The following is a 57,671-nucleotide window of genomic DNA, read 5'->3' as shown; positions in this document are numbered from 1 at the left end:
AGAATAAACACCAAAATCTGCTTCATGGATTAATCCGTTCGATAGACCCATTAATTCTACCCCCGCTATCGCTAACTTGCCTGCGAGTCCCCGTACTTCCCCCTACAACATCGAAATAAATACCGATAACGACAATCATCAACAGCACCGTTACAAGAATAGACCTCATACATCGCCTGCCATCACTAGGGTTGAAGTGCAGTAATATTCGTATTAGCTGTCGTCCCATGAGTATTTATATTTCGTCTCATTCCCGTGGATCCATCATTTATAATCGAAGTAAATAACAACGCAACCACAATCAGCATCATCACCGTTACCAAAATATTTCTCATTTCATCGCACTCCTATCGCGCATTAATTAATCGCATCAAATAATCGTTGCCCTTCGGCAATCCAAGGGTACATAAACACCCGAAAAGTATTCAAAATCGGCAGTCCCGCAAGTACAAAAAGCACATACGATACCGTTTCCTTCTTACTGTCGCGAATCAATTCCATTTTCTCTTTATAATCCTGAATGCGTTGCTTTAACAGCTCATAATAACCCCCATGTTCATTCAACCTGAGCGCATTCAGCGTCTCTCCAAAGCTATGGGCCTCCTCGGTTCCTAGCCTCTTTTTAAAATGGGAAATCGCCTCTTCAGCCCCTTGATACCATTCATTCAACATTAGCTGAACGTGAGCTCGAATCGACGTCGTCTGACCGACACATAAGGACAATTTGCCATGCAAATTCAATTTCGAATCATTGTAGTACAAGAGCTGGCGACTAATCGCATAAATATCCCGCACGATGCGCTGGGACCGCTTCTCTTTTAGCTGTGCCAGCACCTTTGCATCCCACAAAAGAAAGATCCCCACAACCACAGCACCCACAAGAACATACGCAGGTTGTAAATGTAAAGAGATCCACGGACGCTTGAAAGCCACATATCCCACCCCTCCAATGAAAAGCGCACCACTTAAAAGCAACCTTCTTGCTCCTTCATACAGATTCGCATTCATCCAAATCCCGCACCCCAACAACAATTGGCGCTTTTCCTCCACAGCTTTCGAGCTCATCCCCAGCAATTTATATAACCAAGGAGGTATTTGAACCTCTCTTAGCGCACTTTTCACTTTCAAAGATCGCCATCTCTTCTTACGAAGCGGTATGTACTTAAGGCCGTGATAGATCATCATCATAAAAAGAATAAATAATAGAAATTGCGTAGCATACTGCAGCATAAGCAACTGGGTGTTGACCAAAACCATGAAAGTCACCTCCTCACATTCTTCGCATGGATAAGTAAATACCCATCAAAAACGATACGAATATCAACAAAAATGCATCTAAAATCATATTCCGACCAGCAGGGTCGATCACATAATACAAATACGCGTTATCTGCATTCACTTTGAAATTAATCCACATGAACAAAGCCATGAATCCGATCGGTGTAAAATTGGCAATGCGGATTTCCAAAAGTCGATTTCGTTCCATCTGATCAAATCGCTGTGCTTTGCGCATGTCTGTGATGAGCTCCTTCAAGCTATCTCCGACGAAGCTTCCCTCATTCAATGCCACTCGCATAATCCCCGTAAAATAATCCGCCCAGATATGACCAAGCGTCAGGGAAAAAATTCGCAAACTTTCCTCCGTATCCCTTTGCGTCATCAAATGACGATATAATTGCTCGAAAACGGGTTTAATCGGATACAAAATTCGATTTTCCTCTAGGCAATACTTCAGCGCGATTTTCATATTCTGATTAGGATCCATCATGTAAGACTGATAAAAAACTTCGACAGCAGGAAGAAACTCTAATCTCGTTCGCAATCGGACGCTCACTAGCTTCACGCGAAGCAGTAAATAAGGGAGCGAAGCACCGATCACGGTAATGATAAGGGCTCCTTTTAAAGATTGGAAAAACAAAACCCCTGCTAACAAACCGGTTAACAACCCAATTAGACTTATCGTGAAGATCGCTCGCATGCTTAATTTCGATTCGACGGATTCAAGCAACTCCTTCATATGCTTATATATCCAGCCCCATGTCTCCAAATAAGAACTTAATCTCGCGCTAACTGTCGAGTTTTTTACATAGTGCAACCTGAATCTGGCTTTGCGTTGTCGGATAAGCAGCTCTAACAGCGCTTGAAAAACCACAAATACAAGTACAAATAACAACAGGAGAAAGACATATTTAGCGAAAATCACCCCTCTAAATCGCCTTCTTTCCCATCATTTTCGATAAATCCGTGCTCCATCAGCAGCGAATAGCTCCCCGCATCAGCCTTCTTAATTTTTCGCGAGGCATGAAGCGACAATTTCCCGGGAAATGTCCATTTGTCTGTCGAGTTGTCATAAAGAGCTAGATTCGTGACGAAAACGCATTCATTTTCATAGCGGTATTCGACGACTCGCACGATCTTTCTTTTGCCGTGAACAACCTGCATTTCAATGCCGATATGTGTCACAAACTCAGTAATCCGTTTCGTCAAACGTTTGGAATCCATCCCTCTGCCATCCAGCATACACATGTCGGTAATCGCGTCCGGCACATCCTCCAGTTCACTCACGTGAACCGTCGTCAAACTGCCCTCATGACCACGCGTACAAGCACGAACATACAAATTCGCATCTTCATCTCGTATTTCGGCGTGACATATGCGCTTTGGGGACTGCCTTAACGCCAACTTAAAAGCCTGCAAACCCGAATGTCTCGAATCCTCCTCGTCTATTTCGTATTCGACGATATTTTTCTGTGGGAAATCTCGTTTTAAATTCAACTCAAATCGCGATTCAATCGTAATGATTCGCTCATTATCGTTCATTTCGGCAATGATCGCCTTAAGTAGGTTTGTTTTACCTGAGTTTGTCGGTCCAATGACGACCATATTGAAGTAAGTGTGGATAAAACAACGAAGTAAAAGCTCCATACGAGCATCCATCGTGGCAAGGTTTGGCGAGGCAAGCGAGGCTAAATCGAATCTTTTTACTGTGTAGAATCGAATCGTTAAGGTCGGTTCGGCTGTAAATCCGAAGCCAGTCATCGTCACACGCGAACCATCTTGAAGAACAACCTCTGCCCACCGCTTTCTGGGATTGAGGGTATCGTGGTTGAACAACACCAAATTCTGTTGAATTCGCTCTAATTCACGGATGGATGGCAGCTCGTAAAGAGAGGGTTTGGCGATGCCGCCACGCACCTCAAAAATCTGCTTACCCACAACCTGAATCTCTTCTAATCCTTCCTTCTGTTTGAGGACGAGTTCAAGGACATTTAAGCCAATAATTTCGGCAAAAATCGCTTCTGGCAGCGTCGTATACCCGCTAGTCCGAGGTGGGATGTCCGAAAGTCTCTTTTTCGACACGAGATCATGAATAATCGCCAGCAGCTTGCCACGATCCTCTTCATAGCCCAGAATCGCGCGATTCAGCGTATCATTATACAGTTGTTTTTCAATCTCCGATCTACCCTTCAAGGAAACAAGCTCACTGCGAATCTCATGTACCCAATGCTGGAAAAAAGCTTCCTCACCCGCGCTAGTGTGATCCTGACCGCTACCATTTACGTGCACTTCGTTTGTCCGTTCGCCTACTCCATTAGGTTTGCTAGTTCCTGCAGCCTGTAATTTCGGGTAGTGATTGAACCCAACAACTGCCTCTTCTGTCCTACGTTCATGCATGTAGGTAATCATCGAAAACCTTTTCCCACTCACTCCCTCCACCTCCTGAAATTGATTTAACTGACCGCACGTTTGCCGGTGATAAGCTTTTGAAACCAGGTTTCTTGCCGCACACTCGTCCTCTGAGGCAGCTTGTAGAAATCAGCAAATTTCCGCGCTACAGCTTTCACCTCACGATGCATCGGATGCGATGAATTCAACATCTCCATCAGCTTCCCTTGGTTGCAACGAGCAAGCGCATCCCCGTACCTGCTGACATGTCCAATCAGATGCAGCTGCATTTCTTTGCGAATATCCTTGATCGTGAATTCGCTTTGCTTCGCGTGCCGATCCGTTTGGACGGCCATAAGCTCGAAAGCATCCGGCTGGAGGCCAAATACAGACCCAACCTGCCTGATCCACCTCGAGAAATCCTCCTGAAAATGTGCAATATCCCCCGTCGTGACAACTATTTTGCTATCTGCTTCAAGCAGCCCGCTAACCGTTGCCGCATTATCCCAATACGCACTAACTTCTATGATACAGATGTCAAAAGCGCCACGTGCCACCCGTAACAAATGAATAATTTCCGTTGGCGTGAAAAACTCTGCCTGCTCACGAAGCATATTCCCATATAAGATATGTAGACCATGCGCCTCTTTTGGCTTATCACAAACGTGAAGCAATCTTTCAGGTGTCAGACTTTGCGCCTTTAGCTCCGCTCTCAACCCATCTAACGTAAATAGGTGCTCTTCACGCCCCAGATACCGATGGAGCTTTGAGCTTTTGAGATTCAAACACAGATAACCCACCTTCTTCGAAGTCTCCATCGCTAATATACAGGCCACGCCAAAAGACGCCAGCGTCGTACCAATATTCGGTGTAGAACCCACGAACGTAATTAATTTGCCTGGAAGCGCCTGACTCAATTGACCACCACATCCCCCATCAACCCATGAGCGGATTTCATCCGCAATCACAGCCGTACTGCGTCCCGGGAGGATATAATCCAGCTTCATCAGCTTGCACATTTTCACATACTTCTCATTGATCGAAGCATCATGATAATTCGAAAGTAACACGATGACTTTCATCGCTGGAACTTGCCCCTGCAAGCCTTCCAGAAACTCCTCCAGCTCCCCGTACGACAACTCCCGATCGGAAAGAATAACGTGCGAGTACGATTGCTCCACAGATTTAGGCTGTAAATCATTCACATCCGAAAATATTCGCCACCCGAACGGTTTCGCATACACCACATTCGTAAGCTCATCAATCAAACGCTGATCCTTCGACACTAGACCGATTTGCACACGGATTCACCTCTCTTTCACTTAAATTAGCATCGAACCCTAGTATTCACGCCCCATATCCTCTCTCACACACCCTATTTCCACTTCATCCACTTCCACATGTTATCCTCGGCTCCCAGCAATCAATCAACTACTCCCCTCTCCCCCTACTCCTCTGCAAGAATCGACATAGAGCTAAAGGCTATCACCAGCTTGGCTTTTTTCGAAGAGCACAGTTGATCGATCTGGAGCCATTCCTTCTCCGTCAAATTCAAATTAATCTGATCAATGGCGCCATTGGCTTCCAGTCTTGAGGTATACATCTTTTGCTCATCGCCCTCAACCTTGGATAACAAATTGGAATTCTTCGGATTATCTACCTCGACATTCGCGGAGGACTTAACAGAAGCAACCGTAATTTCCTTCTCTTCAAAAAGCCTGCGAGAGCTGCCATCACTCCCCGACACATACATACGAACTCGATCGCCAGCGCGGATACCATTGGAAACTGTAAGCAGATACTCTTTGGGAATTTGAAAAGTCGCCTGCTGCTCATTGGGCAGGAGATGATACCGATTCACCTTCCACTTTAGAATGGGCTCTTGCGTACCTAACGGAATCATCGATTCCTGACCTACAACATCAGCTAGCTCCGTCATCATACCAGCCGTGTAGCTTCCTTTCTGAATCGCTTTGAACTCGACCATATCGCCACGAATCAACTGACCTGCACGAATAAAATCCTTCGGAACCACAACCTGAATCGTTTGCTGCAGCTCTACCTGATTCACTTGCAGCACATACACGCCGTATACGAGCAACCCAGCCAGCACCGCAGCAACCACACTAATCAGCAGGCTTCTCCTGCGATTCAATCGATCACCTCCTTCATAATGAACACAACAAAAAGAACGCAAACCTCGGAAAATCCATCTCCGAAATTTGCGTTCTTCGCAAATCAAACTGTATTATTATCAATAAGTTCGAAACAATATAATTAAAGTATCACATAAACTTCCATTTTTCAACATCTATTTACAAAATTCTCATTCTAATTATTTCCAACAAGGTGCTGCCCGCTCATTGAACCCACCAATTCAGAGTGACCTATCTATTCGCACTATCCCACCGACTCAGAAAGATCCTAGTCTACAATCTGTACACACTATCCCTTCCACTCAGGATGCGCCTACCATTTACCACCAACAACTCTCACCAACACCAAGCCAACTCGGCCCATACTTGCTAGACTTGTAGATACCTCAGAAATTGACCACAATCGATATCATCACTTCAGCCCCTGCCTGCCAACCTTGTAGATACCTCAGAAATTGACTTTAAACAATATTATCACTTTGCCCATGCTGCCTGCTAGACTTGTAGATACCTCAGAAAGTGTGCAAACGTGTTGCTATGCAAGAAAAAAGGAGACCCAGCTTATAGCTGGATCTCCTCATTAACCTCCGCAAGTGTTGGCAGCGCAGGTATCGCTCCCCTGCGCGTCGTAGTAATAGCGCCGACGCGGTTCGCGAAGCCAAAAACACGCTCAGCCGCACCAACCTCGGCGAGTGCGTCCACGACTGTGTCTGGCGTCACACCCAGCGACGCCAGCTGATACAGCATGCCGCCGACAAAGCTGTCGCCGGCGCCAGTCGTGTCCACGGCTGCCACGGGCACGCCGGGGATCACGACATCCTGCCGCGCGGTGACGACGCGGCAGCCCTGCGCCCCCAAGGTGATAATGATCACCTTGGGCCCGCACTGCAGCAGCTGCTGCGCACCTGTGGTCGCGTCCACGCCGAGGAGGAATTCGATTTCCTCCTCGCTGACTTTGACCACATCCGCAAGCCCTAGCTGCGCAAGGATCTCAGCCCGAGCCTCATCGGCGCTCGGCCATAGGGCTAACCGCACATTGGGGTCGTACGACACCAATGCGCCAAATTCTCTTGCTCGCCGCGCAGCGTCAAGCGTTGCGGTACGGCATGGCTCGGCGATCAGCGATACCGAGCCGAAGTGATAGACCGCGGCGTCTTCCAGCCACTGCGGCTCGACTTCGTCAGCGCGCAGAAGCATGTCCGCCGCCGGGTCGCGGAAAAACAAGAAAACGCGCTCACCGTCCGCGCGCAGCGAAACAAATGCCAGACCTGTCTTCGCCTCGTCGGTCTGAAGCACAGCCGTCTGCACGCCAACGTCCTGCAGCGTGCGAACTAAATAATCGCCGAAGGGGTCATGGCCGATTTTGCCGATAAACCTTGCGTCGCCGCCTAGTTTGGCGACCGCCGCAGCTACATTGGCTGGCGCTCCGCCCGCAGCCCGGCCAAACTTCGTAACGTCGGCTAACGCTTGACCATTCACCTCGGGCACAAAGTCAATCAACAGTTCACCCAAACACACGATAGTAGATTTGGATGCTTTGTTTGATAACGATGTTTTAGATGTTTCGGTTGTTTGCTCCATATCGCCCATTCCCCTCTATTCTTTATATCCGAGCGCGCGCATGACAAATGCCGTGGTTTGCCCAATCAGCGTTTCCATATCCGGCCGATCTTCCGTAAACATCGGTTCGAAAAACTCCCTCTGTTTATAAAAAAACATAGCGCCTAACACAAACATGAGCGTGCTATCCAACGATTCAAACTCGTACAAGCCATCTTGTCTTCCCTTGTCCAAAAGATCCCGAACTTTTTTCCATAGCGGAAAGACAAGCTCTCTCATTTTCTCCACACGCGGGGTAATCGTGATAATCTCCATCTGAATCAGGCTAATCATCTGCGGATCCTCATTTCGAATCTTCACAACTTCCCTAATCACCATTTGGATTCCTGCATATGGATCTTCAACTTTAAAAAATTCCGTTAATTTGTCTGAAGGAAAAAACTGTTTAAATATTTCATGGAAAACGCTCTCTTTTCCACCAAAATAATAGGAAACCAGAGCCACATTGGCCCCGGCCTCCTCACATATTTGACGTACGCTAGTTGCATCGTAACCATGCTTCGCGAAAAGCTTTTTCGCTGCAAGTACAATTTTCATTTTCATATCTGACTCTTGTTGAACCATGTCTAGCGCCCTCCTATTCGATCGTTAAGCGTTTGATGGAACACGAACTGCGGATGGAGCCGTCTTTGCTTTTTTCACAAAAACAACTAGCGTATCAATGACAAGCGCCACTGCAGCAATGACCACTAAAAAACCGACTTCGCTGCCAACACCAGGTCCACCAAATAAAATATTCATCAGCCCGTTCACTGCATAAGTCGCCGGGAAGAAATTACTAATTGAATGATAGAAATCCGACAGTAACTCTCTAGGCACAATCGCACCCGAGGAGACCAATTGCAGGGATAACATAGCAATGTTAAATAGCATACCTGCGTTCCCAAACAATGTCAAAAACATTTGTGCAACCAAAGCAAACGTTAATAAGAACAATGATTCGAAGCCCCAAAGAGCAGCAAAGCCTTTATCTACTTGACCCCCCAATGCAACAACCATAGTGGCACTGATGAGTCCAATAGCAATCGCAGCAATCACAGTTATACTGATACGCGCGGCCATTTTTTGCGTTTTGGACAGTGATGCACCTATTAGATTGTTTGAGACACTGAAGTTCATTCCCATGATCATCGTACCCACAATAGAGGCTAGCACAAGCATCATCGGCAGCATTTGATTCGGCATATCCTTTACTTTATTCGTGCTTTGAATGTCCGAGCTCACCTTACTCGCCAGCCCTTGTGCAATCTGAGTCGCTTGCTCAGCCGGAAGCTGTGGATTCACTTGTGTCAGTACAGCCGATGCCCCTGCCGCCACTGCCTCTTTATTTACTGTTGCCGTAATATTCCCCGCCACAGCCTGCATGATCGACTTCGTCATAGACGGATTCGACTCATTAACTGTATAAGTAATCGGTGCTGTTTGCCCTGGCGTTTGAAGTTTTTTCGAAAAATCCGGCGAAATGTGCATAACCATCTGCACTTCGCGCATATTAAGCTTCCTCTGGGCTTCCTCATCCGAAGCGATAACTTCCGATTTAAAAGGCAGATTACTCTGCAGGCTTTGAACAATTTTGCCTCCCATTACCTGATCTTCATTGACGATCGCAATCTTCAAATTCTTCGTATTATCCGATACCCCCGAATACCCTGTCATCCATATGATACTAAACAACAATTGAAACGTAATCGCTGTAATTATCCCTACCTTAGTTGTCGCTGGCTTTAAAAAAGTTGCTATTGCCTGTCTCATGTGACCACTCCTTCTCATTAAACAATCATTTAAATTAAACGTTTGTTTAAATAATAAGACAGTTAAAACCATTTGTCAATTCAGAAAAAAATCGATCGAGTCGTCTATCTAACTAACGACAAGAAAATACTGTTATGAAGACAGCTTGGTCGGCTGCCTTCTCTATTTGTTGAACTATTGTTCTCCGTTTGTATCGTAAATGGTAGGACGGTTGAAAAGCGCCGGTCATTTCACCCTGAAGGTGCGATGACCGAATCGGCGTACGAGAATAAACGCGGCGGCCAAGTAAAAGAGTGTTACAATCACGACTGTTACAGTGAAAGGGAGCGCCGAGGCTTTCACTACGATACTGATCCCGCATGCCGACGACACCACCATGTTCACGACATAAAAGAAAGGATTTTTCACATTCAGTTCGGTTGAGTATGGCTGAAAGATATAGTACATCAACAGGTGATGGACGGAGAAAAAAACGGACAGCACCAGCAGGCACACCCACAGCAGAAGCAACTCCAGATTTAGCGCTGCGCCGGCTGCCAGGGCAATTAGTGTCAGCGCGGCTCCGAGAGTGGCGGCGATCGCTAGGTTCAGCCCCGTGATTCGGTACAGCCTGATGCGGAAATGCCGTATCGCGGCATTCCGGTAGAAGCTGTAACGCAGCAGGCTGAGATCGCAGTTGTAAAATATAGCGCGGCACACCTTGTCCCCTACAGTCAGGAAGTTCAAAATTAAAGCCAGAAAAGGAAGAATAATCCCCAGGTTTGAACTCAGAAGAGCGGCCCGTTGACTGTCCAGCGCTGCAAAAACAGCGCCTGCAACGCCCATAACGCCAATGATGGCTAGTCTTTTGTAGACCGGTTGTGTGATCAGGCTGCGATGCCGTGCGAAAAAAAGCGCATTCAGATAAGCATAACCTTCCTTGGTTCTGAACTTGTCGGCCTGTATCGTCGTCAAAGCGTAATCGCTGTCTTTAGATCGGACACTCGTTTTCTGTGCATCCGACATCATGCGCCCGATATCCAGCAGCGGATCGTCCCGTTTCGTTGCGACGTCAACCGCGGTTAGGTAATCGGGATACCGGGCCAGCCGCAACGCAGCGAAAGTGCCTAATGCCGCAATGACGAGAACAGCAGGAAAACCAATTAGCAGCGAGCCGCTATTTGGCGTCCAATTGAGGAGTAGCGGTGCATAAGCGGCCGTATAGCCAAGTCCGATCGTCAACCAGACAATCAAGTTGTTTCGGATCAGTACTATGCCGGTTTTCTCAAACAGCTTCAAATGCATATATTCGCAGAATACCCGCCAAAGCGTGACTGCAGCCGTCAACGCCAGCGCTTGCGGGATGGAGGCACCCAGCAAGGAAGTAAAGAGCAGCAGTGCAGGAATATAATAGACAAAATATGTGCAGTAACGATAACTGAGCAAAGTCCGCATATACGTGGCCGGCGAAAGCCTCATCAGCTTCACGGCGATGTATTTCTCCCGTTTCGGCTCCAGCACGGAGGCATTGGTGCCACCGGCCACCACAAAGCTAAGTAGTAAAAAAATGTGCAAAAACAGCTGCAGTTGGTCTTCCTGAGGCAGCGACCGATTCGGTGCAACGGCAGGCAAATAGACGAGCAGACCTGTATATGCCAGCTTGGAAAACAGTCCCCAAAGCACGTTCAGAATGAGTGAGATGACGGTAACGGTTCTTTTGATAGGCAGATTGGCATAGACGGTGTCCGGTATCTGTCTGCCGATCAGCGGAAGCTTCTGCGCATAATAAATAAACCGATTGGCCGCAGAGGATGTCCGGATGGCGAGCAGCGTATTAATCGTTCTCAGCATGGCTTTCATCCTTTAACAAATGAATAATGCGCTGTTCGAATTCCGGACTGTGCAACAGCTCAGCCGGAACGGCGGACAGCTGGCCATTGTTCAGCACAACAAGCTCATCGCATAGATCTGAAGCCAACTGTAAAATGTGGGTGGAGAAAATGAGGATATGATCGCGCTTCATCTCACGCAACATATTTTTCATCTCCAGCGCCACGATGACGTCGAAGGAGGTGAGCGGCTCGTCGAGCAGAATGATCGGCGGTTTCGTAATCAGAAACAGCAGCATTTGAATTTTGTTTTTCATCCCGTGGGAGTAGCTTTTGATCAGCCTGTGCCGGTCTTCTTTCGCCATGCTCATGATGTCGAAATAAGCGTCGATGCTTAGGTCCGGCCGCAGGTTGTCCCGGTTAATATCCATGAAGAACTTAACGAATTCATAGCCGGTCAGAAACTCGGGCAGAATCGGCAGCGAATACACATACCCGACATCCTCTTCACGGAGCTCCCGCACGACGCCATTATCCTCAAGATGAGCTTGTCCCCCGTCCATTTTCGTCTCGCCGCTCAAACAGTTGAACAGCGTCGTCTTCCCGGCTCCGTTGCGGCCAAGCAGTCCATAAATTTTCCCTTTCTGAAATCTGAATCCAACGCCTTGAAGCACCTTTTTGTCGCCGAATTTCTTGACGATATTGTCCAGGGTCAATTGCAAGTATAACGCCTCCGTTCGCTTCGTATGTTGTGCCTTATCTTTTTACGTTCCATTAATTTCCCCCTCCTGTAAGTTTGTTTGGTGAATTTGTTTTTAACTAAGCACAATTAAATTTTACAATATGTGGTAAGTATTTGATATGAAACGTTATACTTATTTTTATTCGCAAAACTGCCAGTTAGCTGAGAAGGCTGCCGATCCATTGCTGTCGGCAGCCTTCTCCTGATGTTTATTGAGCTATAGTTCCCAAGCTTACTTGATAAATCGAAGCCAGCCAATGTCGATGTTGCAGCCGGGAAGAAAAATGAGCGATACGGTGTTTTCGCCTGTGATCGATTCGTCTAGACTGAACACGGCACTGGCGTACTCATCCCCGCTTGCCACTTCTATCATTTTTCTGATTTCACGCTGGCCATCATCAGTAAACACGAGCTGTATCGAGTTTTGTGCGATGTTGGAACGCCAGCAAATTTCAATTTGTCCTGCGCCTAATTCACCGAAGTCCATATTTTCATATACGAGAGATACGTTATTCCCTATATTTTCAATCGTATCCTCACGAATGGTAAAGCAATCACCATAAACCGTTGTGACTTCAGTGGCCTTCAATTTTTGGAACGCCTTTTGATACTGGGAAAAGGTAAAGCCTTGGATGTGTACCTTTTGTCTAAACACAAGGCATAAGGTGGTCACACCGATCAGCCTACGCGGGAGCTTACAGACCACTTCCTGGTAAGTATTCCAAATTGAACCTTTGTCGTAGTGGATTGTGCTAAGATGCTCGCCGCCCTCCAAAGGCATTCCCTCCCAAATTTCAAAAGTAAAAGGGTCTTTACTCAAAGGGAATAGAGGCAAAGTAATCTCATCCGACCCGTAATCTCCAAAGTCCAAGTCTTGAAACCCGACATGACTTTCGCCATCTCTTAACGTAGCTACGCCACGCTCATTGCCATTGGTCAGCTCTACGTTGCTCGCATTGTACAGTCCGCCGGATACGAACTCATAAGGATTAATAAAGGGCTTCCCTAAGCCTTGAATTTGCAGTGTAATCATCGAGATAAAAGCAAAATGATTTCCGCCGTTTTTAGGGGAACAACGGACATAAACTTCGCCGTCTCCTCTAGGCTTGATGGTTGCGCTTTGTCCATCTTCAGATACCACAATCGTGGCCAACTGGCTATCAATACCAGCGGAATCTGTGACCCGCCAATATAAGTCGCTATAAGTTGCATGTTCTGGAAAAGTCTTTGCCATCACATGGTAACCGTCCACTGTCAATTGGATTTTGCGAATAGGCACTTCACTCTGATCTAATTTTGCATGAATGACAGGAACGCTATTACCAACCCGCTTTACAATGGCCAACAGCTTCCCGCTAAAGAGCCGCCTGGAGTCCGTCTGATACTGGTCATAGTCCGTAGCATCGCCGTTATCCAGTGCGAGCAATGTTCCGCTCTCGACGGATACCTGGACACGACAGTTGGCATTTTCAACGGGATTCCCTTGGAAATCCAAGGCTGTAATCGTTGTAAAAAGAAGCTCGCCTATGATTTCGTTCTCTAGCTGCAGCTTTACAGCATCACCAAAGGATGTTCTGCTCTGCTCTGCAATCTGTTTGCCATTTTCATCGTAAGCCACGGCGCGAAGCGTTCCAGTGCGATATTTGATTTGCCAATCCGCAACGATTTTATCGTGACCCAGCGACACAATACCTTGACTCTCCTCATTTACAAACAATTCTACTTGAGCAGCGTTGGAGCAGACTCTTACGTCGATGACCTGACCTTCCGAAAAATCCCAGTACGGATACAGATGGACAAAGGGCTCTTTTCGATAGTCAGTCCATGCAGCTTTAAACAAGTAATACGAATCTTTTGGAAAGCCTGCCGTATCAACATGTCCAAGATAGGTGTTCTTGGTGTGGTAAGGTGTTGGCTCGCCAAGGTAGTCCTGACCTGCCCAAATAAACTGTCCTAGTGAGAAAGGAGTGTCTGCGTCTGCTTTGATACACCATTCCACACTCTTGGCTCCCCAGCTTGTGGCGCTGTTGCCTAGAGCCGAACATTGCAGGTCATCGTCCGCTAGAATTGATTTTGACAGTGGAAAATGGTAAATGCCTCGGCTTTGCACCGTGGAACAAGTCTCGCTGCCATAGATGATCCAATCCGGATGCTCAGAATGATGCTTTACGTATAATGGCTCAGCATAGTTATAGCCGATTAGTTTGATAACGTCGGCGCATTTTTGCGTATTTTCCCAGGGCATGTAGTTGGAGCATAAGGTAACAGGCGCATGAACATTTGGATCATGCTTTTTTACCAATTCCATTAGGTAAGCCATCGTTGCTTTTCCAGACTCTGCATCTGCATGGGTATCATAAACTTCGTTGCCAATGCTCCATATGATAATCGAGGGATGGTTGCGATCCCGGCGAATCCAAGAGGCCACATCCTTTTCCGCCCATTCATCAAAGAAACGCGCATAGTCATGTTTCGTTTTTGGACGCTTCCAAACGTCGAATATTTCGCTCATGACAAGAAAACCCATTTCATCTGCAATATCGTTAAAAATGCTAGCGGGCGGGTTGTGAGCTGTACGGATTGCGTTGACTCCCATTTTACGGAATATCTCAAGCTGCCTGCGAATGGCGTCCGGGTAAACTGCCGCACCCAATCCGCCTAGATCGTGATGGAGGCAGACGCCATTTAACTTTACATGCCTGCCGTTGAGGAAAAATCCCCGATCTGTCGTATACTCGATCGTCCTAAAGCCAAAGCGGGTATCCACTGTATCTATAATCTCACCGTCAACAAAGAGTTCGCTTCGCAAGGTGTAGAGTTTTGGATTCTCAACGTCCCACTCTACGATTTCGTCATTCTTTTCTAAAAGCGTGTGGCGAACCTGATAAGGCATTCCTTCGGTTTCTACTTCCACATCTACTTCGTAACGCCACTGACCGCCAACTTTACGGGTCGTAATATAGATTCCGTCAGATACGAAGTGACAGGCGTTTTTTACAACCAGAAACACATCCCGATATATGCCCGCCCCTGTATACCATCGGGAGTTTGGCGCTTGATGAACTACCTTGAGCATTATGGTGTTTATGCTGTCTTTGCTAATAAAACCTGTAATATCAAATTCAAAAGCGGTGTACCCATACTTCCACTGACCCACCTCTTTGTCGTTTACAAACAAGGTACTGTCCATATACACGCCATCAAAGCGGATCAAAAGACGCTGTCCGTCTTTTACGTTACTTGCGTCTAGATCACGCTTATACCAGCCAATGTCATCTTTGTACAAATTTTTTGTATCTGCAATCAACCAGTCATGAGGAACGCTGACGGGTACAAACTCGTTTGGCTCCCCTTTTGCAAACTGCCAACCATCATTTAAGAGCTTCATACGAATCCCATGCCTCCATAAAAGCCTAGAGGCTTGCATGCGCAAGCCTCTAGGCATTATCAATCTTTTGCTCGTAGCATGCTCATGCTATTTTAGCTTTGTTTCTTTTCCGAAAGCTTTCTCCCATGCCGCTGTTCGCTCGTCGATAATCGCTTGACCGCCTGAACCGAGGTAATCCTTCATTCCTGCGTCAAATACAGCGTCAAATTTGTCAACAGGTGCCACAACAGCCTTGTTCAAGAGCGTATCACGTTTCTCTTTAAGTGCTTGACCTTGCCCGTCTTCTGCCTTGATAGCACCCACATTGGCATTTTTGCCTACACGTCCGTCATGCGTTGTAATTTGATTCGCTGTCTCAATATATTTGGCATCAACTCCAGCATAACCGTTGGCAATTGACTTGACTGTCTTAGCAGGATCCCCAAGGTCAAGACCATTGCTTGTGATCGTGTAGTCGATGTTTGCTGGAGAGTTCATAATTTTTTCGCCTGTTGCTGCAATTGTCTTCACGGAACCGTCTGGCAACGTTTGACGAGTAACGCCTTCTTCTCCAAATTGCAGGAATACGCGATTGTCAAGCTTGGAAATCCAATCTAAATAGAGCAGAGAAGCAATTGGTTCTTTGTTTGTAGCTGGGAAAAATATTTTACGGTCAACAGGACCTGATAAAAATTTCTTATAAACACCAGCATCGTTGGCAAATGGTTCAACAGCAATATAAGCTGCATCTGGGCCAACAAGCTTCTGAAGGCCTGCCTGAATGCTGTCGGCGCCGTTACGATACGGGTAATCCCAGTTGTGCATAAATGCGCCCACATAGCCCGCTTTCATGAGATTATCCTCCGTTTTATCTCCGGCAGGATAAAGTGCGAAATCCTTCCAAACCAGACCTTGGTTATACCACTTGTTCAACGTTTTTATGCCCTCTTTGTAATTCGGATAGAGGAAACGTCGATCGTCAAAGTCGTGAGTGTAGACATCCTTGTCTGTAATATTATTGGGTACGTAGGCCGCAGTCAAATGATCTGTACGCCAGCCGACGTCAAAGCTCGTTGAAAAAGGAATCATCTTGGCGGCATCTTTTCCTAAAAGTGTGGAAGCGTTGTCTTTAAATGCTTTTAGCATGTTTTCAAATTCTGGTAACGTTTTTGGCGCTTGAAGATTGAGCTTCTTTAACCAATCCTCGCGCACAAAGGTATTCGTGCGGTTAAGGGTGTTCAAACGAGATTCTATTGCCCACAAGGTTCCTTTGCTAGGATCTTTGTCCCAATAGATGTTTGCTTCGGTTAAATACTTCCACATGTCTGGCAGAAGGTCTTTATTATCTTTGAGAAGGGGGCCTAGGTCAAGGACACCGCCCATATTGGCGTACGTTTGGATTGTTGGATAAGAGTAGGTGAGACTGATATCCGGCGCTTGATTCCCTGCCAAAAGATTGTTAATCGCCTCGCCCTCTGTCCAACGTGGAACAGGAACAAAAGTAACGTCTACATTGTGGTCACGAAGCATTCCGTCTTTGATATATTTGGTATAGAAGTTGTTCTCTGGTTTGGTTCCTCCGGGATTACCACGGTCATAAATCTCTACTTTGATTTTACGAGTCTCCTTGAATTTGAGATTGGCATCGAGACCTAGCTTTTCTAGTGCAGCGTTGTTGCTAGGAGCATTAGAGGCAGGCGCTGAAGCTGATGGAGTTGATGACTCTGATGAAGCTGGTTTGTCGCTGGTGGTACATCCTGAAAGTGCTCCAGCAAGAATGGTACTAGTCGCTAGAACGGACAATGCTTTGCGAAATTTCATGTTTATTCCTCCCTATTTTTGTTTTCTATTTCTCATTGATTTATAAAAATTGACGTAGCCAATTCCTATCATGCGTTAAAATTAACCTTTTACCGCTCCGATTGTAACGCCGGAGATAAAGTATCTCTGCAGCCACGGATAAATGAGCAAAATCGGTACGGTTGCAAACATAACTGTTGCTGATTTAATCGTTTCAGACAGGCCTGGACTTGAAAAGCCCTCCTGCGTAGCCACCTCAATACTGCTGACACTATTAAGTATGTTATAAAGCAGCAATTGTATGGGGAAGTAGGTTCTATCGGACATAAACATCAAGGCATCAGAGAACCCGTTCCAGCGGCCCACTGCATAGAAAAGAGCCAGCGTTGCAAGCACAGGAGTGGAAAGCGGTAGATAGATGTTGATGAGTACCCTAAGAGGTCCTGCTCCATCGATTTCAGCGGATTCCCTAAGACTCTCCGGAATACCGAAGAAGAAGCTGCGCATGATGATTACATTAAATACACTAATGCAGTTTGGCAGAATCAGCACCAACGGATTATTGAGCAGGTGCAGCTCTTTCAACAGCAAATAGGTTGGGATTGTGCCTGCACTAAAGTACATCGTAAAGATAATGAGTGCTGTGATGATCCTTTTCCCTTTCAGGTTGTCATAGGTAAGCGGGTATGCACACATAATTGTCATTAACATCGACCAAAGCGTGGTAATCACGGTTAGTATGGCTGTCCATAACAGCGCCCATGTATATTTGGAATCTCCAAGTACCGTTGAGTAAGCATCGAAATTCAGTCCTACAGGCAGAAGTAAAACTTCATTTTTCACCAAGGAATTCGCAGAACTTAAAGATCGTGCCAATATATTCAACAACGGCAGGAGACAGACTAAAATACACAAGAAACACATGAAAGCGATAATCCAGTCTCCGATTCTAGTACCTTTTGATTTAATCATGTTATAGCCTCCTACCAGATGCCACGTTCGCCAAATTTTTTGGCCAGAGCGTTTGCTGCAAACAAAAAGATGACGCACACAACGGATTGAAATAGACCGACGGCAGTGGTAAGAGAGAATTGCAATCCACGGATACCGTTGTTATAGACGAAGATGGAAATAACGTTAGAAACTTCTGTGACAAGCTTATTGCTGAGTGCGTAAGGTCTATCAAAGTCACTGCCCAAAATACGCCCAAGGCTTAGAATCAGCATAACAATGATCGTAGGACGAAGTCCTGGCAGCGTAATGTGCCAAATATTGCGTATACGACTTGCTCCATCCACCGATGCGGCCTCGTACAGTTCTGGGTTGATCCCTGTAATGGCTGCCAGATAGATGATGGTATTCCAACCGCAGCTTTGCCATATGCCCAGTAAAATGTAGGTGACCACCCAATGCCCAGGTTCATTCAGAAACGGAATTGATGCAAAACCCATCTTGTTTAGCATGATGTTGACAAGCCCTGTAGTCGGCGCAAAAAGCTGGAGTGCCATACCTGAAATGATAATCCATGATAAAAAGTGCGGCATATAGACAATCGTTTGGGTGAATCGCTTAAAACGCTTGAACGCGAGTTCATTTAAGAGAACGGCCAGAATAATAGGTGCAGGGAAGCCAAACAGTAAGTCAAGAAAGTTAAGACCGATGGTGTTTCTAAGTGAATAAAGAAAGTCACGATTAGAAAAGGCCTTAATAAAATATTCGAACCCATTATTTCCTGCCCAATCCATCTCCGATGGGCTTTTTACAATGCTGTAGTTTTTGAATGCAATTTGAATGTAGCCCATAGGTATGTAACGGAAAATGATAAAGAAGGCCATCGGGAGAGCCAACATCACATAGAGAATCCAGTAACGTTTCATATACCTGATCGATTGACTTTTATTTGTAATTACCATATCTGCACCGCCTTACATATAAATTTTTCTTCCCTTTTCATCGTCAATTCCTGTTTTGCGATAGAAATACGTATTCACTTGATCTCGCCACTCACAAGCATTGAGAAGTTGAAGTTGAAGTCGCTCTTTCACCGAGTTAAAGGCTTCCTGTGGAACTCGGTTCTCCAGAGTCTCCCAGGATTGTAACAATGCTTCCGTTTGCTGAGCACCCTCAAAGTGACTGTCATATATGTACTGAAGCAATGTGCGTCCGTCTTTCATTTTGTAGTCGTACCGAACTCGATGGAAAAACAGCAATAGTTCCTCCGGACAACTTTCTATATGGTCATACATCCTTTGTAGTGACTCTGGATACTGAAGTGTAAATCCCGTTCCTTTGGAAGTTCGATTGACACCAATCGCATCAAAGCTTGCTCTGTGATAAGTCCCCCATTTTGAAAACTCATAGCCGTCAACATTAGGCCCGTAGTGAGAATTCGGATTTACCATAAAGCCAATACCAAGAGGCGCTGTATAGCTCTCGTAAATCCCTCTTGATTTAAGCAGCATCTCCTCCATAGTTTGGCGTCCATGCTCATCTGTTTCAAACGTGATCTGAATCCACTCACGGATCAACTCTTTAGCAGTAAGCTCCGGATTCCACGCCATTCTCCCAAAGGCGTACAGATTGGACTGTGCAAGGGTGTTACCTGTCCAGTTCATGTTATTGCCTGTGTTTGTAACCGCTGTCACAGCAACGATTTCTTGACCAAACAAACTTTTCAACTGCTTCCTTTTATCAACTTCTGTTGTCAAAATTTCTTCCCACTGAACAGCTAGGCCGAACAGGTCGACTTGCTGGCCTGTGTACTCCTGAGCAATTTGAAACTCAATGGCCTCACGGGTGTTTTTAAGGCTTGAAAAAAGAGGCGATACTGGCTCTCTCGTCTGAAAATCTACAGGGCCATTTTTGATTTGAAGAATGACGTTCTGATCAAATGTACCATCCAGTGGCTGAAAGTGCTTATAAGCCGCCATTGGACGGTCGGTTTGCGCATCTCTCCAGTCCTGCTGGCAGTTATACACGAAGCAGCGCCAAAAGACCAACCCTCCAAATGGAGCGACCGCTGCGGCAATCGTATTGGCACCGTCTGCCTGAGTTCGTCCAAAGGCCTCCGGTCCGCCTCTAAACTCTGAGTCCGCTTTCACCAAATAACCTAAAAAATCCGGGATTTTATCGTATACAACCGCGGATTGAGCTTTCCAAAATTCCTTAACTCCCTCATCCAGTGGATCAGAGGTTGTAAGCCCGCCGACGATCATCGGTGCATCAAAATGGACGGATACCAATAATCGGATGCCAAAAGGTCTAAACAGCGCAGATAGTTCTGCCATGTCAGAAAGCAGCGGTTCAGCAATCAGACCCGCACTTACTTTGTTCACGTTCACATTGTTAATGCAAATTCCATTAATTCCGATGGAAGCCATCAGTCGGGCATAATTTTTAATTCTTTCTTCATCGTAATCAAATTTATTATTAAGGAAGAAGAAAGAATTACCGGCATATCCGCGTTCAATGTGCCCATCCATGTTGTCCCAATGATTAATAATGCGATAGTCCACTTTGGGTGCGGATCGTTCATGAATCTTTTCCATGCTCTCTCCAGTGGCAAGACGGTTTAGGAAGCGATAAACACCATATAAGAGAGCATTCTTACTGCCGCCTGCGATCTCGAATCCATTGTCCAGTGGGGTAAGTGAAAACTCCTCATGCTCCAAGTCATCTACTTTTAATTGCAGCGTGTACTCAGCGCATTCTTGAATTTCTCCCCATAGGCGAATTAGACCTAGATGACATTCTTGATGGATAAAATCTAAATCGAAGCCTGCACTGATTCGCAAAGCTTTAGGCTCTAGACTGGATTTTGGCTGCAGCCAAGCATTGTATTCGGAATATATACGTCCCGCGTGATCCATGAAGCACCTCTATCAAATAAATTAAAGCGTTTTCATCAACTACAAAATATAGGGTGTGAATTTAATATTTTATTCATAATATGTTCATCGTGCAGCACCTATAAAGATAGCCAAAACACTTTTGTTCCTTCATATAGAACTTAGCATTCAAGATACCTTTCAACAATAGTCTGAATATAGTTAACAATGCCTAATTAAAGATATTATTTGTAAAAAAAAAAGACTAGCGTACGCTAGTCTGGTTGATTTCTGAGACATTGTGATGGCGAATAGCCTTTGATCAATTTAAATTGCTTTCGAAAGTGCGACAGATCGCTATACCCGCAACGCTCTGCGGCTTCGGTTACGTTGCATTCGCCATTTTGCAGCATGTCCTCTGCATGATTAATTCTCGTTTGCGTCAAGTATTGATTGACCAGTATTCCCGTTTCATTTTTAAATAGTGCACCAAAGTATACCGTATTGAGCCCAACGAGATTTGCAATCTCTTTTACAGTAACATTGCTCGCGTAGTTTTCAGATATATAGTTGATCGCCTTTTTCACCCGATAGTCTGATCTTGCGGGGTCTTTTTTTAAGAGAATCAGCTCAAACAATCTGTGCATGATAACAAGCAGCAGACCTCTGGTTTTTGTTCGATACCCTGTTTCTTTACGAACCCAGGCATTGGATAGCTCACGAAAGAGCCCGATGAGATCGCTTTTAATCCCAATGTGCGTCAGCAAAGGAAGAGGCAGGTCGGCTTGTTGTCCGTTCATGTCATAGAGTTTAAAGTTAGCGGAGTACACGTTCATAAGGTCATCGACGACGCAGTGGGCCATACGAATACTTCCGCGTGGAATGCAAAGAAGATCACCGCGTTTCACCTCGTATTGTACGCCATTAATTGTATAAATTCCTCTCCCTTCTATGACATAGGTGATGTCACAAAATGAGATTTCATTTTTTGCAATTTCCCATGTGGGTGTGCACTTTCTATATATTAAGTAACCGATATCAGGTACTAAGAAGTCGTTAATTTCTACTGACAAATTGATCTCCCTCCCAAATAATATCTTTAATTTATACCCTATTACTATAGTTCAACCATTGTCAATAAAAAATGTCGACGTTATGCGTAAAGAAACGAAACAATATTACATCTAATATAAGTTTAAGTCCAATACCCGTTATCAAGCCAACTATTAACCGTCAAATTCTCTTCCTTTCAACCAAAACCGTTTAATGAATAAAAAGATCGTCTCTCTTATAGGAGAACGATCTTTTTTATTAATTAACCCCATTAATTAATTCTGATAATTAGCTTACTTTAACAGCGATGCACATGTGTATGTGTCATGTCCTCATGGTCCAAGTTGAGAAAAGGCAACCGATAATTGGACCGGCTGCCATCATGCTTACTTTTTGAACTATCGTTCTGCGTTAGCTTAACAAGCCCTTCACTAAATTTCTAAACGGATTAGTTCTATCTCCTTGCTAGTGCTACAGATAAGTAGGCAAGGAAATACATACGGAACGTAAGAACCCGTGCCTCCAAGGACTATCTTATAGTATTGTTCCTCTCCATTCTGGACTATATTACTACCCGATATTTTTATTTCTAGGACCTCAATTGCTGTTTTGGGTAATAATAATGCCTTAACTCTTTTACCTTCTTTCTCAATAAAACAGCCTTCTTCTATATGGGCAACAAACTTGGTTTCATCTTCACGAAAGTCTTCTGGGTCTAGAAGATAAATTTCCGCGATTCTACCATCCCTCTTATAAAAATAATCACCATGTCTTTTCATGAAGATTTTCCCTATTATCTTAAAAAATCTAAACGTTTTACCATGAAAGGTACCATAAGCGAAAAGCAATATAGCAATTCCAATCACCATCAGATTCTTTAACGGTTCGTCCTTAATATACATAATGTAGTCTAATGAAATATCATTAAGATTACTTAAGTTAAATGGGATTTTAGCCGTTAAAAAAATACTTGTAATCATAGCAATAAATATTTGCGACGCACACAATAGCCCAACCATATACCTTATCGGCCATACATTGATTTCCTCGTGAGAATTCTTGTTGTAGATATAAATAATTCCCATTTGTCCGAAAATCGGAATCAATAAGAAGTTGATTTTTAACAAGTAAATCGAAATTCCATAAACAATTCCAAAAACTAGAACTAGAAGAGATATTTTAAGTAGCACTATTAGCCAGTTTGTTTTTCTCTGTTCCTCTATTCCTTGACTATCCTTATTGATAAATTCAAGGTCACAAGGCTGCATGTTCATTTGTGACCTAATCGTTGAATACAACGTTTCAATATCGATGCTCGCAAATAAAGAAATAGGAATTCTGATTGAGAACATCCCTCCGTACATATTGTTTAATTCAGTCCAAAAGGATTGCTTACTTTTCCTTATCTTGTCTTTAAGAATTAGTCCAATAAAAGTATTATGACTTTGGGTAAACACCTGGACGTCATAGATTTCATTCCAATGAGCCTTCTTAGTCCCAAATGCAGCTGTAAACTCGATAAAATCCTGGGTTATCTTTAGGGATTGTCGCCGAAGGATACCTGCAAACACCCATGCGTATAGGAAAATAGATACTAATATAGTACAGAGCAACTTGAAGGCTATTTCTATATAACCTCCATTAGTTGGGAGAAATAGGAATGCTCCGAATATCCCAATTAAGAAGATGAAGAGTAGATGCATAGACCACTTCATTTTTGACCGTTGCTCAAACGGTAAGGCATAATTTCCATTCACCGGTTGTAATCTCAATTGTTTCCCTCTAATCTTTCTAATTATTCTTAAATTGATTTGAATTCGCTGTAAACAAAATATTATCAACAAGTTCTAACGTACCATAAAACCAATATCTTAAATACAAACAAATTGTTCCTCTAATCTGCCCGTTACTTCAACGAACGACGGCAACCGATCACGCGACCGGTTTGCCGTCATGTCGTGATGCTATCGTCTACCGATAGAGCACAATAACAACAATGGATAGGGAACAGAACAAACGAAGATCGATTGCTCTTTCATCCAAGGCAAAACGCGCTCTGCCGTCCTTTGGAGGCAGAGCGCGTTTCGTTATTCTTATGATGCTTCCGTATATCGTTTGAAACTATCCAGAATCGCTTGCCAACCCGCCTGTTGGAATTCAACGGGGTTAGTGCTCTCTGCGTCGAAGATTTCAACGACCTTCGTGGCCTCGCCTTAATCGACGAACGCAATATCCACTTTCCGTCCGTCTCCCAATGTGTAGGCAATCGTCTCATGCAGCTTCACTTCGTCGTAAACTCCGCTAAAATCAAAACCCATGCTGCCATCTTTCGCTTCCATCCTTGTCAGGAATTCGCCGCCGACTCTCAAATCGTTCTCCGCTCTTGGCGCATGCCATTCCTCGGAAGGTTGATACCACTTCGTAATGTGGTCCGGCTCGGTCCAATAGCTCCATACTTTTGCTACAGGGGCTTGAACGACGGTCTCTACGGATACTTTCGTTGGATTGCTTGTTTCCATTATGAAGGACACCTCTTTACGGGAATTTTGTTTCTCACTAACATAGACAAATGCCATTGGTCGATCTAATTTGAAACGTCCTCCTTCCATCATATTCGAATCATCCGACAGCCACAAGGCGAAACGGCTACGTCGTCCTTTGGTGGCGGGGCGCATTTCGTACCAAGAAATATAGAGGATTGTCCTCATGTTCATGTCTGGTTAAGCTATTATTTCCCGTTAGCTCAATCGATTTTTGCAATTCATCTCACGTCATAGATTAAATCCATTGCACCTTCTGACACATCACCCACCCTTTCTTTGTTGCCTATCGTCCAAAAAATTAAGCCTTAAAGGTTACGCCTAATTTAATGCTTTTTTCTGGTGAGCGATCTACATATTCCTCGTATCCGTCTGCAACTTCTGAAAAAGGAATGACAGGATCAACTATTTCTTCACAATTCACCTGATTCGATTCCAACAAACTCCAACACACCTCTTGAATTCGTTTCCAGCTCCAACGCGGATAATCCGGGTTGGGCTCACTGCAAGCTCGGGAAAAAACAATTTTCGCATTATTAAAATGTGCTTCCATACCAAAGTTTAACCCGCCTTTGAATGGTCTCGCCCAGCCAACAAACGCTATCGTTCCCCCATAGGCTAATCCTCGTAAGCAAGCTTGTAGAGCATGTTCATTTGCACTTGTTTCGATGATAACATCGACACCTAGCTTGTCGGTCGATTTTTTCAGTTCCAACCCAACATCTTGAGACAAAGGATCAAATGCTTCATCTGCTCCTGCACGGATCGCAGCTTCTCTTCTTTTCTGGATGGGGTCGATAACGGCAACGTAGCTGGCACCAGCCAACTTAGCCATTTGAGCCGCAATGGCGCCTATGGCACCAAGTCCAGAAATAGCCACTCGATCTCCCAGCTTCACTTGTCCATCTCGAATGCCGCCTAAAGCAAATTGGGCGGGGTCGAAGCATACTGCATTTTTCCACAACATTTCTTCGGGCATTTTCATTAACCGCTTAGGGTTGATTGTGTTTACCACATGCGATTCTCGAATGCCGCCATAACCACACAATCGTTCTCCAACTTTATACCCTTGGACTTCAGGTCCGATTTCCGTAATTCGGCCTACCCATTGATTTCCAATATTCCAATTACCAAATCGAGTTCCTACAACCTCAGCTTGGTTGGGCATAAATGCATGCCATTCATGATCATAAACGGTTTCCATCTGGTTACGTTCTCCGCGAAAATCAGCCAATTCAGATCCGTGCTTTGGAGACGCATATTCAACTTGAACTCTAACTTGACCTGAACCGAGTGGAGCTTCCTCATAGTTTAATAATTCTGCTTTACGTGGGGCTGTTGCGACTAGCTGCTTTGGCATTTGGTGCCTCCTAATCATTTTATATAGATATTTATCACTGATACAGGTTAATTAATTTTCACCCATTGCTGCTTTCGATGACTCTCTAGAATAGCATCCAAGACATTCATTATCTGATTTCCTTCTTCAAAGTTGGCAAATGACCGGATGGGTAATGATTCATTCGCCATTTTACTTCGAATTACAGCATAAAAATCAATCAACATATTTTTTAAAGCATCCGGCCAGCCTTCTTGATGCCCGCCAGGATAATGTAAAAGCTTGGAAGCCGATTCAGAAAGTATTCGCGGGTCAGAGATCAGTTCTTGACTCGCTTGATCTCGTTGACCAATCCATAGTGAATGGGGTTGTTCTTGATTCCAAGCTAATGACCCTTTATCCGCGGCAATTTCAAAGAACAGCTTGTTTTTTCGACCGGCACTCACTTGTGAGATTGTAAATACTCCTTGAATACCATCTTCAAAATGAACGAGTACGCTTCCATAGTCTTCCGTTTCCATAGAAATTTCCTCATACTCCATCTCCGAATGCACCTCGAAGGTATTCGCTTTTTTATTCGGCTTTAACCGAACAGGATGAACGACCTTCAAATCAGCAAATACTTTTACAATTTTTTTACCTAATACGTATTGGACCGTATCACACCAATGGGAGCCTATGTCTGCTAAAGCGCGTGAAGCACCATTATATTTCGGCTCTAGTCGCCAATTGTAATCCGTATTGTTTAACAACCAATCCTGTAAAAAGCAGCCATAGACCAGGTTTACTTTGCCATATTTCTGCGTACTGAGCTTATGTTTGATTTCTGCAATCAGTGGATAATGACGATAATTGAATGCTACACCGCTAATTCCCATACTACTTTGAGCCAATAAGGCGAGCTCTTTTGTCTGGACACTGTCCATCCCTAAAGGTTTTTCAGATAATATATGCTTTCCCGCTAATAGAACCTCGCGATTAATGTCATAATGCACATAGTTTGGCGTGCAGTTGTGAACGGCCATAACGTCGTTGTCTTGAATGAGTTCACTCGCATTCCCATATGCCTTTGGAATTCCATATTCTTCAGCTACTTGCTGCGCTTTCTCCAAACTGCTAGCCGCAATAGCTTTTACTTGTAAATAAGGAATACGCCGAATCGCTTCAATATGAGCTTGTGCTGAAAAACCTGTTCCGATAATCCCGATATTAATGACCTTCATTACAGCTTCTCCAAGGGTACCGTTTTGCCAAATTGAATGGAAGGTCCATCTGTTGGAGCAACCCACTGAGCGGCATTTGCGATTACTTTCATGATTTGTGAGTTATGATAGGTTGGATACGTTTCGTGCCCAGGTCGAAAATAAAAAATCTTCCCTTTGCCGCGTGTATACGTACATCCGCTCCTAAAAACTTCCCCACCTGCAAACCAGCTAAGAAAAATTGTGCTTTCCGGCTCTGGAATGTCAAAAAACTCCCCATACATTTCCTCTTTCTCTAGCTCAATATATTCACCTATTCCTTCAACGATCGGATGGCTAGGATTAATGACCCATAATCGCTCTTTTTCACCAACTTGCCGCCATTTCAAATCACAGGAGGTACCCATTAATTTTTTGAAAATTTTCGAAAAATGACCGGAATGAAGAACAATCATTCCCATGCCTTCGAGAACCCGTTTATATATTTTTTGCACAATCGTATCTTGTACCTCTTCATGTGCTTTATGTCCCCACCAAATCAAAACATCCGTTTCACTAAGAACCTTATCCGTAAGACCATGCTCATCCTCATCCAAAGTGGCCGTCTTGACATTTACACCTTCTTGTCGCAAAGCTTGTGCAATCACCGTATGGATGCCATCCGGATAAATTGCAGCTACAGCCCCGTTCGATTTTTCATGTCGATATTCATTCCAAACGACAATATTCAATGATTTTTCCTCCTTTTGATTATTAGCTGCAGCCCCTGGGACATTTAATATATTCCATGTTTCTAAACTTTTAAACTGCATCAACATTTACTCTTCGCGAGGAGCCGAGAAGTATTGTCCTAATAATGGAAGTAGTGGCATGACGAATTAATTCAGGGGCTCTGCTTATAGCCTCATCAAGTGTCATAGGAGATTGGGCTGCGCCGATAATCACGTCCAATCCTAGATCGTACAACGAATCCACATCGCACGTGATCCCTCCGGAAATGCAAATGACAGGTTTATTCCATTTTTTTGCCACCCTTGCTACACCAATAGGACTCTTGCCATAACTGCTCTGTAAGTCGGTGCGTCCTTCGCCCGTAATGACAAGATCAGCTTGCTCCACCCATTTTTCGAATTTGACGGCTTCCAATACGATATCAATTCCACTAGCCATGGTCGCGGAAAGAAAGGCCATCAAACCTCCGCCTAATCCTCCAGCAGCTCCCGCTCCCTTGACATTCGTTATGTCTAAACCCAATTGTTCCTGGATTAATGCACTCAGATGCAGTAAGCCCCGGTTAAGGATCTCCACCATTTCTTTGGTAGCGCCTTTCTGCGGACCAAATACAGCTGAAGCGCCCTCCGGGCCACACAGCGGATTGGTCACGTCGCTGGCAATAATAATCTCGCAACCGGCGATACGCGGGTCGATGCCCGACATGTCAATGCGGTTGATATGTCCCAGTTGACCGCCGCCAAACGAAATTTCTTGATCAAATGCATCGTAAAAGTGAACGCCTAAGGCTTGAGCCATTCCCACTCCACCGTCGTTTGTTGCACTGCCACCAATGCCGATAATGATTTTGCAGCATCCCTTATCAAGGGCCGCTTTAATTAATTGACCAGTACCATACGTCGTCGTCATTAATGGATTTAATCGCTGTTTCGGAACAAGCATCAACCCAGACGCCTCCGCCATTTCAACAACGGCTGTTCTCTCGTCCCCGAGTATTCCGATAACTGCCGTCACGGGTTCACCCAAAGGTCCGATTACATCAACCCGATGAAGTTGTCCTTCTGTTGCGCTTACAATTGCATCCGTCGTTCCTTCTCCCCCATCGGCAAGCGGGATTCGGATCACCTCTGCTTCGGGCATCACATCTCTTATTCCTTGTTCAATCCAGAACGCGACGTCCTTGGCACTTAGACTCCCTTTATAGGAATCAGGTGCAACTATAATTTTCATTCCATCCGCACGATTCAAATTAATCCACCGTCCTTATAAATTCGGGCAGGGAATTAGGATTGTACAAGAAATCCATACAATCCCATTCAGAAAACCATAAATGTATTTAATTATGTCTGCTTGTCGCCTCTAGGCAAGATTTAATATATTGGACCGACTGCCGGTAAAGAGTATCCTCTGGCTGTCCCAAAACACGGCATTCAAATGTCAAGAATCCGTTATATCCGATTTCCCTCAAAGCGTTGAATCCCGAAATGAAATCCATATGTCCATCCCCTGGCTGGAAACGGTGGCTGTCGGCGAGATGCACATGACCGAGATGTTCCTTTACAGTCCGGATGCTTTCCGCAATGTCACGTTCTTCAATATTCATATGAAAAAAATCCGCAATCACCTTCACTCGTGAGAATCCCCCCGCCTCAATAAGCTTGACGGCATCGGACAAGGTATTAATCATATAATCCTCGTAACGATTTAGCGGTTCCAAGTAAAGATTTGTACCCGTTTGTTCGGCTATTCTGTTGATTTTGTCCAGAGAATCCAATAGGACTTTCCGGTCTTCCTCTTCAGAGCGTGGAGAAATTAGCGGCGGTAATCGCTTGGAGAACATCCCCCATGCGGCAGGGACGACAATCCCTTTCCCTGAGATATCGGATAAGCGCCGTAAGATTTCACCGATATCGGTAATTGCTTGTTGACGCTTCTCCTCATTGAAATCACCGATCCAGCCGCGATATCCCCCGCAAGCTGTAACTACGGGAAGACCTGTTGCGGCTACGGCTCTTTTCACTTCATCGAATCGTTCCGTCAAAAGCTTACCGTCAATTTCGAAAGCCTCGAAGCCCATAGATTGTACAGTCTCGAATTTTTCTTCCAGAGAATAAGGAAAGAAGGGTTTATCCTGCGTTGACAATTTCATCGTGTAACACCCTCCCATTTTGCAAATCTTAATGCTTACGATTCGATCCTATTTTAGAACGCTGGATTTTTGCAAATCTTTCATCATGTAATCTCTGAGCTGATTGCCCTTATATTTCTCGTTGTAGTTACTAATAAATTCATTCCATCCAGCGTCATCAAGCGATGCATTCGAGTACATAAATTTAAAGACCATTTCCTCGACATATTTGTCTAATCCCGCTGAAATTTCGGAATGATCCTTCGCGTATCCCATTTTGTAAACATTACCGTTTCGTTGAACCTCGCTTAATAGCTGCTTTTGCTGGTCATAGATGACAGGATCAGGGAAGTAAGCTTTTAATACGTCAGGATCTCTCATTTTGATAGGTGCTTCACCGGTTAAAGAATAAGCGCCTAAATAGTCATTTTGTTTCCCAGATATGATCTCGGTCTTTCCATCGACTTTTTTATGGTTGACCCCATCGACGCCGTATAGCAGCAACTGTTCTCCAGCTCCCCCGTTCATCCAATTGAACAGCTCGATGATCCGCTTTACTTTTTCAGGATCCTTTCCAGCTTTGGTTGTAATCCCCAATACGCCGCCTGGGGTATTACTGTTACCATTATTAAATCCAATCCCGGCAGGTCCCGTAACCGGAGGTAAATAGACAAGCTCTGCCTTTGGATTGATTTTTTTCATATTTTTAACGATTTCTACCGGGTAGCCGTTATTTACGAATATGCCGATCTGCCCTTGCTCTGCCTTTTGGATGACACGGTCTGCATTGTTCGTCACGATATCAGGATCAATAGCTCCCGTTTTCACCATTCCCTGCATGTATCCCAAATAATTTCGGAATTCAGGGCTTATAGGTCCTCCTTTTAATTTCCCGCTCTCATCCACGTAATACTTGGCATCCGTATTGCCGGTAAAGGCGGAGATCAGTTGGGCAAAAGCCTGACATGTGGAACAAGAACCCGTTGCACTTAAGCCAAAGGTGTCGTTCTTGCCGTTTTTATCCGGATCGTTCTTAGCGAAGGCGGTCATTACATTTTTCAGTTCTTCGGTTGTTTTCGGCATCGGAAGTCCGAGCGCATCCAACCAATCCTTGCGAATATAGAGAGCAGATTGCCCAGGCGGTACCCTCACAGGCAATCCATGATAATTGCCATTTGCATCAGACATGATATTGAGCATACCCTGAGTCAGATATCCCATGTTGGAAGGCGCATTTTTCAATGTAAGCACATCGTTTAATGGAATAATATAACCCTCGGATTGTGCCTTTAAATAATCTTTAAAATTAAAGAACATAATCGCATCCGGCAGATCGTTGGCAGCTACGCGTGCCCCCAGTTTGGCTCTCCAGTCGTCCGATTTGCCGGATGAGAAACCGTACTTCAGATTAATGTTAAGGTCTTTTTTAATTTGCTGTAGTACAACATCTTTGTCCGGTGCGGGAAAATCCACATTAATCGGAAACCATCTTTCCACTTCAATGTCTATCGGTGTGGAAGCTTTATTGCCCCCTACTTCACCCGCATTTTTCGGGGCTTCCTTAGCACAACCAGAGATTATAACAAGGATTAAGCTAAATGTTAACAAACGCATAAGTAAACTTCTCATAGAATCCCTCTTTTCGATTGTAATCAGCCTTTGACTGAACCAAGTAATACTCCACTCGTAAAATGCCTTTGCAAGAATGGATAAATCATTAATATGGGAACAACCGTAATCATGACGGCAGCCATTTTTAACGCCTCCGTAGGAATCAAGCTGCTAATATCAGCCCCCACCTCAGATGCATCTGGAACATTCAGCATCGTTTGTAATACCGCCTGTAAAGGATGTTTCTTAACGTCCGATATATAGAGGATGGCTTCAAAAAAGGTGTTCCAGTGATATACCGCATAAAACAACCCAATCGTGGCGATGGCCGGCATTGATAGCGGAATTACGATTTTGTATAAAATTTTTAATTCCGAGGCACCGTCGATCATGGCCGCCTCTTCCAATTCCAGCGGCAACTCCTCAAAAAAGCTTTTCATCACTAGCAAATTAAAAATGCTGACGGTTCCATGGAAGATCAGGGCACCGTATGTGTCAAGCAAGCCTAGATATTTAACCAGCATGAATTGAGGGATGAGCCCTCCCTGGAAAATCATTGTGAAGAAACAAATAAATATAATGACATTTCTGCCGGGAAGTGATTTTTTCGCCAGACCGTAGGCAAGCAGTATGGTAAGTAACAGCCCTAGGATGGTGGCGGTAGTTGTAATAAAAACAGAGTTCATGAATGCTCTCGGTATCAATTCGTTTCCAAAAAGTTCCCTATATGCCTCAAAAGTAGCATGTTTGGGAATGATAACAAAACCGCCGTTCTTTACTAATTCCGTATAAGGGGTCAACGATACGGAAAAAACATATACCAAAGGAAATAGTGCGGCAACCCCTGCAATAGTCAGATAGAAATAATTAAAGATATTGAAAACGATCCGACCCCATGTTAATTTCAACTTCATCCCCCCTTACCATATTCCGGAATCTCCATATTTTTTCGCCAATTTATTCGCTCCAACGACAAGGAATAACCCGATAACGGATTTGAACAACCCAACAGCGGTTGCTAGACTGAAGCGATTTTCCGCAATTCCCGCTCTATAAACCCATGTATCGATAATATCTGCAGTTTCGTATACAAGAGGATTGTACATGGCGTAAATTTGCGTGAAACCCGCATCTAATATATTTCCTATTCTTAAGATCAGCATCAAAACAATAACATTACGGATTCCCGGAAGGGTAATATGCCAGGTCTGGCGCCATTTGCCAGCACCGTCCATGACTGCCGCCTCGTACAGCTGCATGTCAATCGACGTTAAGGCAGCCAAATAAATAATTGCCCCCCAACCCACATCCCTCCACATATCTGAGAAAACCAGTATCCATCGAAACCAGCCGTTTGAAGTCAGAAATTGAATGGGGTCCATACCCCAGTCTTTTAATACGAAATTAATCAATCCAGTTGTAGGCGACAGGAAAGCGATGACCAATCCGTAAATGATAACCCAAGATAAAAAGTGAGGCATGTAAGTTAACGTCTGAATGACTCTCTTAAACCATACTTTTCTAATTTCGTTCAGTAGTAAAGCAAGAATGACATCGGGAATCATTCCAAAGATGATTTTTAAGACGCTGATGACAATTGTATTCTTAACTAATCGCCAAAAATCGGGATCACGAAAAAATTCCATAAACCATTTGAAGCCTACCCAACTGCTACCGCTTATTCCTTTAAAGGGCTTATAGTCCTGAAAAGAAATGATAATCCCATACATCGATCCATATTTAAATAGCAGGATATAAAGAAGCCCTGGGAAAATGAAAAGATATCGATATCGATATTTATACAATATTTTTAAAAAGTTAGGACCACCTTTCCCCCTAGTAGATAAGTTGCTTATTTTCTGTGTAGCACTTCCACTCATAAAGTCCTCCTGTTCATAAAGTCCTCCTGTAATTTTTGGTGTTACGAACAAGACCAATTTTAGCATCAGTAGCGAAGTATTAGCGTTCATATTTTATAGAAAATACTTCGTTATTTTTAGATTAGCCATCGATCGATCCCACTTAAAACAAAAAAAAATGAATCTTTTACCAAAAGGACAAAAAGCTTTTCTACTGAGATATGAGATATAATTGGCATACTTAGAAAAGGAGCGCTACATTATGCGAGTTAGACTGCATTTAAATATCACGATCAAAATCTTTATATTAAGCTTCCTTTCCATGTCCATCCTGATCTTCTTGCTTGGATATGTCTCACAAGAATATGTAAAAAGTCAATTTAAAAAACAGCAAACCGTTTATGTCACCCAGTCCTTGGAACGTACGAACGTTTACTTGAATCAATTCATGAAAGACATTCAAAAAATGATGCTATTTTTATCAAAAGATAGCCGTTTGATTTCTAGTGAACATCAGGAAATCATAAAGCTGTTAGAGAACTATAAACTTCAGTGGAATCAGGATATCAAAAACATTTACATCATATCCCAAGATCAACATGTGGACGGAACATCAGCCTATTTATGGGATATCGGCAATAAAATTCAGACTGAAGATACTTATCGGCGTACCATTTTAAGCGACTCTTCCTTTCTATGGACGGAGCCTTACAACTCTTTAGTTTCCGACTATACGGTGACGGTTACCGTCAAGCTCTTGGACTCTAAAGGGGCAACTGTCGGGGTGTTGGCGGCTGATTTGGATCTCTCCAATATCATTGCCAATCCGAAGAATAGCATTTTTGATTCGAAGGAAGATTTATTGATTCTCAGTCGACAAAACCACCCTTTATCCATCAATAGCTCTTATATTGGGTATAACGTATTTGAAAGAAAATATTATATTACAGGTTTACCGGAAAATACCATCATAAATACTAATCTCAACGAATGGACGGAGATCGATCAAGCAGGGAACCCGTTTTTCATAGCAAGGACCACTAACAACCTTTGGGGCTGGCAAATTTTCGCCGTGGTCAAAGAAGAACAATTGATCAAGTCTATACGCTTCCTGCATACTTTTGCCATAATCATTAGCCTGTTAGGACTAGTCTTATCGCTTGTCATTTCTTATTATTTAGCCCGATACATTACCCGTCCGATGAAAAAACTGATCACACAAATGAAAAAAGTGAGCCTTGGTGATTTCCAGACCCAAATCTCTTTACCTTATCGGGATGAATTAGGCATTCTGGTCGGAACCTTTAACAGCATGGTAAAACGAGTAAAAATACTAATGGATGAATTAATATACACCGAGAAAAGAAAAAAGTATTATGAGCTGAAGGTGCTTCAATCTCAAATCCAACCTCATTTTCTTTATAACACTCTAAATTCGGTTAGTTATTTGGCCAAACACGGGAAAACGAACGATGTGGATCATATGATTACCAGTTTAGTCCATTTACTTCATTTTCATTTAGATAAAGTCGACGAGCATGTTGCCATAAGCCAAGAAATCGAAGGAATCAGACATTATGCTTATTTACTATCTGTTCGTTATCCGGATACCTTTTTCGTAGAATACGATATCGATGACTCGCTGTTGAACGCTTTAATACCAAAGCTTACGATACAGCCCCTGATTGAAAATGCACTATTTCACGGCATTCTACCTAAAGGTACCTCAGGTTCGATTGTCATCTGCGGTGAAGTAAAAGAAAATATCATTGTGATCAAAGTATCGGATGATGGGGTCGGAATGGCTAAAGAACAAGCCTCCTCAGTGTTCTCGCAAGCCCGGAACGACGAAAAAAAAGGGTATTATCATATGGGGATCTGCAACATTCATGAACGATTGAAATTGTATTTTGGAGATCCATACGGTTTATCTATAACAAGCACCCTCAATCAAGGTACCATTATCGAAATTCAGCTTCCTATGACGACTCATATTGAGAAAGCTCAGTAAATGTAAAAGGCGGTCTTGCTAAGATGAACGCTACGAATATGCAAATTAAAGTTTTATTAGTCGATGATGAATACATGGTGTTGGCTACACTTCAGCAGGAAATACCTTGGGATGAACTTGGCATGGAGGTGGTAGCAACTGCAGTAAATGGGCAACAGGCCTTGGAGAAATGTGCCGCTTACTTGCCGGATTTAATTATTACTGACATTTCCATGCCCGTCATGAATGGGATCGAACTGATGAAAGCCATCAAACGAGATTTTCACAATGTTCGTTTTGCCATTTTGACTGCCCATAAAGACTTCGTTTATGCTCAGGAAGCGGTTAGCCTCGGAGCGCTAGCCTATGTGTTGAAAACACCGGTGAATACGCACGAAATGATACAAACGTTGGAAAAATGCAAAAATAGCATCATTCAAGAGAACCAAATGAACAACCGGGCAATACAGGCTGATCGAATCATGGACCAGCATATATGGGATGTTCGCCAGCGAATGCTGCGTGATATTATGGCTGGACTTTACATGTCAGAAAAAGAAATTGAATATCTTTTCGGAGAATCTGAGCCTCATTTGCCAGATCAACCCTTCACAATCGTAGCGCTTTATGTCACCATTCGGAAGCTGAACCGCTTTTTTTCACAATATCCTGAAAACGACATCACATTAATTAAATTTACGTTCAATCAAACCGTACACGAAATTTTTCGCGAGATTGGTTATGGAGGTATACTCCCTCATCAGTCAGGGGCCCAATTTATCGTGTTTAAACTTCCCAAAGGAGCCAGCAAAATGGCTTTGGAATCATTGATTCGCCAGGTGCACGATCGAATGAACCAATGGTTTCAAAAATTTTTTTCTGTACATGTGAACATTGGGGTAAGCTCATATGGAGTGGACTATACACAATTAAAGAAGCAATTAATAGAGGCAAAGTGTGCCGAGGAAACAACCTTCTATAATCCCAAAAAATCACTCTTATATTATCATGAATACCGTGGAATGATCAGTAATTCGTTCAACTGGACATCATTGGAAAAAGTTTTACGTTCAAAATGGTCCTGTTCCAATGTAAATGATCGAATGGAAGGGATGCAGGTTCTGAATCGATTCATTGTTGAAAACCACCCCAAACCATCAGCTATAAAAAGTAAAATTATTCATTTACTAGAAGATTTGAACATACCTTTGACTCAACGTGAATGGAAGCTTTTGTCGGATAATTGCTCCATAACTGAATGGTTTGAGGACCTTGAAACAGTTTTTAGCCGCACACCAAAAAGTGATTTTCACTTTCAGGAAGACCTACATGAGGATATCCATAGAGCAATTGAATACATTCACCAGCATCTTGATGAAGACATTACCTTAACTAAAATTGCCGAACATATTCATATGAATTCCAGTTATTTAAGCCAACTTTTCAAACTGCAAACGGGTGAAAATTTTATTAATTATTTAACGTTGCAAAGAATAGAAAAAGCAAAAACATATATAACCGGGTCCAGCCTTAAAAATTACCAACTAGCCGAAAAAGTCGGCTTTATTAATTATCCTCATTTTTGCACAGTATTTAGAAAGATTACCGGAATGACACCAAACGAATTTAGACAAAGTATGAAAAAGTAAGTAAGTAACATTTAACTTTGGGTCACTCTTGGAAGTGTAATTATCTCGGTTCTCTTCGTTTGTCGTCAGAGGATTCACTAAAACAAATAAATCCTTGTTCAACAATTCTGACAAAGGAGGTCGATTATGAATAGTTACTTTTGTGTTCAGTGTAATTTAGTACATTTACGATTTTATTCAACCAAGGAAACAGTTTTCAAATCTGGCTTCTACTATGTCAATTCAACTTTGTACAATGTTGGTTTATGTAATAAGCACATAAACATGTAATTACAAATAGAAGATCCAACGATAATTAACTCATTCCTGCGTCAGGAGTGAGCTTCTTTATTTTGGTTAATCTATTAAATCAATCTTCCATCACTTGCGAAAGCAGGCTGATATCATGTTTTGCTGCGGTGATCGGAAGCAGCTCCATATGATAAAACTCCATTAAATATTTAATCAACTCAGCACCCAAATTAAGGGCAAGACAGCTTTATAATCATTTCCTCTTGCTAATAATCCAACATAATATACTTTAGGGATATTATTACAATACCGTAGCTTCAGTAATGAACTAAACTGCCAGTAAGCACAACAGGCCACCGAGTTTATCACCGGCAGCCTGCTTGATCTTTGTTATGGAGCTCTCGTTATCCGTTAGTCCCGGTTTCTGGTCCTTTGCCAAATACTTACCCGATAGGTTAAGTTTCATCTCACAACAGCAGCAGGCTTGCCAGTACAACGATGCTACCATTACTGCTTTGTTCTAGTTTACGGAGCTTTTAATCTAAACGTACTGCTCCGGTAAAGCTTTAATAATCTCTTCATATTTTAGAGCGATTGTGATTTCCAAAATATGAACTGGATTTTGATGAGCGTAGGCTAACAGCAGTTCTTTATTAAACTCGTCATCGTTCATTTTCAAGCTTTTTCGGATTAACTCCATCATTGCTTTTTGACTTCTCGTATTCAATTGCTCAATTTTCTCAACAGCCAATTCAATTTCACTCTCCATAACTACACTCCTAAGTCAGATTCGTTTGAGTTCTAACATAGTAATTCGGTGTTGTTCCGCGCTTTGTGGCTTGCAGCGTTGTGTAATCCGTAGGGATGAGTGACACCGTCTAATCCGCCTTATCAGCTTGCTTTTCTCAATGTAGTTAATCCCTTCTATCATTTATTTAATGTCATTAATAACCAAAAAAAGCCGCGATTTACGCGACTTTTGTCATTGTATCTACTATTAAAGGGTAAATACGTGATTACCAATAGTAATCTTGGCGGGTCTCTTTTTGCTCCAAGATGCCTGGGCAATATCAGGATTGTAAAAATAAAGGGCCCCAGTTGTTGGATCCAAACCATTCAAAGCGGCTTTTGCCGCGCGGTAGGCTGACAAATTTGGTTTAAGGTTAAACTGGCCATCATCAACGGCTGAAAATTGACCTGGTTGATGAATAACCTCAGTGATGGAATCAGGAAATTTTTCGGACTGGACTCGATTAAGTACGACAGCTCCCACGGCAACTTGTCCTAAAAAGGACTCCCCTCGGGCTTCAGAATGAATTATTCGCGCCATTTCGTCCAGCACCGACTGTTTGGGTGAAATCGTATTTTTTAGTTTAGAGAGAGTTAAGGAATCGGCTTCACCATCAACTGACAAGCCATAGCTGGCTTGAAATTTCTTTACAGCATTCTTAGTCTGGTTACCGTAATAACCGGTAATTCCTGTTTTAAAGTAACCGAGTGCGCTTAATCGTTCTTGCAAATCCAGTACTTGGTCACTTTGTGTGCCTTGTCCTAACGATTGAGCACCAACCGGTGCGGCCATCCACATTATACCAAGGGAACAGACACAGATAAGAGCTTGTAGTTTCTTCTTCATGTTCAAGATAACCTCCTCTTCCTTTTACGCGCCGCACATGGCAACGAATGCAGCATTACAAATTTAGGGGTGTTGATCCGACTCAAGATGTCGCCTTACGCGCTCGAAAAATGGGGAACAGCACCAAGCTGTCCCTATAAACTTCGGGAGAAACACCAATTAAGGGTCGCAAATCACAAAAAAGAGCTCTGCCAATATACTAGCTCCTCCACTATCGTTCGCCGTTAGTACAATAGCAAAAAGAAACCCACCAGCTTCGGGCTGAGGGTCTAAGTATAAATATTAAAGGTGGTTGACAATTAATTTTAGGTATAATTCATCAAATCCCCATCGCTGCTAGGGTTGAATTAGTCTCTGCACCTTGACTATACGGCCCTTCCACAATGGATCCAGTGCCTTGATATTCACGCCTTCACCGCTTGGGTTTGAATGAATCATGATTTCCTGCCCCTGATCGTCGGTGCCCATATAGAGACCTACATGGTCTATACCCTCCCGACTGGAAACCACATCAAAGAAAATCAGGTCACCTTTGCGAGCGTTTTCAAATGAAATTGTTTTTCCTATTTGGCTTTGCAATTTTGAAGTCCGAGGTAAAGCAATACCATGTTTACCAAAAATGTATTGCATAAAGGATGAACAATCAAATAGTCCATCATTCTCGTACTCAGCACCAAATTTATAAGGAATGCCAAGATATTCTTTTCCAGTAGCAATGATTGCTTCTGCCTTTACTTCCCAAGCGGGGATAACTTTTACAGTTCGAAAGAGTGTATATTGTGGTTGGGTAGTTACAAAGCCAACAACGCCTTCTGCAGCTTTTACCTTCGCCCATGTTGTTCCAGTTACACGTTCAATGACTCTGAATTCTTCTCCTGGAGCAAAATAACGGATACGATCGAATTGCGTTCCCGGGCCTGAACGAAAATTGATCCCCGTTTCGTTTATATTTATACCGATTTCATAAGCGTATCCGACCTCCACGTTCTCGACAATGGTTGTTAATTGGGATGTTTCTGCGTAAGCCGAGCTTGTACCGATCAACAGAGACAGAACCATTATCCAAAGGATCAATACTTTCTTCATTGAGAACTCCTTCCATGTGCATGTATTTGGGCTTTAACCGTTTTTCCATTCGGTTGTCCCATGATGAATCTTATGCATGGAATTGTTCATAGAGAAGCCTTAAACGCGTGGTAATTTTATCCATCAACTATTCAATTCTACTGCCCGTTAGTTGAGTGAAGGGCTGCCAACGGCAGTCACGTTCAAGTGACAAAGTTAATTTGTTAGAACTAGGACCAATATCACTGGAACTGTAACTACCCAATGGTAAAATTAGGTATTGTAATATATTTTACGAAAATCAAGGAGGTAGTACATGGGAGAACAAAAAACAAGTTATGGTCTGCTGATTCGTCCAAAAGGTTTGACTGAAGCTGTTACACCTTACGACTGGTTCAAGAAAATGAGAAGTGAAACTCCTGTTGCGTTCGACGCCGAAAGGAATTGCTGGGACGTATTTAGTTATGAAGAGGTTCAAACCGTGCTTCAAACCTACAAATCCTTTAGCTCCCAAAGAAATGGGCTTATGCCTACTCTACTAGACTTGGATCCTCCGACCCATCGCAAATACCGCAACATAGTAAGCGAGGCCTTTACCCCCAAAGCTGTACAAGATCTGACACCGCAAATTTCCAAAATAACACAGGAATTACTTGAAACCGTCAAAGGCAAACAGGAGATCGATATCGTCGCAGATATAGCCAATCCTTTGCCGGTTATCGTCATAGCTTATATGCTCGGAGTCCCGAATGAAGACCGTAAAACATTTAAAAGATGGTCCGATCTCTTAGTTGCAGGATCACATTCCCAGTCTCCCGAAGAGATGATGAAATTAGTTAACGAACAACGTAAAGCGGTAGCGGAGCTTTGTACATACTTCCACAATATAGTTGAACATCGAAGAAGGCAGCCTAAAAATGATTTGGTTTCCACCTTAATAGCGGCCCAAGTAAACGGAGAGCAATTAAGCATCGAAGATTTATTAAGCTTCTGTCTTCTAATTCTAGTAGCAGGGAATGAAACGACTACAAATTTAATTACGAACGCGATGCTTACCTTTTTTGAGCACCCCGATATTTTAAATCAATTATATAAGGATCCCTCATTAATTCCTGCTGCCATTGAAGAAGTTCTTCGTTACCGCGCCCCTGTACATAGTATGAACCGATTTGTTGTAGAAGATATTGAGCTAAGAGGAATGAAATTGAAGAAAGGACAGGAGGTTATGGCCTGGATCGGTTCTGCTAACCGAGATGAAACTGTTTTTACTGACCCCGATTTATTTAACCTTTCTCGTTCATCGAATCCTTACCTATCCTTTGGCAGCGGCGTACATTTCTGTCTAGGATCACAGCTTGCCAAATTAGAAGCGAATATAAGTATTACAGAAATACTGAAGACCTTGCCCTTGATGAAGTTAGATAATCGCAAGGAGTTGCGGCTTATTTCGAGTACGTTTGTACACGGATACAAGGAGCTTCCGGTAATAGTCGGTTGAAAATAAGAATGGATAGAGTTTCAGAGAAGAGCTCTGAATTCTATTCATTCTTTTGTTCTTTACAGCAACATCCAGTAAAATAAAATTTCACTTGTATTATTGAACATTGAAATATTATTTTGTATGCTAAAGGCAGCCGGAATTTTTTATAACATTTGCCAAAAGAAAGGAAGAAAGGAGTAGACGCGTTTATTCGGCTTTCATGTAAGCGAATACATAATAAGAAGGAAGTGAGTCCCATTGAAGAAATCCGATCAAAGTCGCACAGCATCAATCCCTTTTACCATGGCCTTATTATTGTTCTTGAGCACAATTATGTTCGGTGTACCCGTTGCTAGCGCGGACACAGAGTCTGCTTTGAGCGCAGATGTGCAGGCGCTAGCCGGCGTTCAGGCCGCCGCCGGTGTGGAAGGCTTTGAGCAAACGGCTAATCTCTTCTCGTCCTCGGCGAAGGCGACGGCAAGCATCGGACTTATCAGCCGACCGGAAACGATTTATTACGGCTATCATGCTGTTAAATTATCCTACGATTTTACCGGCACGACCGGAACGTCGGCGGCTTACGTCAACTTCAAGGATCCGGATGGCACAACGGGCAGAACGCTGCAGGGACTTCCAAAGAAACTTGGCCTCTGGGTGTACGGCGACGGCAACAACCATTGGCTACGCGCTCAAGTCAAAGATTCGGCTGGAACTGTCTCAGCGCTTGACTTCACCAGCAGCAACGGGCTGAACTGGACCGGCTGGAAGTACATCACTGTATCCGTTCCGAACTCGCTGAGAGCTCCGGTCAAGCTTAATCAAATCTATGTCGCGGAGACAAAAGACAATAACAAAAACAAAGGTGCGCTATATTTTGACCAGCTGACGGCGTTTTACACAGATTCGACTGTTTACGGGCTCGATTTGGCGGATCTGCCTCTTCTTCAGATTGGCGAATCGAAGAAGGCGCAAGTATTCGCGACTTACCAGAATGCAGCGGAGCCGGTCCCCGTTACAAGCGGGCTATCCTTCCGCAGTAGCAACGAGCAGGTCGCAACCGTCGACGCAAACGGCACAGTCCGGGCGCTGCAGTCAGGCACATCGACGATCTATGCCTCCTATGGGACGGCTCCTGAAGCATCCTACGTGCTGACCGTCTCATCAAGCGCAGCCGTGCCATCTAGAATAGAGCAATCTTCCTTGGAGAAGCTGGAATCTGGCTCTACGAACAAAATTCGCCTGTACGCAGTGTACCCAGACATGACCGAACCCGTTACCGTACTGAGCGGAGCAACGTATGAAAGCAGCGTTCCTGATGTTGCAACCGTCGATGCCGATGGCGTGGTGAAAGCCGTAAAACCTGGAACGACAATGATCACAATGTCCTATAAAGGCGTCTCAACGGCTTATACGCTGAATGTAAACGCCCCTGTACCGGTATTGCAGAGCATCCAACTGACAGAGCTCCACACGATGACGGTTGGCGATGCCTTGCAGGCGAAGGTGCTTGGCACCTACACATGGCTTCCCGAGCAAGTTGAGCTGACAAGCGGCGTTACGTATACGAGCAGCAGCCCAGCGGTCGCCTCCGTGAGTGTAAGCGGTGTTGTTACGGCGCTGAAATTCGGCACCTCCCGGATTACCGTGACATATGGCGGGAAAACGAGCGATTTCTACTTGGTGGTGAACAAAGTGGCCGCCATTCCGAAGTCTGAGCTGAGAGCGGCGTGGATCGCTACAGTCGACAATATAGACTGGCCGGAAAAAGGCGTAACGGACCCGGAGCAGCAAAAGCGCGATTTCACAAAGCTGCTGGATCAGCTGCAAACTACGGGGATCAACGCGGTTATCGTGCAAGTAAAACCGACTGCGGATTCCTTTTACCCTTCCCAATTCGGTCCTTGGTCGGAATGGCTGACTGGCGTGCAGGGCAAGGATCCCGGCTATAACCCGCTTTCGTTCATGCTGGAGGAAGTACATAAGCGAAATATGGAGTTCCACGCTTGGTTCAACCCGTACAGGATCAGCCTGGAGGATCGTCTCGATAAACTGGTGCCGGATCACCCTGCGCGCCAGCATCCGGACTGGGTCGTTTCGTATGGCGGGAAGTTGTATTTCAACCCGGGAATTCCGGAAGCGAAGCAATTCATCAAGGACGGCATTATGGAAGTCGTGAAAAATTACGATATCGACGCAGTTCATTTTGACGATTATTTCTATCCGTACCCGGTCAGCGGTGTCGACTTCCCCGACCAGGATGCTTTCCAGAAATACGGCGCGGGCTTTGCAAGCAAAGCGGACTGGAGACGTAACAACGTCAATTCGTTCGTACAGGAGATAAGCACCACAATCAAGCAGGAGAAAAACTACGTCAAATTCGGTATCAGTCCGTTCGGCATATGGAAAAACAAAGGGGTAGATCCGGCAGGCTCCGAAACGAACGGTCTCAGCAGCTACGACGCCATCTATGCGGACTCGAAAAAATGGGTTGACCAGCAGTGGATCGATTACATCACACCGCAAATCTATTGGTACATGGGCTATTCGCCAGCCGCCTACGACAAGCTGATCGAATGGTGGAACGGCGTAGTTGCCGGCAAAAACGTTCACCTCTACAGCGGCCAGGCCACCTACCGCATCGGCTCAAATGATCCGGGTTGGCTGAACCCGAACGAAATGCCTGACCAAGTAAGCTATAATCGCAATTTCGGCAACGTCAAAGGCAGCATCTTCTTCAGTGCCCAATGGCTGCCGGCTAATCCGTTGGGCTTTACGGACCGGTTAAAGACCGATCTCTACCGCTACCCGTCACTTGTCCCTGCGATGCCTTGGCTTGACGATCAAGCGCCGAACACCCCTGTTCTCGCTTCCGCCATCCGCAAACCATCTGGCATGGTGCTGACTTGGGCGAATGGTACAGCAGACGCAGCCTACTATGTTGTCTATCGTTTCGAAGGCGATACGGCAGGAAGCCTTCAGGATGCGTCGAAGATCGTCACTACCGTCCGCAAGCAGGAGGGCGCGAAGGGATCGTTCGTCGACCGGACTGCCGTTGAAAGCGCGCGGTATACTTATGTCATTACCGCTGTGGACCGCCTCCACAACGAAAGTGCGGCCAGCAACGCAATTGCGATAACGAACGTACTTGATGTGACAGCACCAGTGACGACGGCAACCGTTGAAGGAACGATGCATAACGGCTGGTACGTTTCGGAGGCGACCGTTAAGCTTACGGCAACGGACGACCTGACTGGCGTCAGTTCCACGCTATACAGCACCGACAACGGCGCAAGCTGGCGGCCGTACGGCGGGCCTGTTACCGTTGAGGCCGACGGCGAAACTCACCTTCTTTACCGGTCCGAGGATGCTGCCGGCAACGTGGAACAAACGAAAAGCACAGAAATTCGCATCGACCGGTCGACCCCAGTGATTCAAATCAACGGCGGGACCACTTACTCCGTAGACCAAACCGTTCAAATAAAATGTACCGCTTCCGATACGGTTTCGGGCCTCGTCTATAATCCGTGCACCGCGCTCCTTGTCGATGTTCCGGCCTATGAGCTCGGTCTTGGCTCGCATGTCGTGACCATCGACGTTCAAGATGCTGCGGGCAACGCAGCATCCGCATCGTTTACGTACACTGTGCAGACGACCGTTAGTTCCGTGGTGAACGTAACCCGTACATTTGTGTCAGGACCGGGAGCAGACGGGGTTACGAACTCGCTTGTGAAAAAGCTTGAGCACGGAAATTACGATGCTTTCATCAATGAAGTGCAGGCACAAACGGGCAAAAGGCTGACGACCCACCAGGCTGATGTCTTGATCCGTTTGGCTGCGTCTCTGCAATAAATCGTAATATAGTTAATAACTCCCTTGTTCCGTCTGGAACAAGGGAGTTTAATATTCGAGTTTTTGTGTTTACAAATGAATCTTTAAAAGAGAAAACCGGGTTATCGATGTTATTGCTCCATCCACACTATCCTGCCCGTTCAGAGCGGTTCATTTCAGGTGTCAGCTGAGATAAACCGACAAAAGGGTCAAGTTCTTGTCGTTCGTCTGCTACAAGAACTTGTCCGATCGAAAATAAAAACCCGCGGTTTATGCGGGTTTGAGTCGGCTATGTTCTTGTCGTTCAACAACATTTATTACATTTTTCCCACTATCCAGCACAAACGAGCTGCTGTATACGAATTGCAATTTGTCTTTTATTTCTATTCCAACTTCTTCGAAAATCTCTCTATGTATCGTTTGCTCCAAATATTTTGCACATTGGCTTCAATTTCTACCTTACCACCAACCAGAGAGAGGGTACCACCTGCATGTTCCTCTTTCTTACCGCGTTTAATTATTAACCATTTTTCTTCTTTATAAATAGCACCCTCTACATTTACAATGAACACTAATACACCTCCCGAAACGTCAACTATCGTTTACCGTTTAGCTCAAGTTGAACAATCTTACAGCCACGGTCGACCATAGCTCTACCATCAACTAATTACAGCAATTGCATCAATTTGAACCATGAAACCTATATCCGAATGAGCAATAGTCCTTGCAGGGTACGGCTGCTTAAAATATTTCTTATAGATATCATTAAAACTGTCGAAGCCCGCACCATTTCCAAGAAATACTGTCACTTTCACTACATCCGCGAGTTTTGCACCAGCTTCTTCAAGAATAGCTTGTAGATTATCCAATGTGCGGATAGCTTGTTCTTCCAAGGTTGTCCCAACTAAATATCCAGTTTCAGGGTCAAAGGGTCCTTGACCAGCAACATATACTGTATTCCCTGACTTAATTGCTTGGCTATAAGGCATTGTGCCAGGATTTTGTGCTTTCTTTGTAAATATCACTTCATTCACAAAAAAACCTCCCAAAGGTTATTGTATATCCTTTTTCTTCCATGCTAACACATAGAATCAAGATTTGGGATTTTTCTTATCCAAGTGAAAAGTCGATGCTATTACATTAATCTGCCCGTTAACGTAACGAAGCTGTCGATCGTTCCGGCAGCTTTGTCATTCAACTATAGTTTCCCGTTAGCTTAATCCACATGAAGAGCTCTAACCTCTACAAAATTTTATCCTCACAATTTGAAACGTTTCTATTTCTCTCCCTTAGCTGATTGTAATAACGTCTTGTTTGGATTATCTTTATTACTTTTAAATATTTCAAATTGACGTGAATCATTTTGAAGAAATATATTCCCACAATTTTGGCATTGATACACTTTTTTATTCAATTTCGATGATAACATACGAATTTCCATACATGCTCTTTCTTTATCTTTTGGTGTCGGTCCAGATTCTTCAATCGCTTTATCAATTTCTTCTAAAAAATCAAACCAATCTTGGTCTGATATTAAGTATCCCTTATAGGACAAGTAATCAGTTTGATCATATATTGTATGACCACACTCACACATTAATTTCATCCAAATGACCATCCTTCCTTAGTGGTTGAATCAATTGTGGAATCCTGCCCATTAGCTGAGAGGGCTGCCGTCAATAAAGTCTGCTTGTAGTAGCATCTTATTGCTGTTTGCTACAATGATTTTCTTATTATGTATTTCTAAGCATTCATATATCTTCTTCTTATTTTCATTATCGAATTTGTGATTCCATTTCAGCATATCTACTAACCCTTTTAATGTTTGTTTGTAATTTGATTTTTCAAATCCAGTTCTCTGTTTAATAAATCTGGTTATAATTCTTATAGCTCTTTTTGATGGGCTTGGAGTTAAAAAAATAATTATATCTGCCTCTTCAAAACTACGAGCCACCCACTTGTAATAAATCCCCTCTACAATCCACTGTTCTTGAGTTATAATTTCTTCCAGTAATTTATCTCTTATTTCAGGCGGATTCTTCCCGCTAAACTCGACTGAATCACTCCACATCACACTATCCAATTCATAGTAAGGAATATTTAATTTATTCGAAAGTTCTCTAGCTAAATATGTTTTTCCACTTCCAGTTGATCCAATTATATGGATTTTTTTATTGTTTATCATGTTCTATCCTTTTTCATGTTGGGGTTTAATCAATAACTTAGTCGTGTCCAGCATTACTAATATCTCTAATTTCATTGACTATAAGAGTTACGGACGAATAGTTTTTCAATGACCCTGCATGAACCGTTACGGTCTGGATATCACCAGATTTCATCATCTGACCTGTACCGTCTCCCTTTTCAATTAATTGTCCGTTATCATCATAAAAAAACAACGTGAAAATTACAGCAGACACAGGATAAGGAGAATCCTTAAGTTTAAGTTGCGCAGTTACATAAGTTGGATAATCGTTAACGATTTTTTTAAACTGCAAATTTCCGATACTTACTCGATTTTCTTTCGGATCTTTTATTAATAATCCGCTTTCTGTAGGATAACTTATGGTAATTTCAGGGACGGAATCTCCACCCATTTCATGGTATCCAACGGTACTTCCCATACTTTCAGTAATAAAACGAATTGGTACATATACATGGCCTTTATGATTTAACACATCATATTCATTGGTATCCAACTCTTTGTTTTGTCCATTAAAAACAAATTTCGCAGGAAACAAATACGCTTGAATTGTGTCTGTGGCATATACAGCAGTTGTTGTGCTTAAAACAATTCCACAAATCAGACCTAGAAGAACCTTTTTCAAAATACACCACTCCCCCTGTTTAACTCTTAATGATTAGATGAAAATAATGAAATTATCGGAAGTAATGTCCGATTCCCGGATATTCGAATACAATTGGTTTTTCTATATATCTCATTTCAAACTCTATTTACAAGAACTTTCCACTAGTCCCAAGCCTTTAAGTAATCGGCTAAATCATGAGGATGGTGTTTTAAACAGATCCCTATGCGACAATAAAGCTGAATGATTACTTCTTCGATAAGCCGTGATCTCTCAATAGGCTCATGATTTAGCAAAGTAAATGTTGAAATTAAGGTTTCTAGGTTCAAATCGTCAGGAGAGGAGCAAAACGCATAAATAAAATCATATAGTACAGGTCCAACAATTGGTGAAGGGTCGATAACTCCATTTAATGCTTTTTGATCATACACAAAATTATGGACACCACAATCACCGTGAAGCAAAAACCTTTCTTGTCCTTCACCCGTCGATATGTTTCCAACATAAGATTTCACTTTATGATAATCTTCAACTGGTAAAAGGCTACCAACATTGATTCGAGCGTATTCCACCCCTCGATCAATGAAGTCACGCCAAGTCTGACACGGATCTTCTAACCAGAAACCCCACTTATCCGTTTGCTTATAGATTACGTAATGATTCAGAAGCCCTTTGATTAGAGCACTCAGCCAGTTTATTTTTGTTCCACGATTAAAATGCGTAGTACCAGCAGTATAGAGATATACAATGAACTTTTTAGCAGGATCGGTATAAAGAAGTTTAGGTAATAGTGCGCTATTTTTATAAGCTTGATGCAATTGTTCGACCAAAAAGATATTTTCTGAGTTATCGAGTTTAAATACGTACTTTGGACTGTCGTCAACTGCTAGAGTATATACTAGTCCTTCTGTAGTTCCATTCATCTTTTTAAGAATCTTAGTGGAGCGATCAATTACACCTTTTTCACAAAGTTCTTTAATTATCTCGTTAACATCTATACCTAATTTCATTTTTATTACCTCCTGAAATCCTTCCATTAATTTTATATCGCATACTCTCGGGTTGATAGGTATAGAATTGATATATTTAACATTACTGCCCTTAAGATGAGATAACGGTAGCCGATTAAATGGCTGCCGTCTCTTTGTTTATTGAACTCTCGTTCGCCGTTAGTTGAATAACCTTCGAGCGATTGTTCTCTTGAACGATTTAGGTATACACCGTGCCTCTGTTTGGGTGATTATCATACAATAGCAAAGGCAAACTCTAACCCGCCCAAGGAGTGGATGAAATTGGCACAATTAACCGTTTTCGCTATAAGGAAAGCAGCCAAGAAAACAATACCTCTCTACCGTAAAATCGTGAACGACAGGGCATATGCAATTCAAGTAACACAGGCTACACGACAGTCGAATCTGAATGCTCTTCACAATTTATTTAGTCAAGTGGTCACTCCCCCTTTTGGTGAAGGTTCAAATACATTCGGTTTTCAAATTTCTTTTCCCGCCCCATCCCCAGCAGGTACAATCGAGAATTTTATTCAGCCAAACCGAGACAATGTACGGCTTACTTCGACTGTTTTACAACTTGCTTCTACCTTTATTATTCCTTTGCTGACGAAAATATCTCGGTGCAGAAGGTTTGCTGTAAAAGTAATCCTTGCAGCAAGAGCAGGGGATAATTTGCAGCTTCGAAAGTTGATTGCCCCGTTATTTCCGCAGAATCGTCTAGTTTCGGTAAGAGGAAGCAAAGGAGAAATTGTTCTTGTAATACGAGTAGAAAAAAATGTATTATTCCGCGCTGGATTCTTTGTTTCTGGATAAAACAGATTATTTGGAGGGATGAGACAGTATTTCATGTCCATGTTAATAGCACGCAAAAGAAGAAATAATTAAAAGAAAATTAGAAATAGTATCGATAATTTGGGGCAAGGAACCCGTTTTTGTTAGATGCTCTCGTGAAAATGGTGAGAAGCTTGTATTTACACAAACCATAACCATAGACTAATAATCACTAATGCTATGATCATGTATCTGTCCTATGCACAACTACTATTACATTGGCTATCGTTGTTGCGCTAAACTGCCCGTAAGCGCGGCAAAAGCTGCCGGGTCTTAATACCGGCAGCCTTGAGCAATCAGACCTGTGATCCTTCCCGTTCAACGCCCAGCAACATTTGTGTCCTTAGACAAATTTGCATCACGTAAATACCGGTCCTAGTGACCATTCAGATTTTTACGAGCTCTCTAATTAAATGTGTTCCCGTATGTAGATAAGTAAGTTCCGGAAATGAATAAATTTCTGCTATATCGTGAAGTCTCTTATAGATCGTGCGCAAAATGACGGAATCCATATCCTGAATCATGCTTTCATAGGCAACGTAATCTATGAAGCTTGCTTTTATTAAAAAAGCAGTGTCCCTTAGAGCAACAACTTCTTCTTTTGAAAGATAAAATTCTTGATTTATTGCTTTCTGATATAATTCAACGCACTTAGGGCTAACAGACTGTTGTCTTTTTCTTCCTGAAGAATCGGTTATCGTTAAAATGCGTTTAATAGGTTCAAGGGATTGTTTTTTCAAATAAACAATTTCATGGATTTCAACACTTTCTAAAAATAAACGAATAATAATAGCATCTTGTGGATTATGGCACTGATTTTCAATTTGTATAAGTTTTTCGATTGACAAATCTTTCATGTGTTTGTGAGTCATTCCCTTCAGTTGTGTTTATTGATGTACGGTAGCTGAAAACATCTTACAGGAAATGTACCGAGAATTTTGTCACATAAGTGGATGTAAAAAAAATACTTTTCGACATTTAGTTTTAGTAAAATACGTGTGAAACGCAAAAAAAGACATTTAAGCGATAGTCCGCCTAATATCTCTGATGTGCTTCATTTGTATGACGATCAGTCTTTGGTAACTGTTTATCTATTATGCCTTAAAGAACACGCTATTCTAAACAGGAGAAACCGCTAAGAGGCCAGTTGCCGAATGGAATGGTCCGGCAGCCTACTGTTTTATTGAGCTATCATTCGTTAGTTCAATGTACACATGAAGCATTTATTGAGATAAAACACATCTGGTTGTCATTTCCTATCATATTTCAACAAGCTTCTGTTGACTCCTTGTTGACTTGGAGCAGCTAGATTGTAACAGAGAATGAACCTACAGCACTTTGTGGTCTGTATCCTAAGTGCCCGTCGGACGCGGTCTTACGCCCCTTATTCCTCGCCCTTCGCAACCGGGTTATCCTCATACGAAATCCAGTCGCTCCAGCTGCCTACGTAAAGCTTCACATTATCGTACCCAGCTTCCGTTAGAGCTAGCACGTTAGGGCAAGCAGTGACTCCTGCACCACAGTAAACGGTGATCTTCCGGTCTGACGGAATAGCCTCAAAACGCTTACGCTGCTCGGTCGCACCAAGGAACACGCCGCCGGGAGATCCCTCCTCCCAATAATGATTAATCGCGCCTGGAATATGACCTGCTTTGAGATACTTCGTTGTATCCTCGCCTGTATAACGCCTGTAAATCCGCGAATCCAACAGCACCTGATCGTCCTGACCGATTCCAGCCTTAACCTCGCTCATTGTCGCTTGCAAACTCTCATCCAACCGGGGCAAAAACCGTTTAGCTACAGGTAGAGACGGCTCTGCCGTTACCGGATAACCACCTGCCAGCCAGCCTGAGTAGCCATCGGACAGCAGCTTTACTCGCTCGTGTCCGGTATATTTCAACATCCACCACAACCGCGAAGCAATACTACCTCCCTGATCGTCGTATACTATCACTTCACTGCTCTCATCAATACCGGCCCTTCCCAGCTTATCTGCGAACGCATCCAGATGGGGCAGCGGGTGCCCGCCTCCGTGTGCTTCCTTAGGACCTGAGAGGTCCGTATTCAGATCAAAGAAGACTGCCCCGGGAATATGGCTCAGCAAATATGAATCGTAACCGGCTGACGGTTCGCCTAACAAGAAGCGGACGTCCGTAAATACGGTGTTCGAATCATTGAGCCGCCTGAAAGCTTCAGATGAGTGGATTAAATTAGACATGGGCACTTCCTCCAATTGGCAAAATGATCTCCGTAATATAGTTGTCGCTGACCGAAGTGCTCCAGGGATCGATGATACACCGCTCATATGAAGCTCCTTGCAGTGGAATTTCCTTCTGCTTCGCCCATTCCTGGAGTTTGCGGTACGTGTCAGAGATCGTTCGGTAATCTCCCTTGTGCATGGCGCTTAACACCTGGAACCCCCCAACCTCTGTCGTAAGTGCAGCATTCGTCTCATCTTCAATAACGGCCGTGTAACAGTCTACGCCTGTGAATGTATGATTGATGCGCTGATCGAAATCGTTAAAATAAAGCATAAACGGCCCATAGGCAAATATATTATTCCGACTGCATAATTCGACGAGAAGATTGCTGTAAAGAACCTCAATGTCTACAGCTTGATGATTCTGGATTTCGTAGCGGTACTTCATCGTCCGGTAGAGCGGAAAGCTCGCAACCGCGATTTTGCTACTCTCCTGCGACTCCTCGAGAAGTGATTCTCCTTGCTCCAGAAGCTGCTGCCATTCTTTAATGGCGAAATGCTTCTTCTGCAACTCAGCCATTTGCTTCTCGACAACCAGCAGCTCTCTGGCCATGTAGTCTTCCAATACATCAAAGTTCGGTCGCTCCAGCATTCGGCAAATACCTGCGAGCTTGAAGCCAAGCTGCTTGTAATATTTTATAAGCGGAATTTTCCGTATACTTTCCATAGAGTAATACCGGTAATTGGTTTCAGGAACAATTCGGTCAGGCGTCAGCAAGCCGATATTGTCATAATAACGAAGCCTCCGAATCGGAATATTACATAGCCTCGAAACTTCTCCAATGGTGTACCATTCCATGCTGCGCCCCCTTTCACTCCATCATCCTGTACTACAGCAGATCCTTGATCGCTTTCTTTATGATCAGAAGCTCAGGATTGATCAGTCTCTCCCGTTTGTTCCCGTGGCCAAAGTCTACCCGAATTTCCTCCTTAACAACACCAGGTCGGAAAGATAGCACATAAATCCGATCAGACAAGAAAATTGCCTCTTCAATATCATGTGTAATAAAAAGAATCGTAACGCCCAGAGCCTCCTGAACTTCCAGCAGCCAAGCCTGCATACTCTCTTTAGTAATTGAGTCCAGCGCGCCAAAGGGTTCGTCCAGCAGCATAATTTCACCCGTAGCAAGGAAGGTGCGCAAGAAGCTCGCACGCTGTTTCATTCCTCCGGACAACTGGCTCGGATAACAGTGCTCATACCCCCTCAGCCCCATGCGGTCAATTAACGAATCCGCCTTGGCCCGCGAAGCCTTTTTATCGAAGCCCTTCAAATCCAATGGCAGCACAATATTGTCCAGCACGGTTCTCCAAGGCAGAAGCAGGTCCTTCTGCTGCATATATCCGATCTCCGCGTTTACTTGCAGCGTTCCCCCGTCCGCCGGCACCAGACCCGTTATAATGTTGAACAATGTACTTTTTCCGGAGCCGCTTGGCCCAAGAATAGAGACGAACTCCCCTTTGCCTATATTCAGGGAGACATTCTTCAAGATCTCAGTGGGACCGTAGGACTTGCTGATACGATCCAGACGGATCAAGGTGCCCTTATCGCGGGAACACGGTGCAGTCTTTTCCAACAGCGCTCTATCTTGCATGTTAACCTCCGCTATTTCCAGTGTGTCGTTTTTTTGGCAATAAAGTTGATCAGATAAATGAAAGTAACACTGAGGATGACAATGACCAGAATTGCCGCAAACACTTTATCGAGCGCGTAAGCATTCTTGGTGCGTACCATATAGACGCCGATCCCCTTGATTCCGCCCTGCCATTCTCCGATAATTGCCGCCATGATCATATAGGTTGCCGCTATTTTGAGTCCGGAGAAGAAATTGACGAGCGCATAAGGAAGCTTCAAATGAATGAACGTCTGTAGCTTGGATGCCTTGTATGAATGAAACAAGTTCAGATAATCTTTGTCCACCCTCTCAAATCCGTCCACAAGACTAATGCAAATTGGAAAAAAGCACACCATAACGATAATGAGAATTTTCGGCAAAATGCCGAAGCCAAACCAGACGATGAGCAGTGGAGTAAGGGCGATGGTCGGAATAGTCTGGGAGACGATCAGGATAGGATAAAGTGACTTCTTCACTATAACGAAGCTGTCCATCAGAATGCCCAGCACGAATGCTAACGAAATCGAAAGTGCAAACCCGAGGATGGACTCATAAAGAGTCATGCCAACATGACCTGCTATCGTACCAAAGTCGCTGGTGAGCGCATCCACCGTATCGAGAGGCGAAGGCAGAATATATATAGGTACATGGGCCAAAGTCACGATCAGCTGCCATACAATTACTGCAAAAAGAAGAGTGGCAATCGGATACAGCCTTTGATCCAGTCTTTTGAGCATGTTCATGGGTAGTCACACCTTTGCATTTATCTGCGCGTTTCAAGTAGAAATGAGATTCCGCTATTCTTTGATTAGGAAACAAGAAAGAAACCATACACCGGATCATTGGTGATATGGTCCTTTATCACTAAATCCGCTAATTCATTTTAAATACTATAATTCCGATATGTTTTGTATGATATTAACAACATCCCGTTATTCTGTCAACTACTAATTGGCAGCCCACTCCAAGATCGGAGTTATCTTTTTTTCAAATATCCAAGTAAATCCCGTCCTGCCTGCCCTTCGAACCACTTCGCATGCCCCAGCCAGAAGCTCTCATAAGCTAGATCGGCATTGGCAGCCGAACGAACGACACCTGCAAAATATTCAATCTCGGACAGGGCAAATTCCGCATGCACTAGAGGGAGCATCGCCGCGAGAGCCGCCGACTCTTTATCGCTTAGAGGACGGATCGACTCATACCCGGACAGCAAGGCTTCAAGCTCCTCATAATGCACGATGTCATGCCGCCCGCTTTCATCAATCGCGAGCCATTCAATGATATTGCGCTCGATGGCCGTAGCCAGATCATAGACGGCATTCGTCCGGTCCGCGTGCCCAAAATCAATAATCGTCTCAACGCTCGAAGTTCCGTCACGGTCATCCCACAGCAAATTCGAGGCATGCCAGTCGTTATGCGTCCACAGTGAGCGCAAATCACTAAGCCATGGAGCAAGGCGGGCATGAAGGGGCAAGAAAATCGTCTTCAGGTCCCGCTCCCAAGGGCGATTGCGGATGTAATCCGCTAATGCCTGCCGCTCGGCAATATATGACGACATCGCTGCATGAGGATCTGTAGAAGCAAAGATCGAGAAGCTCGATACAAGCGCACGGACCGGCCTTGGCGGAGCGTCGAAGTTTTCCGCGGCAAGATGCATCCGAGCAAGCGCTTCACCAGCTGCGTAGGCATGTTTTTCGGAGAGAAAAGGGCTCCATGAGACAGCATCTCGGTATAAATCAAGTCCCTTGGCAAGCCGGTGCACCTCATACGTCCATTCGTCCATTTCGAAGGCCGTCTGACCGCCAATTCCGGCAAGAACATCGCTGACCGGAATCCCCTCATTCCGTAGATGCCTGATAAAACGATGCTCCTCCGTCAATCCAGATACATCCCGTACAGAATGATGGTGTCTCTTCACAAATAGACGCACTGTAGATGTAACAGCAATTGTGGCGCTGGAGAATGGACGCGGACTATGCCATATAAGAGTCGAAGCTTCCTCCAAGTCAGGATAAAAGCTGAGAAGGCGGTTAGCCTCCTCCAACGTAATCGGGGCCCAATCCGGCCGGACAAGCGTCGTTCCCATCCCGTGAGCCTGCACCTCTGTCATGTTCGTTTGATCATTCATCTGATATCCCTCCGAGGTAAGAATTCATTCGTATAAGCGGTCTTCCAGCCGTCTCGGTCCTGCAAAATGCCATGGTTTGCTAGCCACTCTGAATAAGGAGCGAGCAGCTCGGTTCTTTGTACGCCCCAGACACCGTCATGCAGCCAAGTACTTGCAATAAGCGGCAGCGAGCGCTCAACGAGTTGAGTAGGGAAGTACGGAATAAAGCGTTCGAAGACTGGTGCTGCCTTGAGCGGGTCCGCGGCCAAAGTCCGGTAGCCTCGTTCCGTAGCAGCCAAAAACGCACGTATAGTCTCAGGGTCCCGCCGAGTCTTCTCCTCCTGCGTTCCCAGCAGGTAGCTATGGTAGGGCGGCGCCCCGATCTCATCCACAGGCCATACGATTCGCTCCTCTTCCGGAATAGCAGTGTTCATCAGAATCTCCCATGCCCAGTAGCTTCCGAAGGTCGCATCCACCTCCCCGGCAGCAATCGCATCAGGACTCAGTTCCCGCGTGCCGCGGTCGACCACAATGATCCCATTCGGATCTCCGCCGTCGGCGCGAACCAGATGTCGGATCATAGCGAGCCCCCGTGGGGTCGGATTCATGGCTACCCGCTTGCCGCTCAAGTCAGCCGGACGCCGAATTCCTGTACTTCGCACGGTCTGCACCGTCTCCATTCCCCTATGATTAATAGCGGCCACGCCAATGACGACGGGCTGCTTCTCTCTTTGCACCAGCAGTCGATTGCTAGGGAAGATACCGAAATCCGCATCCCCTGTAGCGAGATAGTCGAGCGTGTCCCCCCGTCCGGGATCATACACCGTAAACTCCACATCAAGACCGGCATCCCGGTACCATCCCTGCTCACGCGCATAGTAGAATCCAGCTGCATTGGTCCAAGGGTAAAAGTATTCCAGCATTACCTTCACATTTTTCATCAGGTCAACATCCTTTTCGTTAGGGTCTGTTTTCTTCTGTACTGCTAGGTCGGTGAAGCTGTCCTCACTTAGGAAGCAATTCATTCGTGAAGGCTTCCTCCACATTCAAATCCGACTGTATCAATCCCTTGCTCTTCAAAAACTGCGCATATCTACTCCATACTTCCGCCTTCATCTGCCCCCATGCCGGCGCGTCGGCGATATATTGGGCTGCCAAATATTTCTGGCTCTCCACTGCCAGGTTCTTGTTAATCTCCGGCGCATGCCTCAGTAACAGCTCTGCACCTTCCTCCGGATGATCAATCGCGTAGCGATAGCCCTTTTCCGTTGCCTTCAGGAACTTGCGCACCTTGTCAGGCTGATTGGCAATTGTCTTGGTCCCCGCGATCAGAATTGGCGTGTAGTAATCGAGTGCCGGATCAAGCTCCCGAGCCGGAATATAGGTCAGATTTATGCCGTTGATTTTGGCCTCAATTCCAGTCCAGCCTTCGAAAATCCAGGCAAAGTCAACATTTTTCGTCGTAGCGGCGAAGAAATCGTCGTTACCAATATCCACATGATTCAGCTTGCCGTAATCGACCCCGTTCTTCTCCATGACAGCTCGAAGAATTGCTTCCTCCGAGGGTGAACCCCAGCCACCGTAAAACTTGCCTTCGAAATCCTTCACACTATCAATATTTTTGCTCTTGGGTGCAGCAAAGCCAGAGGTGTTGTGCTGAATAATGGTTGCGACTGCCTTGATTGGCAGGGGATCCTTCCCTGTTAACGCATAAGTCACATCCTCTTGGTAGCTGACGCCAAAGTCGCCTTTTCCTGCGGCAACCAAGGTGGACGTCGTTCCCTCGGAAGGTTGAATAATTTGAACATCCAGTCTTTCATCCTTGTAATAGCCCTTCTCCAAAGCAATATATAAGCCGGTGTGGTTCGTATTCGGAGTCCAGTCAAGTATGACTCTGGTTGGTTCCATACCACCTCTTCCCCCGTAGCCTTGCTTTCGATCATCGCTTCCGCACCCGGATAA

Annotated in this window: 48 protein-coding genes and 2 pseudogenes (2 of these 50 cut by a window edge); 5 read left to right on the top strand and 45 right to left on the bottom strand. The window is 44.2% G+C overall.

The annotated features are described in order from the left end of the window. From AC58QC_RS11690 to AC58QC_RS11555, 28 genes and pseudogenes are all read right to left on the bottom strand, one after another. On the bottom strand, positions 1-26 hold the beginning of the coding sequence (locus AC58QC_RS11690) for a hypothetical protein (protein ID WP_497415315.1). 400 nt of this gene lie to the left of the window's left edge; the window shows 26 of its 426 coding nt (coding positions 1-26); it begins with the start codon at positions 24-26; its stop codon lies off the left edge, out of view. Next, positions 23-169 (bottom strand): hypothetical protein, encoded by a 147-nt coding sequence (locus AC58QC_RS11685; RefSeq protein ID WP_497415314.1) that lies wholly within the window; start codon positions 167-169, stop codon positions 23-25. The genes AC58QC_RS11690 and AC58QC_RS11685 overlap by 4 nt, the downstream gene beginning before the upstream one ends. A 188-nt stretch (positions 170-357) precedes the next feature. Further along, complete coding sequence (locus AC58QC_RS11680; protein WP_497415313.1) at positions 358-1,257, bottom strand: hypothetical protein; 900 nt, start codon at positions 1,255-1,257, stop codon at positions 358-360. Positions 1,258-1,270: 13 nt separating this feature from the next. Further along, positions 1,271-2,203 (bottom strand): hypothetical protein, encoded by a 933-nt coding sequence (locus AC58QC_RS11675; protein WP_497415312.1) that lies wholly within the window; start codon positions 2,201-2,203, stop codon positions 1,271-1,273. Continuing rightward, positions 2,200-3,708: an ATPase, T2SS/T4P/T4SS family gene (locus AC58QC_RS11670; RefSeq protein WP_497415311.1), complete on the bottom strand. Its 1,509-nt coding sequence runs from the start codon at positions 3,706-3,708 to the stop codon at positions 2,200-2,202. Before AC58QC_RS11670 ends, AC58QC_RS11675 begins: the two co-directional genes overlap by 4 nt. Positions 3,709-3,731: 23 nt before the next feature. After that, positions 3,732-4,967 carry a CpaE/TadZ family protein gene (locus AC58QC_RS11665; protein ID WP_497415310.1) on the bottom strand — a complete coding sequence of 412 codons (1,236 nt, stop codon included), beginning with the start codon at positions 4,965-4,967 and terminating at the stop codon, positions 3,732-3,734. A gap of 146 nt (positions 4,968-5,113) precedes the next feature. Continuing rightward, positions 5,114-5,821, bottom strand: a complete 708-nt coding sequence (locus AC58QC_RS11660; protein WP_497415309.1) for a CpaB family protein — start codon at positions 5,819-5,821, stop codon at positions 5,114-5,116. A gap of 562 nt (positions 5,822-6,383) precedes the next feature. Further along, positions 6,384-7,403, bottom strand: coding sequence for a PfkB family carbohydrate kinase (locus AC58QC_RS11655; RefSeq protein ID WP_497415308.1), 1,020 nt, complete (start codon positions 7,401-7,403; stop codon positions 6,384-6,386). 15 nt (positions 7,404-7,418) lie between these two features. After that, positions 7,419-8,006, bottom strand: coding sequence for a TetR family transcriptional regulator (locus tag AC58QC_RS11650; protein ID WP_497415307.1), 588 nt, complete (start codon positions 8,004-8,006; stop codon positions 7,419-7,421). Positions 8,007-8,030: 24 nt separating this feature from the next. Continuing rightward, positions 8,031-9,194 (bottom strand): YhgE/Pip domain-containing protein, encoded by a 1,164-nt coding sequence (locus AC58QC_RS11645; protein ID WP_497415306.1) that lies wholly within the window; start codon positions 9,192-9,194, stop codon positions 8,031-8,033. A gap of 225 nt (positions 9,195-9,419) precedes the next feature. Further along, positions 9,420-11,024 (bottom strand): hypothetical protein, encoded by a 1,605-nt coding sequence (locus AC58QC_RS11640; RefSeq protein WP_497415305.1) that lies wholly within the window; start codon positions 11,022-11,024, stop codon positions 9,420-9,422. Beyond that, the gene (locus AC58QC_RS11635; RefSeq protein WP_497415304.1) at positions 11,008-11,724 is read right to left on the bottom strand and encodes an ABC transporter ATP-binding protein; all 717 of its coding nucleotides are present in this window, start codon (positions 11,722-11,724) and stop codon (positions 11,008-11,010) included. The genes AC58QC_RS11640 and AC58QC_RS11635 overlap by 17 nt, the downstream gene beginning before the upstream one ends. A gap of 252 nt (positions 11,725-11,976) precedes the next feature. Further along, positions 11,977-15,132 (bottom strand): glycoside hydrolase family 2 TIM barrel-domain containing protein, encoded by a 3,156-nt coding sequence (locus AC58QC_RS11630; protein WP_497415303.1) that lies wholly within the window; start codon positions 15,130-15,132, stop codon positions 11,977-11,979. Between the two features lie 87 nt (positions 15,133-15,219). After that, a complete protein-coding gene (locus AC58QC_RS11625; RefSeq protein ID WP_497415302.1) occupies positions 15,220-16,932 on the bottom strand; it encodes a type 2 periplasmic-binding domain-containing protein in 1,713 nt (570 codons plus the stop codon). A gap of 81 nt (positions 16,933-17,013) precedes the next feature. Then, entirely contained in the window at positions 17,014-17,883 is an 870-nt protein-coding gene (locus AC58QC_RS11620) for a carbohydrate ABC transporter permease (RefSeq protein WP_497415301.1), read from the bottom strand. An 11-nt stretch (positions 17,884-17,894) separates the two neighbouring features. Further along, entirely contained in the window at positions 17,895-18,824 is a 930-nt protein-coding gene (locus AC58QC_RS11615) for an ABC transporter permease (RefSeq protein WP_497415300.1), read from the bottom strand. Between the two features lie 12 nt (positions 18,825-18,836). Further along, positions 18,837-20,780, bottom strand: a complete 1,944-nt coding sequence (locus AC58QC_RS11610; RefSeq protein ID WP_497415299.1) for an alpha-glucuronidase — start codon at positions 20,778-20,780, stop codon at positions 18,837-18,839. Between the two features lie 233 nt (positions 20,781-21,013). After that, positions 21,014-21,811, bottom strand: a complete 798-nt coding sequence (locus AC58QC_RS11605) for an AraC family transcriptional regulator (protein ID WP_497415298.1) — start codon at positions 21,809-21,811, stop codon at positions 21,014-21,016. A 411-nt stretch (positions 21,812-22,222) separates the two neighbouring features. Next, positions 22,223-23,563, bottom strand: a complete 1,341-nt coding sequence (locus tag AC58QC_RS11600; protein WP_497415297.1) for a hypothetical protein — start codon at positions 23,561-23,563, stop codon at positions 22,223-22,225. A gap of 321 nt (positions 23,564-23,884) precedes the next feature. Then, positions 23,885-24,310 (bottom strand): annotated as a pseudogene (locus AC58QC_RS11595) (SRPBCC family protein). A 322-nt stretch (positions 24,311-24,632) separates the two neighbouring features. Then, complete coding sequence (locus AC58QC_RS11590; protein WP_497415296.1) at positions 24,633-25,691, bottom strand: zinc-dependent alcohol dehydrogenase; 1,059 nt, start codon at positions 25,689-25,691, stop codon at positions 24,633-24,635. A gap of 47 nt (positions 25,692-25,738) precedes the next feature. Beyond that, the gene (locus tag AC58QC_RS11585; protein ID WP_497415295.1) at positions 25,739-26,893 is read right to left on the bottom strand and encodes a Gfo/Idh/MocA family protein; all 1,155 of its coding nucleotides are present in this window, start codon (positions 26,891-26,893) and stop codon (positions 25,739-25,741) included. After that, positions 26,893-27,603: a ThuA domain-containing protein gene (locus AC58QC_RS11580; RefSeq protein ID WP_497415294.1), complete on the bottom strand. Its 711-nt coding sequence runs from the start codon at positions 27,601-27,603 to the stop codon at positions 26,893-26,895. The genes AC58QC_RS11585 and AC58QC_RS11580 overlap by 1 nt, the downstream gene beginning before the upstream one ends. Before the next feature lie 70 nt (positions 27,604-27,673). Further along, entirely contained in the window at positions 27,674-28,852 is a 1,179-nt protein-coding gene (locus AC58QC_RS11575) for a glycerate kinase (protein WP_497415293.1), read from the bottom strand. Between the two features lie 88 nt (positions 28,853-28,940). Beyond that, a complete protein-coding gene (locus AC58QC_RS11570; protein WP_497415292.1) occupies positions 28,941-29,753 on the bottom strand; it encodes a TIM barrel protein in 813 nt (270 codons plus the stop codon). Positions 29,754-29,801: 48 nt separating this feature from the next. Continuing rightward, positions 29,802-31,361: an extracellular solute-binding protein gene (locus AC58QC_RS11565; RefSeq protein ID WP_497415291.1), complete on the bottom strand. Its 1,560-nt coding sequence runs from the start codon at positions 31,359-31,361 to the stop codon at positions 29,802-29,804. A gap of 23 nt (positions 31,362-31,384) precedes the next feature. Continuing rightward, complete coding sequence (locus tag AC58QC_RS11560) at positions 31,385-32,251, bottom strand: carbohydrate ABC transporter permease (protein WP_497415290.1); 867 nt, start codon at positions 32,249-32,251, stop codon at positions 31,385-31,387. A 12-nt stretch (positions 32,252-32,263) separates the two neighbouring features. Then, a complete protein-coding gene (locus AC58QC_RS11555; protein ID WP_497415289.1) occupies positions 32,264-33,223 on the bottom strand; it encodes an ABC transporter permease in 960 nt (319 codons plus the stop codon). A gap of 241 nt (positions 33,224-33,464) precedes the next feature. Between AC58QC_RS11555 and AC58QC_RS11550 the strand changes: the two genes are divergently transcribed. Both AC58QC_RS11550 and AC58QC_RS11545 read left to right on the top strand, forming a co-directional pair. Then, positions 33,465-35,213 carry a sensor histidine kinase gene (locus tag AC58QC_RS11550; protein ID WP_497415288.1) on the top strand — a complete coding sequence of 583 codons (1,749 nt, stop codon included), beginning with the start codon at positions 33,465-33,467 and terminating at the stop codon, positions 35,211-35,213. Positions 35,214-35,236: 23 nt separating this feature from the next. Beyond that, the gene (locus AC58QC_RS11545) at positions 35,237-36,841 is read left to right on the top strand and encodes a response regulator transcription factor (RefSeq protein ID WP_497415287.1); all 1,605 of its coding nucleotides are present in this window, start codon (positions 35,237-35,239) and stop codon (positions 36,839-36,841) included. A 772-nt stretch (positions 36,842-37,613) separates the two neighbouring features. Here AC58QC_RS11545 and AC58QC_RS11540 read toward each other — a convergent pair. The 3 genes from AC58QC_RS11540 to AC58QC_RS11530 form a co-directional block, all read right to left on the bottom strand. Continuing rightward, positions 37,614-37,841, bottom strand: a complete 228-nt coding sequence (locus tag AC58QC_RS11540) for a hypothetical protein (protein ID WP_028554780.1) — start codon at positions 37,839-37,841, stop codon at positions 37,614-37,616. Between the two features lie 228 nt (positions 37,842-38,069). Next, the gene (locus AC58QC_RS11535) at positions 38,070-38,708 is read right to left on the bottom strand and encodes a cell wall hydrolase (RefSeq protein ID WP_497415286.1); all 639 of its coding nucleotides are present in this window, start codon (positions 38,706-38,708) and stop codon (positions 38,070-38,072) included. Between the two features lie 336 nt (positions 38,709-39,044). Further along, complete coding sequence (locus AC58QC_RS11530; protein ID WP_497415285.1) at positions 39,045-39,794, bottom strand: C40 family peptidase; 750 nt, start codon at positions 39,792-39,794, stop codon at positions 39,045-39,047. Positions 39,795-40,089: 295 nt separating this feature from the next. On the opposite strand from AC58QC_RS11530, the gene AC58QC_RS11525 reads away from it, so the two are divergent. Together AC58QC_RS11525 and AC58QC_RS11520 are read left to right on the top strand one after the other, a co-directional pair. Then, positions 40,090-41,271, top strand: coding sequence for a cytochrome P450 (locus AC58QC_RS11525; protein WP_497415284.1), 1,182 nt, complete (start codon positions 40,090-40,092; stop codon positions 41,269-41,271). Positions 41,272-41,511: 240 nt separating this feature from the next. After that, entirely contained in the window at positions 41,512-45,102 is a 3,591-nt protein-coding gene (locus AC58QC_RS11520) for a glycoside hydrolase family 10-like protein (RefSeq protein ID WP_497415283.1), read from the top strand. Positions 45,103-45,387: 285 nt separating this feature from the next. Here AC58QC_RS11520 and AC58QC_RS11515 read toward each other — a convergent pair. The 6 genes and pseudogenes from AC58QC_RS11515 to AC58QC_RS11490 all read right to left on the bottom strand — a co-directional run. Continuing rightward, positions 45,388-45,653, bottom strand: a pseudogene (locus tag AC58QC_RS11515) (NUDIX domain-containing protein); the annotation flags it as partial. A gap of 87 nt (positions 45,654-45,740) precedes the next feature. Then, complete coding sequence (locus tag AC58QC_RS11510; RefSeq protein ID WP_497415282.1) at positions 45,741-46,115, bottom strand: RidA family protein; 375 nt, start codon at positions 46,113-46,115, stop codon at positions 45,741-45,743. A 242-nt stretch (positions 46,116-46,357) separates the two neighbouring features. Further along, positions 46,358-46,687, bottom strand: coding sequence for a DUF8617 domain-containing protein (locus tag AC58QC_RS11505; RefSeq protein ID WP_497415281.1), 330 nt, complete (start codon positions 46,685-46,687; stop codon positions 46,358-46,360). A gap of 51 nt (positions 46,688-46,738) precedes the next feature. Continuing rightward, positions 46,739-47,266: an AAA family ATPase gene (locus AC58QC_RS11500; RefSeq protein ID WP_497415280.1), complete on the bottom strand. Its 528-nt coding sequence runs from the start codon at positions 47,264-47,266 to the stop codon at positions 46,739-46,741. A 37-nt stretch (positions 47,267-47,303) separates the two neighbouring features. After that, complete coding sequence (locus AC58QC_RS11495) at positions 47,304-47,909, bottom strand: stalk domain-containing protein (RefSeq protein WP_497415279.1); 606 nt, start codon at positions 47,907-47,909, stop codon at positions 47,304-47,306. A 143-nt stretch (positions 47,910-48,052) separates the two neighbouring features. Next, positions 48,053-48,898, bottom strand: coding sequence for a phosphotransferase (locus tag AC58QC_RS11490; protein WP_497415278.1), 846 nt, complete (start codon positions 48,896-48,898; stop codon positions 48,053-48,055). 282 nt (positions 48,899-49,180) lie between these two features. Here AC58QC_RS11490 and AC58QC_RS11485 point away from each other — a divergent pair, with 282 nt between their 5' ends. Continuing rightward, positions 49,181-49,711 (top strand): hypothetical protein, encoded by a 531-nt coding sequence (locus AC58QC_RS11485; RefSeq protein ID WP_497415277.1) that lies wholly within the window; start codon positions 49,181-49,183, stop codon positions 49,709-49,711. Between the two features lie 404 nt (positions 49,712-50,115). On the opposite strand, the gene AC58QC_RS11480 is transcribed toward AC58QC_RS11485, so the two are convergent. The 8 genes from AC58QC_RS11480 to AC58QC_RS11445 form a co-directional block, all read right to left on the bottom strand. Further along, positions 50,116-50,586 carry a phage lytic cycle repressor MrpR family protein gene (locus AC58QC_RS11480; protein WP_497415276.1) on the bottom strand — a complete coding sequence of 157 codons (471 nt, stop codon included), beginning with the start codon at positions 50,584-50,586 and terminating at the stop codon, positions 50,116-50,118. Between the two features lie 527 nt (positions 50,587-51,113). After that, positions 51,114-51,947, bottom strand: coding sequence for a sulfurtransferase (locus AC58QC_RS11475; RefSeq protein ID WP_497415275.1), 834 nt, complete (start codon positions 51,945-51,947; stop codon positions 51,114-51,116). Next, positions 51,940-52,788 (bottom strand): MerR family transcriptional regulator, encoded by an 849-nt coding sequence (locus AC58QC_RS11470; protein WP_497415274.1) that lies wholly within the window; start codon positions 52,786-52,788, stop codon positions 51,940-51,942. The genes AC58QC_RS11475 and AC58QC_RS11470 overlap by 8 nt, the downstream gene beginning before the upstream one ends. A gap of 31 nt (positions 52,789-52,819) precedes the next feature. After that, positions 52,820-53,581, bottom strand: coding sequence for an ABC transporter ATP-binding protein (locus tag AC58QC_RS11465; RefSeq protein ID WP_497415273.1), 762 nt, complete (start codon positions 53,579-53,581; stop codon positions 52,820-52,822). A gap of 11 nt (positions 53,582-53,592) precedes the next feature. Further along, positions 53,593-54,345, bottom strand: a complete 753-nt coding sequence (locus AC58QC_RS11460) for an ABC transporter permease (protein ID WP_497415272.1) — start codon at positions 54,343-54,345, stop codon at positions 53,593-53,595. Between the two features lie 233 nt (positions 54,346-54,578). Then, on the bottom strand, positions 54,579-55,730 hold the full coding sequence (locus tag AC58QC_RS11455) for a phosphotransferase enzyme family protein (RefSeq protein WP_497415271.1): 1,152 nt from the start codon (positions 55,728-55,730) through the stop codon (positions 54,579-54,581). After that, positions 55,727-56,734 carry an ABC transporter substrate-binding protein gene (locus tag AC58QC_RS11450; RefSeq protein WP_497415270.1) on the bottom strand — a complete coding sequence of 336 codons (1,008 nt, stop codon included), beginning with the start codon at positions 56,732-56,734 and terminating at the stop codon, positions 55,727-55,729. The genes AC58QC_RS11455 and AC58QC_RS11450 overlap by 4 nt, the downstream gene beginning before the upstream one ends. After that, positions 56,715-57,671: the 3' portion of an ABC transporter substrate-binding protein gene (locus tag AC58QC_RS11445; protein WP_497415269.1), read on the bottom strand. 54 nt of this gene lie beyond the right edge of the window; the window shows 957 of its 1,011 coding nt (coding positions 55-1,011); its start codon lies off the right edge, out of view; the stop codon is at positions 56,715-56,717. The genes AC58QC_RS11450 and AC58QC_RS11445 overlap by 20 nt, the downstream gene beginning before the upstream one ends.

It is taken from the genome of Paenibacillus sp. J22P51, assembly GCF_059692215.1.
The sequence above is the reverse complement of the archived record's forward strand: the minus strand, read 5'-3'. Positions and strand labels throughout refer to the sequence as shown.

Coding starts and splice junctions, on each gene's coding strand:
- AC58QC_RS11685 (WP_497415314.1), bottom strand. CDS start 169: ATGAGGTCTATTCTTGTAACGGTGCTGTTGATGATTGTCGTTATCGGT.
- AC58QC_RS11680 (WP_497415313.1), bottom strand. CDS start 1,257: ATGGTTTTGGTCAACACCCAGTTGCTTATGCTGCAGTATGCTACGCAA.
- AC58QC_RS11655 (WP_497415308.1), bottom strand. CDS start 7,403: ATGGAGCAAACAACCGAAACATCTAAAACATCGTTATCAAACAAAGCA.
- AC58QC_RS11650 (WP_497415307.1), bottom strand. CDS start 8,006: ATGGTTCAACAAGAGTCAGATATGAAAATGAAAATTGTACTTGCAGCG.
- AC58QC_RS11645 (WP_497415306.1), bottom strand. CDS start 9,194: ATGAGACAGGCAATAGCAACTTTTTTAAAGCCAGCGACAACTAAGGTA.
- AC58QC_RS11640 (WP_497415305.1), bottom strand. CDS start 11,024: ATGCTGAGAACGATTAATACGCTGCTCGCCATCCGGACATCCTCTGCG.
- AC58QC_RS11630 (WP_497415303.1), bottom strand. CDS start 15,132: ATGAAGCTCTTAAATGATGGTTGGCAGTTTGCAAAAGGGGAGCCAAAC.
- AC58QC_RS11625 (WP_497415302.1), bottom strand. CDS start 16,932: ATGAAATTTCGCAAAGCATTGTCCGTTCTAGCGACTAGTACCATTCTT.
- AC58QC_RS11620 (WP_497415301.1), bottom strand. CDS start 17,883: ATGATTAAATCAAAAGGTACTAGAATCGGAGACTGGATTATCGCTTTC.
- AC58QC_RS11615 (WP_497415300.1), bottom strand. CDS start 18,824: ATGGTAATTACAAATAAAAGTCAATCGATCAGGTATATGAAACGTTAC.
- AC58QC_RS11610 (WP_497415299.1), bottom strand. CDS start 20,780: ATGGATCACGCGGGACGTATATATTCCGAATACAATGCTTGGCTGCAG.
- AC58QC_RS11590 (WP_497415296.1), bottom strand. CDS start 25,691: ATGCCAAAGCAGCTAGTCGCAACAGCCCCACGTAAAGCAGAATTATTA.
- AC58QC_RS11585 (WP_497415295.1), bottom strand. CDS start 26,893: ATGAAGGTCATTAATATCGGGATTATCGGAACAGGTTTTTCAGCACAA.
- AC58QC_RS11570 (WP_497415292.1), bottom strand. CDS start 29,753: ATGAAATTGTCAACGCAGGATAAACCCTTCTTTCCTTATTCTCTGGAA.
- AC58QC_RS11565 (WP_497415291.1), bottom strand. CDS start 31,361: ATGAGAAGTTTACTTATGCGTTTGTTAACATTTAGCTTAATCCTTGTT.
- AC58QC_RS11555 (WP_497415289.1), bottom strand. CDS start 33,223: ATGAGTGGAAGTGCTACACAGAAAATAAGCAACTTATCTACTAGGGGG.
- AC58QC_RS11550 (WP_497415288.1), top strand. CDS start 33,465: ATGCGAGTTAGACTGCATTTAAATATCACGATCAAAATCTTTATATTA.
- AC58QC_RS11545 (WP_497415287.1), top strand. CDS start 35,237: ATGAACGCTACGAATATGCAAATTAAAGTTTTATTAGTCGATGATGAA.
- AC58QC_RS11540 (WP_028554780.1), bottom strand. CDS start 37,841: ATGGAGAGTGAAATTGAATTGGCTGTTGAGAAAATTGAGCAATTGAAT.
- AC58QC_RS11535 (WP_497415286.1), bottom strand. CDS start 38,708: ATGAAGAAGAAACTACAAGCTCTTATCTGTGTCTGTTCCCTTGGTATA.
- AC58QC_RS11530 (WP_497415285.1), bottom strand. CDS start 39,794: ATGAAGAAAGTATTGATCCTTTGGATAATGGTTCTGTCTCTGTTGATC.
- AC58QC_RS11525 (WP_497415284.1), top strand. CDS start 40,090: ATGGGAGAACAAAAAACAAGTTATGGTCTGCTGATTCGTCCAAAAGGT.
- AC58QC_RS11505 (WP_497415281.1), bottom strand. CDS start 46,687: ATGAAATTAATGTGTGAGTGTGGTCATACAATATATGATCAAACTGAT.
- AC58QC_RS11500 (WP_497415280.1), bottom strand. CDS start 47,266: ATGATAAACAATAAAAAAATCCATATAATTGGATCAACTGGAAGTGGA.
- AC58QC_RS11490 (WP_497415278.1), bottom strand. CDS start 48,898: ATGAAATTAGGTATAGATGTTAACGAGATAATTAAAGAACTTTGTGAA.
- AC58QC_RS11480 (WP_497415276.1), bottom strand. CDS start 50,586: ATGAAAGATTTGTCAATCGAAAAACTTATACAAATTGAAAATCAGTGC.
- AC58QC_RS11475 (WP_497415275.1), bottom strand. CDS start 51,947: ATGTCTAATTTAATCCACTCATCTGAAGCTTTCAGGCGGCTCAATGAT.
- AC58QC_RS11470 (WP_497415274.1), bottom strand. CDS start 52,788: ATGGAATGGTACACCATTGGAGAAGTTTCGAGGCTATGTAATATTCCG.
- AC58QC_RS11465 (WP_497415273.1), bottom strand. CDS start 53,581: ATGCAAGATAGAGCGCTGTTGGAAAAGACTGCACCGTGTTCCCGCGAT.
- AC58QC_RS11460 (WP_497415272.1), bottom strand. CDS start 54,345: ATGAACATGCTCAAAAGACTGGATCAAAGGCTGTATCCGATTGCCACT.
- AC58QC_RS11455 (WP_497415271.1), bottom strand. CDS start 55,730: ATGAATGATCAAACGAACATGACAGAGGTGCAGGCTCACGGGATGGGA.
- AC58QC_RS11450 (WP_497415270.1), bottom strand. CDS start 56,734: ATGAATTGCTTCCTAAGTGAGGACAGCTTCACCGACCTAGCAGTACAG.